54 protein-coding genes and 3 tRNA genes (1 of these 57 only partly in view) are annotated in these 56,064 nt (G+C 70.0%); 14 read left to right on the top strand and 43 right to left on the bottom strand.

Annotated elements, in window-relative coordinates; translation table 11 throughout:
- Together ACLKM7_RS03555 and ACLKM7_RS03560 are read left to right on the top strand one after the other, a co-directional pair.
- Positions 1-279 (top strand): hypothetical protein (locus tag ACLKM7_RS03555; protein ID WP_436445787.1); only part of this gene is annotated, 279 nt, incomplete at its 5' end.
- A complete protein-coding gene (locus ACLKM7_RS03560) occupies positions 273-1,190 on the top strand; it encodes an SDR family NAD(P)-dependent oxidoreductase (protein WP_436445788.1) in 918 nt (305 codons plus the stop codon). The genes ACLKM7_RS03555 and ACLKM7_RS03560, both read left to right, overlap by 7 nt.
- A 9-nt stretch (positions 1,191-1,199) precedes the next feature.
- Here ACLKM7_RS03560 and ACLKM7_RS03565 read toward each other — a convergent pair whose 3' ends face one another.
- A complete protein-coding gene (locus tag ACLKM7_RS03565; protein ID WP_436445789.1) occupies positions 1,200-1,442 on the bottom strand; it encodes a hypothetical protein in 243 nt (80 codons plus the stop codon).
- Positions 1,443-1,651: 209 nt separating this feature from the next.
- Between ACLKM7_RS03565 and ACLKM7_RS03570 the strand changes: the two genes are divergently transcribed.
- Positions 1,652-2,488: an IclR family transcriptional regulator gene (locus ACLKM7_RS03570; RefSeq protein ID WP_436445790.1), complete on the top strand. Its 837-nt coding sequence runs from the start codon at positions 1,652-1,654 to the stop codon at positions 2,486-2,488.
- Positions 2,489-2,515: 27 nt separating this feature from the next.
- Here the strand turns inward: ACLKM7_RS03570 and ACLKM7_RS03575 are convergent, their stop codons facing one another.
- The 3 genes from ACLKM7_RS03575 to mftR form a co-directional block, all read right to left on the bottom strand.
- Positions 2,516-3,370 carry a CmcJ/NvfI family oxidoreductase gene (locus ACLKM7_RS03575; RefSeq protein WP_436445791.1) on the bottom strand — a complete coding sequence of 285 codons (855 nt, stop codon included), beginning with the start codon at positions 3,368-3,370 and terminating at the stop codon, positions 2,516-2,518.
- A 131-nt stretch (positions 3,371-3,501) separates the two neighbouring features.
- Positions 3,502-5,013, bottom strand: a complete 1,512-nt coding sequence (locus ACLKM7_RS03580; RefSeq protein ID WP_436445792.1) for a GMC family oxidoreductase — start codon at positions 5,011-5,013, stop codon at positions 3,502-3,504.
- Positions 5,010-5,639, bottom strand: coding sequence for a mycofactocin system transcriptional regulator (gene mftR, locus ACLKM7_RS03585; protein ID WP_436445793.1), 630 nt, complete (start codon positions 5,637-5,639; stop codon positions 5,010-5,012). Before mftR ends, ACLKM7_RS03580 begins: the two co-directional genes overlap by 4 nt.
- Before the next feature lie 86 nt (positions 5,640-5,725).
- On the opposite strand from mftR, the gene mftE reads away from it, so the two are divergent.
- The 3 genes from mftE (at position 5,726) to ACLKM7_RS03600 (ending at position 8,366) form a co-directional block, all read left to right on the top strand.
- Complete coding sequence (gene mftE, locus ACLKM7_RS03590; protein WP_436445794.1) at positions 5,726-6,424, top strand: mycofactocin biosynthesis peptidyl-dipeptidase MftE; 699 nt, start codon at positions 5,726-5,728, stop codon at positions 6,422-6,424.
- On the top strand, positions 6,421-7,914 hold the full coding sequence (gene mftF, locus ACLKM7_RS03595; RefSeq protein WP_436445795.1) for a mycofactocin biosynthesis glycosyltransferase MftF: 1,494 nt from the start codon (positions 6,421-6,423) through the stop codon (positions 7,912-7,914). The genes mftE and mftF overlap by 4 nt, the downstream gene beginning before the upstream one ends.
- A 317-nt stretch (positions 7,915-8,231) precedes the next feature.
- Positions 8,232-8,366: a hypothetical protein gene (locus ACLKM7_RS03600; RefSeq protein WP_436445796.1), complete on the top strand. Its 135-nt coding sequence runs from the start codon at positions 8,232-8,234 to the stop codon at positions 8,364-8,366.
- Here the strand turns inward: ACLKM7_RS03600 and ACLKM7_RS03605 are convergent.
- The 5 genes from ACLKM7_RS03605 to ACLKM7_RS03625 form a co-directional block, all read right to left on the bottom strand.
- Positions 8,363-9,430, bottom strand: a complete 1,068-nt coding sequence (locus ACLKM7_RS03605) for a UDP-N-acetylmuramate dehydrogenase (protein WP_436445891.1) — start codon at positions 9,428-9,430, stop codon at positions 8,363-8,365. The genes ACLKM7_RS03600 and ACLKM7_RS03605 overlap by 4 nt on opposite strands.
- A 132-nt stretch (positions 9,431-9,562) precedes the next feature.
- Positions 9,563-9,982 carry a MaoC/PaaZ C-terminal domain-containing protein gene (locus ACLKM7_RS03610; RefSeq protein WP_436445892.1) on the bottom strand — a complete coding sequence of 140 codons (420 nt, stop codon included), beginning with the start codon at positions 9,980-9,982 and terminating at the stop codon, positions 9,563-9,565.
- 5 nt (positions 9,983-9,987) lie between these two features.
- Entirely contained in the window at positions 9,988-10,437 is a 450-nt protein-coding gene (locus ACLKM7_RS03615) for an FAS1-like dehydratase domain-containing protein (protein ID WP_436445797.1), read from the bottom strand.
- Between the two features lie 34 nt (positions 10,438-10,471).
- Positions 10,472-11,269, bottom strand: coding sequence for a sulfite exporter TauE/SafE family protein (locus ACLKM7_RS03620; RefSeq protein ID WP_436445798.1), 798 nt, complete (start codon positions 11,267-11,269; stop codon positions 10,472-10,474).
- A gap of 4 nt (positions 11,270-11,273) precedes the next feature.
- Positions 11,274-12,164 carry a DUF2510 domain-containing protein gene (locus ACLKM7_RS03625; RefSeq protein ID WP_436445799.1) on the bottom strand — a complete coding sequence of 297 codons (891 nt, stop codon included), beginning with the start codon at positions 12,162-12,164 and terminating at the stop codon, positions 11,274-11,276.
- A 78-nt stretch (positions 12,165-12,242) separates the two neighbouring features.
- Here ACLKM7_RS03625 and ACLKM7_RS03630 point away from each other — a divergent pair, with 78 nt between their 5' ends.
- On the top strand, positions 12,243-12,839 hold the full coding sequence (locus ACLKM7_RS03630) for a rhomboid family intramembrane serine protease (protein WP_436445800.1): 597 nt from the start codon (positions 12,243-12,245) through the stop codon (positions 12,837-12,839).
- 15 nt (positions 12,840-12,854) lie between these two features.
- On the opposite strand, the gene ACLKM7_RS03635 is transcribed toward ACLKM7_RS03630, so the two are convergent.
- Both ACLKM7_RS03635 and ACLKM7_RS03640 read right to left on the bottom strand, forming a co-directional pair.
- A complete protein-coding gene (locus tag ACLKM7_RS03635) occupies positions 12,855-13,907 on the bottom strand; it encodes a hypothetical protein (RefSeq protein ID WP_436445801.1) in 1,053 nt (350 codons plus the stop codon).
- Between the two features lie 94 nt (positions 13,908-14,001).
- Positions 14,002-16,236, bottom strand: coding sequence for a heavy metal translocating P-type ATPase (locus tag ACLKM7_RS03640; protein ID WP_436445893.1), 2,235 nt, complete (start codon positions 16,234-16,236; stop codon positions 14,002-14,004).
- A gap of 301 nt (positions 16,237-16,537) precedes the next feature.
- Here ACLKM7_RS03640 and ACLKM7_RS03645 point away from each other — a divergent pair, with 301 nt between their 5' ends.
- Positions 16,538-16,843 carry an NIPSNAP family protein gene (locus ACLKM7_RS03645; RefSeq protein WP_436445802.1) on the top strand — a complete coding sequence of 102 codons (306 nt, stop codon included), beginning with the start codon at positions 16,538-16,540 and terminating at the stop codon, positions 16,841-16,843.
- 39 nt (positions 16,844-16,882) lie between these two features.
- Here the strand turns inward: ACLKM7_RS03645 and ACLKM7_RS03650 are convergent, their stop codons facing one another.
- The 5 genes from ACLKM7_RS03650 to ACLKM7_RS03670 all read right to left on the bottom strand — a co-directional run bounded on the left by ACLKM7_RS03650 (position 16,883) and on the right by ACLKM7_RS03670 (position 20,916).
- Positions 16,883-17,935 carry an alpha/beta hydrolase gene (locus ACLKM7_RS03650; protein WP_436445803.1) on the bottom strand — a complete coding sequence of 351 codons (1,053 nt, stop codon included), beginning with the start codon at positions 17,933-17,935 and terminating at the stop codon, positions 16,883-16,885.
- Positions 17,936-18,055: 120 nt separating this feature from the next.
- Positions 18,056-18,129: transfer RNA gene (locus ACLKM7_RS03655), tRNA-Met, on the bottom strand.
- Positions 18,130-18,165: 36 nt separating this feature from the next.
- Positions 18,166-18,237, bottom strand: a tRNA-Thr gene (locus ACLKM7_RS03660).
- Positions 18,238-18,300: 63 nt separating this feature from the next.
- Positions 18,301-19,926 (bottom strand): peptidoglycan DD-metalloendopeptidase family protein, encoded by a 1,626-nt coding sequence (locus ACLKM7_RS03665; RefSeq protein ID WP_436445804.1) that lies wholly within the window; start codon positions 19,924-19,926, stop codon positions 18,301-18,303.
- 189 nt (positions 19,927-20,115) lie between these two features.
- Positions 20,116-20,916, bottom strand: coding sequence for an inositol monophosphatase family protein (locus tag ACLKM7_RS03670; protein WP_436445805.1), 801 nt, complete (start codon positions 20,914-20,916; stop codon positions 20,116-20,118).
- A gap of 116 nt (positions 20,917-21,032) precedes the next feature.
- Between ACLKM7_RS03670 and ACLKM7_RS03675 the strand changes: the two genes are divergently transcribed.
- Positions 21,033-22,622 carry a phytoene desaturase family protein gene (locus ACLKM7_RS03675; RefSeq protein WP_436445806.1) on the top strand — a complete coding sequence of 530 codons (1,590 nt, stop codon included), beginning with the start codon at positions 21,033-21,035 and terminating at the stop codon, positions 22,620-22,622.
- Positions 22,623-22,732: 110 nt separating this feature from the next.
- Here the strand turns inward: ACLKM7_RS03675 and ACLKM7_RS03680 are convergent, their stop codons facing one another.
- The 5 genes from ACLKM7_RS03680 to aztB all read right to left on the bottom strand — a co-directional run bounded on the left by ACLKM7_RS03680 (position 22,733) and on the right by aztB (position 28,134).
- The gene (locus ACLKM7_RS03680; protein WP_436445807.1) at positions 22,733-23,719 is read right to left on the bottom strand and encodes a hypothetical protein; all 987 of its coding nucleotides are present in this window, start codon (positions 23,717-23,719) and stop codon (positions 22,733-22,735) included.
- A gap of 150 nt (positions 23,720-23,869) precedes the next feature.
- The gene (gene aztD, locus ACLKM7_RS03685) at positions 23,870-25,087 is read right to left on the bottom strand and encodes a zinc metallochaperone AztD (protein ID WP_436445808.1); all 1,218 of its coding nucleotides are present in this window, start codon (positions 25,085-25,087) and stop codon (positions 23,870-23,872) included.
- A 31-nt stretch (positions 25,088-25,118) separates the two neighbouring features.
- On the bottom strand, positions 25,119-26,033 hold the full coding sequence (gene aztC, locus ACLKM7_RS03690; protein WP_436445809.1) for a zinc ABC transporter substrate-binding protein AztC: 915 nt from the start codon (positions 26,031-26,033) through the stop codon (positions 25,119-25,121).
- Positions 26,030-27,265: an ABC transporter gene (locus ACLKM7_RS03695; protein WP_436445810.1), complete on the bottom strand. Its 1,236-nt coding sequence runs from the start codon at positions 27,263-27,265 to the stop codon at positions 26,030-26,032. Before ACLKM7_RS03695 ends, aztC begins: the two co-directional genes overlap by 4 nt.
- Before the next feature lie 26 nt (positions 27,266-27,291).
- Positions 27,292-28,134 carry a zinc ABC transporter permease AztB gene (gene aztB, locus ACLKM7_RS03700; protein WP_436445811.1) on the bottom strand — a complete coding sequence of 281 codons (843 nt, stop codon included), beginning with the start codon at positions 28,132-28,134 and terminating at the stop codon, positions 27,292-27,294.
- Positions 28,135-28,190: 56 nt separating this feature from the next.
- Here aztB and aztA point away from each other — a divergent pair, with 56 nt between their 5' ends.
- Entirely contained in the window at positions 28,191-28,907 is a 717-nt protein-coding gene (gene aztA / locus ACLKM7_RS03705) for a zinc ABC transporter ATP-binding protein AztA (protein ID WP_436445812.1), read from the top strand.
- Here aztA and ACLKM7_RS03710 read toward each other — a convergent pair.
- From ACLKM7_RS03710 to ACLKM7_RS03725, 4 genes are all read right to left on the bottom strand, one after another.
- A tRNA-Tyr gene (locus ACLKM7_RS03710) sits at positions 28,895-28,979 on the bottom strand. The two genes, aztA and ACLKM7_RS03710, sit on opposite strands and share 13 nt — an antisense overlap.
- A gap of 100 nt (positions 28,980-29,079) precedes the next feature.
- Positions 29,080-29,997 (bottom strand): PfkB family carbohydrate kinase, encoded by a 918-nt coding sequence (locus ACLKM7_RS03715; protein ID WP_436445813.1) that lies wholly within the window; start codon positions 29,995-29,997, stop codon positions 29,080-29,082.
- Positions 29,994-30,494 (bottom strand): FBP domain-containing protein, encoded by a 501-nt coding sequence (locus tag ACLKM7_RS03720; protein ID WP_436445814.1) that lies wholly within the window; start codon positions 30,492-30,494, stop codon positions 29,994-29,996. Before ACLKM7_RS03720 ends, ACLKM7_RS03715 begins: the two co-directional genes overlap by 4 nt.
- Positions 30,495-30,516: 22 nt before the next feature.
- Positions 30,517-31,416, bottom strand: a complete 900-nt coding sequence (locus ACLKM7_RS03725; protein ID WP_436445815.1) for a bile acid:sodium symporter family protein — start codon at positions 31,414-31,416, stop codon at positions 30,517-30,519.
- A 75-nt stretch (positions 31,417-31,491) separates the two neighbouring features.
- On the opposite strand from ACLKM7_RS03725, the gene ACLKM7_RS03730 reads away from it, so the two are divergent.
- Positions 31,492-32,238, top strand: coding sequence for a class I SAM-dependent methyltransferase (locus ACLKM7_RS03730; protein ID WP_436445816.1), 747 nt, complete (start codon positions 31,492-31,494; stop codon positions 32,236-32,238).
- A 15-nt stretch (positions 32,239-32,253) separates the two neighbouring features.
- Here the strand turns inward: ACLKM7_RS03730 and ACLKM7_RS03735 are convergent, their stop codons facing one another.
- The 5 genes from ACLKM7_RS03735 to ACLKM7_RS03755 form a co-directional block, all read right to left on the bottom strand.
- The gene (locus ACLKM7_RS03735; protein ID WP_436445817.1) at positions 32,254-33,039 is read right to left on the bottom strand and encodes a hypothetical protein; all 786 of its coding nucleotides are present in this window, start codon (positions 33,037-33,039) and stop codon (positions 32,254-32,256) included.
- Positions 33,036-35,024, bottom strand: coding sequence for a glycoside hydrolase family 13 protein (locus ACLKM7_RS03740; protein ID WP_436445818.1), 1,989 nt, complete (start codon positions 35,022-35,024; stop codon positions 33,036-33,038). The genes ACLKM7_RS03735 and ACLKM7_RS03740 overlap by 4 nt, the downstream gene beginning before the upstream one ends.
- Positions 35,025-35,149: 125 nt before the next feature.
- Positions 35,150-36,064 carry a sugar ABC transporter permease gene (locus tag ACLKM7_RS03745; RefSeq protein ID WP_436445894.1) on the bottom strand — a complete coding sequence of 305 codons (915 nt, stop codon included), beginning with the start codon at positions 36,062-36,064 and terminating at the stop codon, positions 35,150-35,152.
- Positions 36,065-36,137: 73 nt separating this feature from the next.
- Positions 36,138-37,757: an ABC transporter permease subunit gene (locus tag ACLKM7_RS03750; protein ID WP_436445819.1), complete on the bottom strand. Its 1,620-nt coding sequence runs from the start codon at positions 37,755-37,757 to the stop codon at positions 36,138-36,140.
- A gap of 69 nt (positions 37,758-37,826) precedes the next feature.
- Entirely contained in the window at positions 37,827-39,071 is a 1,245-nt protein-coding gene (locus tag ACLKM7_RS03755) for a sugar ABC transporter substrate-binding protein (protein WP_436445820.1), read from the bottom strand.
- Between the two features lie 273 nt (positions 39,072-39,344).
- Between ACLKM7_RS03755 and ACLKM7_RS03760 the strand changes: the two genes are divergently transcribed.
- Positions 39,345-39,833, top strand: coding sequence for a YajQ family cyclic di-GMP-binding protein (locus ACLKM7_RS03760; RefSeq protein ID WP_168911470.1), 489 nt, complete (start codon positions 39,345-39,347; stop codon positions 39,831-39,833).
- Here ACLKM7_RS03760 and ACLKM7_RS03765 read toward each other — a convergent pair.
- The 8 genes from ACLKM7_RS03765 to ACLKM7_RS03800 all read right to left on the bottom strand — a co-directional run bounded on the left by ACLKM7_RS03765 (position 39,820) and on the right by ACLKM7_RS03800 (position 48,908).
- Positions 39,820-40,719: a hypothetical protein gene (locus tag ACLKM7_RS03765; RefSeq protein ID WP_436445821.1), complete on the bottom strand. Its 900-nt coding sequence runs from the start codon at positions 40,717-40,719 to the stop codon at positions 39,820-39,822. The two genes, ACLKM7_RS03760 and ACLKM7_RS03765, sit on opposite strands and share 14 nt — an antisense overlap.
- 1 nt (position 40,720) lies before the next feature.
- Entirely contained in the window at positions 40,721-42,133 is a 1,413-nt protein-coding gene (locus ACLKM7_RS03770) for a glutamate decarboxylase (protein ID WP_436445822.1), read from the bottom strand.
- Between the two features lie 92 nt (positions 42,134-42,225).
- Positions 42,226-43,587, bottom strand: a complete 1,362-nt coding sequence (locus ACLKM7_RS03775; RefSeq protein WP_436445823.1) for a protein kinase domain-containing protein — start codon at positions 43,585-43,587, stop codon at positions 42,226-42,228.
- 348 nt (positions 43,588-43,935) lie between these two features.
- On the bottom strand, positions 43,936-44,949 hold the full coding sequence (locus ACLKM7_RS03780) for an alpha/beta hydrolase (RefSeq protein WP_436445824.1): 1,014 nt from the start codon (positions 44,947-44,949) through the stop codon (positions 43,936-43,938).
- 23 nt (positions 44,950-44,972) lie between these two features.
- Positions 44,973-46,346, bottom strand: a complete 1,374-nt coding sequence (locus tag ACLKM7_RS03785; RefSeq protein ID WP_436445825.1) for an FAD-dependent oxidoreductase — start codon at positions 46,344-46,346, stop codon at positions 44,973-44,975.
- Between the two features lie 83 nt (positions 46,347-46,429).
- Positions 46,430-47,485, bottom strand: a complete 1,056-nt coding sequence (locus ACLKM7_RS03790) for a polyprenyl synthetase family protein (protein ID WP_436445826.1) — start codon at positions 47,483-47,485, stop codon at positions 46,430-46,432.
- Between the two features lie 9 nt (positions 47,486-47,494).
- Complete coding sequence (locus tag ACLKM7_RS03795) at positions 47,495-48,247, bottom strand: class I SAM-dependent methyltransferase (protein ID WP_436445827.1); 753 nt, start codon at positions 48,245-48,247, stop codon at positions 47,495-47,497.
- Between the two features lie 10 nt (positions 48,248-48,257).
- Positions 48,258-48,908 (bottom strand): DUF402 domain-containing protein, encoded by a 651-nt coding sequence (locus tag ACLKM7_RS03800; RefSeq protein WP_436445828.1) that lies wholly within the window; start codon positions 48,906-48,908, stop codon positions 48,258-48,260.
- Between the two features lie 22 nt (positions 48,909-48,930).
- Here ACLKM7_RS03800 and ACLKM7_RS03805 point away from each other — a divergent pair, with 22 nt between their 5' ends.
- Positions 48,931-50,229: an isochorismate synthase gene (locus ACLKM7_RS03805; RefSeq protein WP_436445829.1), complete on the top strand. Its 1,299-nt coding sequence runs from the start codon at positions 48,931-48,933 to the stop codon at positions 50,227-50,229.
- A gap of 352 nt (positions 50,230-50,581) precedes the next feature.
- On the opposite strand, the gene ACLKM7_RS03810 is transcribed toward ACLKM7_RS03805, so the two are convergent.
- The 5 genes from ACLKM7_RS03810 to ACLKM7_RS03830 are packed head-to-tail and all read right to left on the bottom strand — an operon-like array spanning position 50,582 to position 55,499.
- Positions 50,582-52,282 carry a DUF885 domain-containing protein gene (locus ACLKM7_RS03810; protein ID WP_436445830.1) on the bottom strand — a complete coding sequence of 567 codons (1,701 nt, stop codon included), beginning with the start codon at positions 52,280-52,282 and terminating at the stop codon, positions 50,582-50,584.
- Between the two features lie 30 nt (positions 52,283-52,312).
- The gene (locus ACLKM7_RS03815; protein WP_436445831.1) at positions 52,313-53,110 is read right to left on the bottom strand and encodes an ABC transporter permease; all 798 of its coding nucleotides are present in this window, start codon (positions 53,108-53,110) and stop codon (positions 52,313-52,315) included.
- On the bottom strand, positions 53,107-54,153 hold the full coding sequence (locus ACLKM7_RS03820) for an ATP-binding cassette domain-containing protein (RefSeq protein WP_436445832.1): 1,047 nt from the start codon (positions 54,151-54,153) through the stop codon (positions 53,107-53,109). The genes ACLKM7_RS03815 and ACLKM7_RS03820 overlap by 4 nt, the downstream gene beginning before the upstream one ends.
- Positions 54,154-54,210: 57 nt before the next feature.
- A complete protein-coding gene (locus ACLKM7_RS03825) occupies positions 54,211-55,110 on the bottom strand; it encodes a permease prefix domain 1-containing protein (protein WP_436445833.1) in 900 nt (299 codons plus the stop codon).
- Positions 55,107-55,499, bottom strand: a complete 393-nt coding sequence (locus tag ACLKM7_RS03830; protein ID WP_436445834.1) for a PadR family transcriptional regulator — start codon at positions 55,497-55,499, stop codon at positions 55,107-55,109. The genes ACLKM7_RS03825 and ACLKM7_RS03830 overlap by 4 nt, the downstream gene beginning before the upstream one ends.
- An 81-nt stretch (positions 55,500-55,580) precedes the next feature.
- On the opposite strand from ACLKM7_RS03830, the gene ACLKM7_RS03835 reads away from it, so the two are divergent.
- On the top strand, positions 55,581-56,064 hold the 5' portion of the coding sequence (locus ACLKM7_RS03835) for a class I SAM-dependent methyltransferase (protein WP_436445835.1). Its footprint extends 278 nt past the window's final position; 484 of the gene's 762 nt are visible here — the first part of the coding sequence; the start codon lies at positions 55,581-55,583; its stop codon lies off the right edge, out of view.

A 56,064-nucleotide genomic window follows, 5' to 3' on the forward strand; every position in this document is an offset into this window, starting at 1 on the left:
GTGCCGGGCGCCCGGCACACGACCGCCCTGGTCGTCGTCGCGGAGGAGCGAGCGGGGGCGGCGCTGTCGGCCACGCTGGTCGTCGTGCTCATGGACTGCCTTTCGCTGAGGACTGCGCTGTCAGCCGCCGGCGACGACGCCGGCTGCGGTCTTCCTCTACCGTGTCGCCCGCGCGCCGCGTGTGACCAGCAGGCTTTCGCCGCATGGAAGGAAAGCGGAAAGTGCCCGCGCCGTGTCGTTGACTGGGCCCACCAGAGCACGAAGGAGAGCGCATGTTGAAGGATGTCGCAGGCAAGGTCGCCGTCGTGACCGGCGGGTCGAGCGGAATCGGACGGGGCATCGCGTTGGCCCTCGCCCGGGCTGGGATGACGGTCGTCGTGACCGGGCGCACCGGCGCACATCTGGACGAGACCGCGTCGATCTTCGCCGAGCGCGGCCTCGCGGTCGAGACGATGCAGGTGGACGTCACCGACCTGTCGGCGATGCGGGCAGCGGCCGACGAGGTGGAGCGGCGCTTCGGTCGGATCGACGTGCTCGTCAACAATGCCGGGATCGGCCTGACCGGGCCGGTCATGAACGCCACGCCCAGCGATTGGGACTGGGTGATCGACGTCAACATCAAGGGCGTCGGCAACGGCATCCAGGCTTTCGTGCCGAAGATCCGCGCGCACGGCGAGGGCGGCGCCGTCGTGAACACCTCCTCGATGGCGGGTCTCATGCCGATCGTCGCCGGGCTGTACTCGATGACGAAGGCGGCCGTGATCGGGCTGTCGGAGGCGCTGCACATCGAACTGCTCCCCGAGGGCATCTCGGTGGCGGCGTACTGCCCTGGACCGACACACAGCAACATCGCGACCGCTGTCGCGAACCGTCCTGAGCAGTACGGGCAGTCGGGGTACACCCCGCCGCCCCGGGAGTTCACCGAGGCCGCGCGGCACCAGCCGTACATGAGCGCCGAAGAGGCGGGCGAGCGCGTGCTGGCCGGCATCCGTCGGGGCGACATGTTCATCCTCACGCACCCCGAGTTCCGTGAGGGCGTGGCCGACCGTCACGCGACGATCGAGGCCGCGTTCCCGCAAGAGCCGATCGACGAGCCGCGCCGTGCCGCGATCCCGTTCCTGCTGTCGTCTCCGGTGTACTCGGCCGAGAACCGGCTCCCCGCGCCGACGACGCCCGCCCCGGTGGTGTGACGCCGCAGATCAGACTCCCGAGGTGTGCACCTCGACCGGATACGTGATCTCGATGCGGTCCGCGCCCACGCCGAGCATCGGCGAGAGCATCTGACGCATGAAGTCCTTGGGGACCAGGCATTCCGCGCACGCCGCGGGACCCGCTTCGATGCGGGCGAGCGCCCGGTCGTCGACGAGCTCGACCGACAGGTGGTAGTCGTCGGCCTCGAGGGTCTTGCGGAACTCGTCGAGCTGTCCTCGGTCGATGGTCATGTCGAGATCGTAGACATCGTTTCCGCGAGCACCGAAATGTCATCCCACCTGGCGGAAGGTGACGACGGATGCCGGAGCCGGGTCACCACGAGCGGTCGCCGTCGTTCCGCCTGGCGGAATGGCATGACTATCGTCATAGGGAAATGCTCCATGATGAGGGGCACTTCCCCACCCTGAGCGACGACGACGTTTCCGGAGGTTGGTCGACGATGACCATTAATCCCATTCAGTCCGCACCCTCAGCCCGCTCGCGCCGCTCGGCGCACAGCGGCCAGATGACCGCCGCCCAACGCGTGCTGGCGATCCTCGAGGCGTTCGACGAGGACCACCTCGTCCTCACGCTGAGCGAGATCAGCAGACGCGCGGGGCTCAGTCTGAGCACCGCGCATCGACTCGTGGGCGAGCTCCGCGAGTGGGGCGCGCTCGAGCGCTCCGTCGAGGGCCGCTATGCGATCGGCATGCGCGTGCTCGAACTGGGCTGCCTCGAACCGCAGGGCATGCATCTGCGCGAGGTCGCACTCCCGCATCTGGGCGACCTGCAGGCGGCGATGAACGCCAACGTGCACCTGGCGGTGCGCGACGGCCACGACACCGTTTACGTGGAGTCGCTGCGGGCGCGCGGCGGCGCGCGGGTCCTCAGCCGCCTCGGCGGCCGGTGGCCGCTGCACGCCACCGGTACGGGCCAGGTGCTGCTGGCGCACGCCGCGCCGCAGTTCCAGGAGGAAGTGCTCGCGCTTCCGCTGCAGAAGTACACGAAGAAGACCGTCACCGACCCTTATGAACTGCGCCGCGTGCTCTCCGATGTGCGCCGCACCGGGGTTGCCGTGGCCGACGAGTCGATCACGCACAACGCCATCGCCGTGGCCGTCGCCATCCGTGGGCCGCGCGACCGCGTCATCGCCGCGGTAGGCGTGACGCTGCACCGCGAGAACTGGACGCCGGGCGCCGCGCTGCCCGCGCTCACGACGACGGCCCGCGCCATCTCTCGCGCGCTGGGTGCGCCGTCGGCGCGACGGACCCCGAGCGGGGCGAGCGCCGCAGGCTGAGGCGGGCCGTCCCGGCTGCGCCAAGGGCTAACGGAAGTACGCGACCGTGCGGTATTCGACGCTGTGCCGCGGCGTCACCGCCTGCGCTTCGGCGTCGAGGAAGGCCGAGTGCATGACGCGCCACGGCCGCGAGTGGTCGGAGTCGTGCAGCACGAACAGCAGCAGCTCGTCTCGCGTCATGTCGGGGTAGAAGTACCAGCGGTGCGACGCCCGGTAGTGGAACTCCGACCCGCTGAGCGTACGAGGCGACCCGGCGATCGGGCCGAACGGGTCGGGTGGGATCGTATCGACGAAGTACAGCGTGTTGGGCCGTCCTTCGTCATCGCCGAGACTGCGGAAGTCGCACACCGCGAGAGGCCAGTCCTGGGGCGGCGGGCTGAACACGCGCCAGCAGCTCGTGCTGACCGCACGCGAATACCCCGGCCCGTCCGGGAAGTGCCGCGCATAGGTCTCGGCGGCATGGGCGGCAGCTCCCTCCGGCGAGAAGTCGATGTGCACGAGGCCGGCCGCGGGCTGCGAGTCGTGGCCTGCAGGGTCGGCCGCCCGGCGAAGCGTGGCGCCCAGCAGCGCGACTCGATCGGCGCCGAGGCGCAGGCGCACGAACTCCTCGATCTCGGCGTCGTACACCCGGGCGAGCTCGTCGCGGTCGGTGAAGTCCCGCACGCGACTTGGCCGGTGGACCAGTTCGAAGCCGTTGCGCTCGAGGGTGAAGGGACGGTGCACGGCGCGGGCGTCGTACACCTGGACCGCGTACGAGTCGTAGAGTCCGGTGTTGATGCTCGCACCCGGCGCCGTGAACCGGCGCAGGACCGTCGACTCCTCCGACAGGTAGTTCATGACGCCCCACACGGCGGGCACGGTGCCGAGCTCGTCGATCGCCACGCTCGTCCTCCCCGGTCGCCGCGGCGCGCGGGCGGTCCGTGCGGCGGGCGATCCTCAATTCACGCGGCCAGCGTATTGACGCCGCGCACCGGTGCGAGCCTCGATTCCGCCCGGCGGAACCCCGGTTCCGCTCACTCCGAGGCGATCAGCTCGGCGATGCGTTCGCCGATGAGCACCGCGGCCAGCGCGGTGCCCCGCGACGGCACCGCCGGCAGCAGTGACGCGTCGGCGACGCGCAGGCCGGTCGCACCGTGCACGCGGCCATGCGCGTCGGTCACGGCATCCGGGGCGTCCTCGTCGCCCATGCGGGCGGTGCCGCACGAATGCAGCGCCGTGCCGAGCGCGCCGCGGATCCACTCCTCCGCGGCTTCTTCGGACGCGGGCGCGTCGACCCACGCGGGGACGGCGGCGGATGCCACCACCTGGCGCATCGGCTCCGACCGCAGCAGAATCGCCGCCAGCCGGGTCGCGGACCGCAGTGCGGCGAGGTCTTCGGGGCGTGCGAGATAGTCGTACCGGATCATCCCGGCAGTGACGGCCCCGCGCGAATGCGGCGTGGCCAGCGTGATCCGCAGGTCGAGCGGCCCGGCCGCGGCGGCCCGGCCGCTCAGTATCGCGGCGGTCGGCTTGGCTGCCAGCAGCAGTTCGACGGCGGCGTCGGCCACCTCTCCTGCCGGCGCATTCCATGCCGCGGTCCAGGCCGCATCCAGATCGCGCGACAGCACGCCAGGACGCGGCTCCCACGCGATGTCGAGGGCGGGGTGGTCCGACAGACCGCGGCCGACGCCGGGCCGCTCGGCGACGAGCTTCGTGTCCGCAGGCAGGGCGGAGGCATCCCCGATCCCCGATCTCTGCAGCAGCCGTGGCGTCTCGATCGCGCCGGCGCTGACGATCACCTCGTCGGCAGCGAGGAACGACGTCTCCCCCGCGCGTGTGACCTCGACACCGATCGCAGCGCTGCCCCGGAACACGATTCGCTCGACGGCCACGCCGGCGTGGACCTCGACGGATGCGGCGGCCAGCAGCCCCGCGTACGCCCGTGCGACGCCCCAGCGGGCCGCTCCGACCGCGTTGCGGGGCAGCAGCCCCGCGCCCGACGGTCCGCCGCCGTTCTTGTCGGCTTCTGGGTGGGCCCCCGCCTCCGCCGCGGCGGCCAGGAACGCCCGCGTCACCCGGTCGGAGGCTCCGGCGCGTGCCACCGGCACCGGGCCTCCGGCGCCGTGCACGGGGTCATCGCCGAAGTCGCGATCGTTCTCGAGCCTGCGCAGCGCCGGGAGGCAGGCGTCGTAGCTCCACTCCGCGCCGGCGACGGCCGCCCACCCCGCGAAGTCGTCGGGGTGCGGGCGCTGGAAGTACGCGCCGTTGACCGAAGTGCTGCCGCCGAGAAGGCGCCCGCGCGCGATGCGCCATGGCCTGCCGGCGAAGAGCTCGGCATCGTACGTCCACGTCAGCGCCCCGTCGGGAAGACCCTCGCTGACGGTCCAGGCGTGCTCCAGTCCGTGCGCAGCGGCGAGGTCGCCGGATGCCGCGCCGGGTGGACCCGCCTCGAGGAGGACCACCTCGTGCCCCTGCTCCGCCAGGCGCGCCGCGAGCGGGATGCCGGAGCCTCCGGCCCCGGCCACGACGATGCGACGCGGCGTCATGCGGCCGGCGAGCCGCCGGTGAGCGCGACGTCCGAGAACACGTCGCGCAGCCCGGCGAAAGAGACGTCGATGAGGTCGAGCAGGTCCTCGTCCGAGGAGAGCCACTGTTCGTATGCCGCGAGCGAGATGCCCAGGCATGCCCACGAGACCGCCTGCGGCAGCGCCGAATGCGGCGGCACATCGCGCCGCCGTGCGATGAAATCGGCGATGACCGCTCGCCACTCCGCGTAGCGCACGGTCGAGTGGGCGATCAGTTCCGGGGTGCCGAGCAGGATGCGCATGCGATGCCGGTGGCGCTCGACCTCGTCGCCGGGCACATCGTTGAATCGGCGCACGGCAGTGCGGATCGCCTCGATCGGCGGCACGTCTGCGGGGGTCTCTGCCAGCGCGCCGCGGAACCCCTCGAGCAGCCGTTCGAAGTCCCCCCAGGCGACGTCGTTCTTCGACGGGAAGTAGCGGAAGAACGTGCGGCGCCCGATACCCGCGGCCGCCGCGATGTCGTCGACGGTGACGGCGTCGAAGCCGTTCTGGATGAACAGATCGAGGCCGATGCGGCCGAGCTCGTCCTTCGACGTCGACCGCGCGCGACCACGCGAACGCGGTGCGGCGGGCGCCGGAACGACCACGGGCATCCTTTCTCTATGGCACTCGATGCCAGTAAACTCCTCGCACACCGGAAACGCGCGGCGACTCTCAAGGAGGACAGTAGCCCATGCATTCCTCCCCGGCGTCGACGCCGTTTCTCGCCGACGCGCCGTGGCCGGCCATCCCCGAGAGGCTGACGCTCCTCATCCCGGTCGGCTCGACCGAGCAGCACGGTCCGCACCTGCCGCTCGACACCGACACCGTCATCGCCGTCGCGGTCGCCGAGGGTGTTGCGCGTCGATCGGGCAGCGATGTGCGGGTCGCGCCGGCCATCGCGTACGGCTCCAGCGGCGAGCATCAGGCCTTCGCCGGCACCGTGTCGATCGGAACCGAGGCGCTCACCCAGGTGCTGATCGAGGTGGGACGCTCGGCGCGGCAATGGGCGGCGCGACTCGTCTTCCTCAACGGCCACGGCGGCAACGTCGACGCGCTGACCACAGCGGTTCACGTGTTGCGCGAGGAGGGGACGGATGCCTCGTGGCAGCCGTGCCGCCACGGCGACGCCCACGCGGGCCGAGGCGAGACGAGCCTTCTGCTGCACCTCGCCCCCCACCGCGTGGCGATGGAGAGGGCCGAGCCCGGCAACGTCGAACCGGTCGGCGACCTGCTGCCGCGACTGCGCGAGCACGGCCTGCGTCCGCTCGCGCCCAACGGGGTGCTGGGCGATCCGCGAGGGGCGTCGGCGGCAGAAGGCGCCACGCTGCTGGACCGCATGGCAGACGAGCTCGCCGCCGCTCTCCGTGCGCCGGCCCCGGGGCACCCGTGACCGCCGCCCAGCCGGAACTGCCGAGCCCCCCGGCCGAGGAGCTCCCCGTCGGGACGGTGGCGATCGTGGGCGCGGATGTCTGGCGCTATGACCGCGGCCGAGTCCTGGTGGGCGGGGCGCCGACGCGGGTCATGCGACTGAGCCGGCAGGCGGCCGAGTTGATCAGGGACGGCCGGGTCGAGGCATCCGATCCTGCGTCGATGCGGCTGGCGGCGCGACTGGTCGACGCGGGCATCGCGCACCCGGATCCGGCGTCGTTGCCGGCGATCGGCCGCGACCTCGTGACCGTCGTCGTCCCCGTGTACGGCCGGCCCGCCGAACTCGCTCGGCTGCTCGACGGGCTCGCAGGCCTGCGTGTCGTGGTCGTGGACGACGGCACTCCGGCGCGCGACGCGCGAGCGCTGCACGAGGTCGTCGCGCGAGGCGGAGCGCAGCTGCTGCGCCTGGACGAGAACGCCGGACCGGCGACCGCGCGCAATCGCGGCCTGGCCGTCGTCACCACACCGTTCGTCGCGTTCGTCGACTCGGACGTCACCCTCGCCCCCGACGACGTGGAGCGGATGCTGCGGCACTTCGGCGATCCCGCGCTGGCCGTCGTCGGCCCGCGCATCGCCGGGATCCCCCGCCGCGGCACCTGGATCGAGCAGTATGAGAACGCGCGGTCCTCGGTGGATCTCGGGCGACGGCCGGCGCTCGTGCGGCCCCGTTCGCCGGTGTCGTGGCTCTCGAGCACGTGCCTCGTGGCCCGTACGGACGCGCTGGCCGGAGGTTTCACCGACGGCATGCGCGTCGCCGAGGACGTCGACCTGGTGTGGCGACTCACCGAAGCGGGCTGGCGCGTGCGCTACGACCCGGCCGTCACGGTCGCGCACGAACATCGCGCTCATGTGCGGCCGTGGTTCGCCCGCAAGCTGTTCTACGGCACCGGCGCGGCTCGCCTCGCTGCGCGTCACCCCGAAGCCATCCCGCCTGCCATCCTGCGCCCGTGGTCGGCCGGCGTCGTGGCGCTGCTGCTGTGTGCACGATGGTGGTCGGTCCCCGCCGCACTCGCGGTCACCCTCGCCACCGCGTGGCGGCTTTCGCGTCGGCTGCGCACCGGTGAAGGCTCGCGCACCCTGCCGCTGCGCCTGGCGGGCGGCGGTGTGCTGGCCGCACTCACGCAGACCTCTGCGCTCGCACTCCGTCACTGGTGGCCGGTGGCCGCCGTAGCCGCTGTGGTCTCACGCCGTGCGCGGTGGATCATCGGCACCATGGCGGTGGTCGACGCCGTCGTCGAGCATCGCCGGCTGCGCGCTGACCTCGACCTCGTGCGCTTCGCTGTGGCCCGGCGCCTGGACGACCTGGCCTATGGGACCGGCGTCTGGTGGGGTTGCCTTCGCCGGGGCGACTTCCGCGCCCTGCGGATCGAACTGACCCCGGCTCCGCATCCCCGCACGGCTCGGCCTGGCGTGCGTGACGGCGCCGAGCCCCCACCGCCCGCCCCGCGCTGAGAAACCACCCGCAGGTTCAAAAACCACACGGAGGTTCACAAACCCCGGCTTTCACGGTGTCTCAACCTCTCCGTGGTTTCTCAACCTCGACAACGACGACGGCGAGGGCACGACGCGCGGCACCGCGATGGCCGGCACCCCGCCGCGGCCCGCGGGCTGAGAAACCACGCGCAGGTTGAGACACCACGCGCAGGTTGAGACACCACGCTGGGCGTGGTTTCTCAACCTCTGCGTGGTTTCTCAACATCTTTCGGCAGATCGTCGATCTGCTGCACGCCCGTTCGTCGCCCAGGTGAGGACGAACGAAGGGAGACCTCATGGGACGGCAATGGGATGTCATGGCCGAGCTGGCCGCGGCACTGGCGAACCTGGCGCCCGCACACCGCGAACGCTTGCTCGAGAGCGAAGACGAGGGCGGCGACCGCGACGCCGAGTGGCGGTTGCGGGACTAGAGCTCGACGTTCACCAGCACGGGCTCGGGCTGCAGGATCAGGCCGAACTCGGACTGCACGCGCCCCTGGATGAACCGGGCGAGCTCCGCCAGCTCGGCGGCGGTCGCGTCACCGCGGTTGGTGAGGGCCAGCGCGTGCTTGCTCGACAGCGCGGCGCGCGAGCGCGGGAGCTTGAAGCCCTTGCGCAGGCCGGAGTGCTCGATCAGCCACGCCGCACTGACCTTGACGTCGGACTCGACGGAGGACGGCGGCGGGACGTACCCGTCGAACGCCGCCAGCGGGATCACCAGCACCGGGTCGAGATCGGGGGCGACCGGCCACCGCGGGCATTCGTCCGGCAGGGTGCGGGCGAAGGATGCCGACACCACGGCGTTCTGGAAGAACGAGCCCGCGCTGTACGTGTCGGGATCGTCGGGATCGAGCACCATGCCCTTGCTGCGGCGCGTCTCGAGGATGCGCTCGCGCACCCACGCGAGCGTCACCTCGTCGTCGGGGGCGAGGCGCAGCGCCGTGCGCAGCTGGTCGCCCGCGATGCGGCGACCGCCGGGGCCGACCTCCGCGAGATCGAGCGTCACCGAGAGGATCACTGCGCGGCGCGCCGGCACCGACCCGTAATGGTGCTTGAGCACCGACGTGCGAAAGCCCAGGCCGAGCTCGGCCGCCGGCACGGTCGAAACGTCACCGGTGGACTCGTCGATGAGCTCGACCTCGGCGAGCGTCTGCACGATCTCCTGGCCGTATGCCCCGATGTTCTGAACCGGCGCAGCGCCGACGGTGCCCGGTATGCCCGACATCGCCTCGATGCCGCCGAGGCCCTCGCCGACCGCATACGCCACGAGGGAATCCCAGTCGTGCCCCGCCTGCACCCGCAGCCTGACGCGGCCCGGCACGGGCGACGGCATCCGTTCGATGCCCTGTGTGAGCACCCGGACGACGCTGCCGTCGAACGGCTCGTCGCCCACGAACAGGTTCGATCCCCCGCCCAGGGCGAACCACGGGTCGCCGGTGGACCAGACGTCGCGCAGCGCCTCGACGAGCTCTTCGGTCGTCGAGGCATCGATCATGCGCGAGGGAGCACCACCGGTGCGCAGCGTGGTCAGCTGCGCCAGCGGAAGGGTCCCCACGGCCCCTCCACTCGCCGCTGACGCGTCGTGTGGAGCCTCCGGCCGCGTGGGCCCAGTAACGTCAGGCATCCGTCAGATAGTCCGCACGCGCACCTGCGCCTTGACGAGCACCGTCGTGCCGTCGTGCGAGACGGTCAGGTCGATGCGCGCGGACTCCTCGTCGACGGCGCCGACCTTGGCGACGACGGTGACGTCGGCTCCCGTCTCCGGGTCGACGACGACCGGCTTGGTGAAGCGCACGCCGTACTCGAGGATGCGGCCGGTGTCCTGAAGCCCACTGTCGCCGAGCCAGGACTGGATCGTTCCGACGGCGAGGCCCATCGTGAGCATGCCGTGCGCGAGCACTCCGGGCAGGCCGACGGCCGCGGCGATGTCGTCGCGGTAGTGGATGGGATTGAAATCGCCGGATGCCCCGGCGTAGCGCACGAGGGACTCCCGGGTCAGATGCACCGTGCGTTCCGCGACGACGTCGCCGACGGCGAGCCCGGTCAGTGCGCTCACTTGTCGCCCTCCCCGACGAGCAGGATGGATGTCGCGGTCACGACGTGCGCGCCGGCGGCATCCGTGATCTCGGCGTCGCTCGTGACCATCGCGTTGCCGCCCATCGTGCGGATGCCCGTGACCGACAGCGTCGCGGTGAGCTCGTCGCCGGCGACGATCGGCCGCGTGTAGCGGAAGCGCTGCTCGGCGTGCAGCACCCGCGAGAGTTCGATGCCGGAGTCCGGTTCGGCCAGCAGCTGCTGCAGCGTCTGATCCTGCACCACCATGGCGAAGGTGGGCGGCGCGACGACGTCGGCATAGCCGAGAGCCTGCGCGGCCTGCGGGTCGAGGTGCTGCGGGTCGTCGGCGAAGACGGCGCGCGCGAACTCGCGCACCTTTTCGCGACCCACGAGGTAGGGGGCCGTCGGGGGGAACGCGCGTCCGACGAGCTCGGGGTTCACTGGCACCCGGCCATCCTACCGGCGCCCCTTCTGCCTCCTGTCAGGAAGAGCGGCGCCCGCGCGCGGCGCGCAGCCCCATCTGCACCGCGATCACGACGAGGTAGGCGGCGAACAGCATGTTGCCGACGAACGGGTCGACGAGGGTCGCGATCCATGCGCCCAGCGCCGTCGTCGTGCACGCCGCGACGCCCACCAGGGCCGCGGCTCCCAGGTCGACGTTGTGACGCCGCAGATTGCCGATCGTGCCCGACACGGCGGTCGGGATCATCATGAGGAGCGACGTGCCCTTGGCCACGAGGTCGCTGGTTCCGAACAGCAGCATGAGCACGGGCACGACGACGATTCCGCCGCCCACACCGATGAGACCCGACAGGATGCCGGTGGCCACGCCGACCACGACCAGCGCGATGCCCGACAACCAGGTGAGGGCGAGATCGGCCTCGCGCGACGGGATGACGACGAACAGGCTCACGATCACTGCGACGAGGAAGCCCACGAAGCCCCAGCGCAGCACGGTGAGCGACAGCCGCGGCAGCATCCACGTGCCGATCTGGGCGCCCACGACCGCACCCGCCGCGAGGAGCAGTGCGGGGATCCAGGCGACGGAGCCGTGCACGGCGTACGAGATCACGCCGATCGCGGCGGTCGGCACGATCGCGGCGAGAGACGTTCCGGCGGCCAGTCGCTGGTCGAAGCTGAGGATCAGCACGAGAAGCGGCACGATCACCGTCCCGCCGCCGACGCCGAACAGTCCCGACAGCAGGCCGGCGAGCAGCCCTACTCCGACGCAGGTGAGGATGAAGCGCGCGTCCCGCGGACGGCGCACGACGTCGGGCACGGGTCTACTCGTCGGACACGCCGTCGATCGCCCAGCCACCGCCGTCCGGGACCAGCGTGTAGAAGTAGACGATCTCGCCGGGCGTCGGATCGGTGGGGTTTCCCTCGGTGTCGACGACGACGACATACGACTCGGTCGTCGTCACCGTGATCTCGCCGTCGGAGGCCACGACCTCGTCGATCGAGATCTCGTACTCGTCGAAGTTGTCGTCGAACAGCTCCGCCTCGGCGACGAATGCGGCGCAGTCCGCGAAACCGCTGTCGGCCTGGAACTGCTCGGTCGTCGACGTCGCGAACGCGTCGCAGTCGGCTTCCTGCCAGGCCTCGTCGTACAGTTCGACAGCCGCGACGGCCGCCTGCTCGTCGGCGGAACCAGCTGTGCCGCCGTTGCCGCCCGAGGTCGCCATGTTGAGGAACAGCAGGGGGATCAGCACGGCGGCGGCGATCACCACGCCGAGAAGTACGACGCCGAGCACCAGCCACAGGATCCACAGCTTGGACTTGCGCGGCTCGGTGGCGGCGGTGAACGCCCCGCCCGGAGCATCCTGGCTGCCGTACGGTGCGCCTGGCGGATAGCCGGGAACGGTCGGGTAACCGCCGGCGGCCGGCGCTCCGGCGGCGGCGTTCTGCACCCCGAAGAGCGTCGCAGCGGGGTCGCCCGCAGACGGCTGTTCCGGCATCGCCGCCGGGGCCGGTACCGCCGCGACCGCAGCGGCGTCGGAATCGGCGGCGCCCGGTGCCGCCTCGGCCTGAGACGCGGCCACGATCTCGGCTTCGGTCGGAGCGTCGGTGACTTCGGCGTCGGGCTGAGCGACGTGCTCCGTCCACTGCGCGCCGTCCCACCAACGCAGTGCGCCGTGGCCGTCGTCGTACCACCCGGGCGGAGTCGTCTTCATCCTCAAACCCTACCCGCGAGGGGCCGCGCCACAACTCCAGGCGCTCACGCCGGTGCGGCCGAATGCGACGATGGGCACATGACGACACCTCCACCGGTCCGCCGCAGCAGCGGATACCTCGCCCGCGTCGTCCAGCCACTGATACTCCTTGCCGTGATGTGGCTGGTCCGGCTGCTCGACGCGGTGCTCCCCGGCAGCTGGAATCACGTCTACGGCATCCAGTCCTGGGCGCTCGACGGGCTCGACGGCGTGGTGCTGTCACCAGGCCTGCACACCGGGTGGCCGCACCTGCTGGCGAACACGGTGCCCTTCGTCCTCCTCGGCGTGCTCGTCGCGCTGGACGGCATCGGCCGGTTCTGGGCGGTGACGGCGATCGTCGCGGTGATCGGCGGCCTGGGCACGTGGGTCTTCAACCCTCCGGGCACCGTCACGGTGGGCGCCTCGGGACTGGTCTTCGGGTACTTCGGCTACCTGCTCGTGAGGGCTTTCGTCGCGAGGTCGCTGGGTCACGGCATCTTGTACGCCCTCATCGCGATCGGCGTCGCGGTGCTCTACGGCGGCAGCATGCTCGCGGGGATCTTCGGCGCGGGCGACGGCATCTCGTGGCAGGCGCACCTGTTCGGCGCTCTCGGCGGGGCCGTCGCCGCGATCATCACGCGCCCCCGGCGGGAGTGAGCCCGTGCAACCGCTTCAGAGCTCTGACGGGTTGTGCGCGGCGTCCCACTGGGGTCGGTAGATCTCGCGGAACTCCGCCGCGCTGAGGGTCCGCAGTCTCGCCGCCGCAGCCGCGAGGTCGTCCGGGCCGGCGGCGCGCGTGGAGCCCACCTCGGCGAGCGCCACCGGGTCTGCGGAGCGCAGCACCACGAGGACGTCGCCGAGCCACAGCGCCCGCGCTGTGCCGTCGGACGTGACCCAGTGCGCACCGTCGCGCACGCACTCACCGCCGAAGTCTTCGATCGTGATCGGCGCCTCGAATCCCCCGGTCGGCTCGAGCATCAGCCCGCACGGCAGCGCCGGGTCGTCCGTCGCGGTGTTGCCACCAGAAGCCTTGACGGTGAGGGCTGCGCCGTCGTGCGTACTCACCCATGCCACAGTGCTCCACTGCGCCGGCTCGAGTGCTCCCACCACGTCGTTAGGACCATCCGGCACCACCGGAGGCTGCGAGATCTCGATGACGTCGTCGAACGCCGCCTCTGAGGCGACCGAAGGATCCGGCTCCGCATCAGCTTGCGTGTAGCTCCAGGGGGCCGCGGCGAACGCGACGACGAGGAGAAGCGCGCCGCCGCCGAGTATCCGGAGCCACCGTGGTCCGAAGAAGACGCCGAGCGTCAGCGCGCAGACGACGCCCAGCGCTATGAGGACGACACCGTTCTGCAACCCGAGCAGGACGCCCCATCCGCCCGTTCGCATCACGCCGGCGATCAGCACCGCCAGCGCCGACAGCACCGCGACGAGGGCGGCGCCGAATCGCAACCGGTGCGTGAGGAGGCGCAGCACGATCACGATCAGGGCGAGAGCGACAAACCCCACGATCAGGACCGGCAGAACGGGCCACCCTCCGCTGAACAGGGCCGTGAACACCTGCCACGCGCAGATCCAGAAGCCGATCGACAGCACGACGGCTGCCAGCGCGATGGCGGCGAGCGCCCGCCCCGCACCGATGGGGCCGTGGCCGCGACCGCGGGAGTCGGGTGATGCGGCCGCGTGCGAGGTCAGCTCGTCGGTTGGCGGAGGCACGGTCACGTGCTGATCCAAGCAGACCAGCCGCGCGTCGTACAGGTCGGCCGCAGTCGGACATCGCGGGGATCGGATGCCGCGGCATCCGATCCCCGAAGATTCACCGCTGCAGCACCGAGCGGGTGCTGGCCTCGGGGCTCAGGTCGAGCCGGCGCAGCAGCTGGGCGTTCAGCGCGACGACGATGGTCGACAGCGACATCAGGATGGCACCGACCGACATCGGCAGCACGAAGCCGATCGGGGCGAGCACGCCTGCGGCGAGCGGCACCGAGATGAGGTTGTAGCCGGCGGCCCACCACAGGTTCTGCTTCATCTTGCGGTAGCTCGCCCGCGACAGCTCGATGACCGACAGCACCGACCGCGGATCGCTCGAGGCGAGGATCACGCCGGCGGATCCGATCGCGACGTCGGTGCCGGCGCCGATCGCGATCCCGACGTCGGCCCGCGCAAGCGCGGGTGCGTCGTTCACGCCGTCGCCGACCATCGCGACCTTCTTGCCCTCGCCCTGCAGCTCGGCCACCTTCGCAGCCTTGTCTTCGGGACGGACGCCGGCGAAGACGCGACGGATGCCGAGGGCATCGGCCACCGTGTGAGCAACGGGCTCGGCATCCCCGGTGATCATCACCACCTCCACGCCCAGCCGGTGCAGTGCGTCGACGGCCTCACGCGACTCGGACCGGATCTCGTCCGCCAGGGCGAGTGCGCCGATGACGGCACCGTCGCGAGCGACGTGCAGCACGATCGACCCCTGCTCCCGCCACTGAGTCGACGCCGCGATTGGGCCCACGCGGCCGGAGGCTCCGCTCGACGCGCCAGCGGCGAGTGGAGGGGCCGTGGGGACCGTACCGCCGACCTCTTCGAGCATCCGCGGTCCCCCGACCCGCACCTCGCGGCCCTCGACCGTCGCGGAGACCCCGACGGCGGGCGATGACGTGAATCCGGTCGCGGCGGCCACGGCGAGACCGCGCTCGTGCGCGGCCCGGACGATCGCGCGGGCGAGGGGGTGCTCACTGTCGGCCTCGGCGGACGCGGCGAGCGCGAGCACGGCATCGGCATCCACGTCGCCGACCGCGGCGATGTCGACGACCGTCGGCTCGCCCTTGGTGAGCGTGCCGGTCTTGTCGAACAGCACCGCGTCGACGGTGCGCATCGTCTCGAGGGCGAGGCGATCCTTGACGAGCACGCCGCCACGGGCGGCTCGCTCGGTCGCGATCGACACGACCAGCGGAATGGCGAGTCCGAGCGCGTGGGGGCACGCGATCACGAGCACGGTGATCGTGCGCACGACGGCCTCATCGGGCAGGCCGAACGCGGTCCAGACGATCGCCGTGATCAGCGCCGCGCCCAGCGCGAACCAGAACAGCCAGCCCGCCGCGCGATCGGCGAGGCGCTGCGCGCGCGACGACGAGTTCTGCGCCTCCGCCACCAGGCGACGGATGCCGGCGAGCGTCGTGTCGTCGCCGGTCGCGGTCACCTCCACCCGAAGCCCGGAGTCGGTCGCGACGGTGCCCGCCGTGACCGCGTCGCCCACCGTCCGCGCGACGGTGCGCGACTCGCCGGTCACCATCGACTCGTCCATGTCGGCGCGACCGTCGACGATCCGGCCGTCCGCGGGGACGCTCGCGCCCGGGCGCACGAGGACCACGTCGCCCACGCGGAGGTCGGCGGGTGCGACCTTCACGATGGCATCGCCGTCGACGCGCTCCGCCTCGTCGGGAAGGAGCGCCGCGAGCGAGTCCAGCGCCGACGTCGTCTGTGCGAGCGAGCGCATCTCGATCCAGTGCCCGAGCAGCATGATCACGATCAGCAGCGCGAGTTCCCACCAGAAGTCCAGCTGGTGGTGCAGCATCCCCAGGCTCGCTCCCCACGACGCGACGAAGGCGACGGTGATCGCGAGACCGATCAGCAGCATCATGCCGGGGCGACGGGCGCGCACCTCGTCGACGGCGCCCGAGAGGAAGGGCCAACCTCCCCAGAAGTACATGACCGTGCCCAGCACGGGCGAGATCCAGGTGACGAGGGGCACGTCGGGCAGGGAGTAGCCCAGCACCATCGCGAACATGCTCGAGAACGCGATGACCGGCACCGCGAGCACGAGGTTGAACCAGAAGAGCCGGCGGAAACGTTCGACATGTCCGGTGTGGCCGGCATGACCCCCGTGTCCCGCATGACCCCCGTGTCCCGCATGGGCATCGTGTCCCGCGTGGGCGTCATGATCGGCATGGGCATCGTGACCCGCGTGGGCGTCGTGACCGGCGTGGGCGCCGTGGGACGCGTGGACATCGTGTCCCGCGTGGGCGCCGTGACCGGCGTGGGCGTCGTGAGACGTGAGCATGTCGTGGACGGCGTGGCCGTTGTGGTCCTGCGGCTCCTCGGTCGCGCGTGCGCCGTAGTGGTGATGGTGGTCGTGCGGATCGGTCACAGGACTCTCCTCGAACGCGGTTAACTCCGTTATACCCCTATGGGGTATCGGTCGCAACGCGTGAGGCCGTGGCGTATTCCCCGACGGCGCACACTGCCATTGATGCGCGCGCACCCGCCATGATGTGGCCGGCGTGGAGGATCGGGCGTCCCGCAGCCGATGGCTCGAGCAGAATCGGCAGTGCGCGTCCGCGCCACCGCCCGAAGGAGCATCCGTGATCACCGTCCACCTGCGCTACGAGATCGACCCCGACAAGCTCGCGGAGTTCACCCACTACGGGCAGCAGTGGATCCGCCTCGTGACGAAGTTCGGCGGCACCCACCACGGGTACTTCATGCCGAGCGAGGGAGACAGCGACGAGGCTTTCGCCCTGTTCACGTTCCCCTCGCTTGCTGAGTACGAGACGTACCGGACGGCATCGTTCGCCGACCCGGAGTGCCTCGAGATGTTCCAGTTCGCGCGCGACACGCAGTGCATCCGCCGCTACGAGCGCCGGTTCCTCACGCCCGTCTTCGAGTGAGGGGATGCGGGACGCTGCAGCCGAGGAGCGCCCCGTCTCTCAGTTCGTGACCGACTCGAGGAAGTCGAGCGTGCGACCCAGCGCCTCCTGCGCCTCGTCGAGGTCCAGGTGGAACTGGTACTCGTGCTGAAGGGCGGGCTCATGGTCCGCCGGCCAGAAGAGATCGGTCACCGGCACGTCGAGGCTGCGCAGGCGCTGGGCCATGGGGATTCCCTGCAGCCAGGTCAGGCCGTCGCCGTTCCCACCGCTGATGTATGTGGGAGGGAAGTCCGACGTGACGAACTCGATGGTCGACATCGTGGCGCCCGGAGACTCCGCCGCCCAGTCCTTCGTGCCGGTGTACGACCACAGGGCGGTCTTGAACCCCCATCCGATGATGCCGGGCAGATTGGTCATCGCCCGCATGTCGTACACGCCGCAGTTGAGGATGACGCCGACGATCTGGTCCGCCGCGAGTGCGGGTCGCACATCCATGAGCTCGGCATAGTCCGGATTCGTCGAGAGGGTCGCCATCTGGCTGGCGAGCTGCCCCCCCGCCGAGTCCCCCGCGATGACGATCGTGTCGGGATCGACGGCGAGTTCGTCGGCATGATCGAGGATGTACGCGAAGGCGTCGTTCAGCTCCCCCACGGCGGTCGGATAGGTCGCCTCGGGTCCCAGGGTGTAGTTCACGGCGATCGCGGTGTAACCGGCATCCGCCAGGATCCGCATGTAGGGGTCGACGTCCGCGCTCGACCCCGAGATCCAGGCGCCGCCGTGGATCCAGATGACCGTCGGCAGTGCGTCGCCGTCCTCGGCCGTGGTGTACATGTCGAGCGTGAGTCCCGGCTCGTCTTCGGCGTAGGTGATCCCGGTCTTCTCCCGCAGGGCGTCGTTCTCGGGAACGTGCTTCTCCATCTCGGCTGCCGTCGCCCTCCCACCCTGCTCGAAGACCGACCGGATCAGCATGGCCGACGGCCACGGTGTGATCGATGCGACGACCACGGCCGCCAGCACGACGAACAGCACGACACCGAGGGCGATGAGCCAACCGCGGTGCCGGTGCGTGCGCGGGCGAACCGCGTGATCCTCGACCGTTGACTCAGACGCCATGTCTCCCCCGTGATCTGTTGCCTTGCGGGTCGAGGCTATCGGGAGAGTGCGCGCCGAACGGGGGAACACGACGGGCAAGCAGAAAGCCCCGGAGAATCGGCGAGATTCCGGGGCTATCCGTAGCAGGAGCGGGGCTTGAACCCGCGACCTCACGATTATGAGTCGTGCGCTCTCACCAACTGAGCTACCCTGCCGCGTGGCATCCGGACGGTCGAGATTCGAATGCTGCGAGCCCCGAGTCAGGATTGAACTGACGACCCCTTCCTTACCATGGAAGTGCTCTGCCACTGAGCTATCGGGGCGTGCTGCCTGCGAGCAGGCAACTAGAAGAGAATACCAGAGCCGCGGCATCCTCCAGAATCGGATCAGCCGACGATGTGCGTGCCGTCGGTGTGCTCTCGCAGCCACGGCATCGGGTCGATCGCCGTGGTGCCGTTGAGCAGGATCTCGAAGTGGGTGTGCGCCCCGTACGAGCGACCGGTGTTGCCGGTGCGACCGAGGACGGTGCCCACCGTCACGTGCTGACCGGCGCTGACCTGCATCGAGCCGTACTGCATGTGCGCGTAGTGGCTCGAGACGAGCTGACCGTCGACCATGTGGTCGATGATGACGTGCACGCCGTACGCGCCGCCGGCCTCGGACGCCACGCGGACGGTGCCGTCGGCGATCGCCTGGATGGGCGAGCCGGCACCCGGCGTGAAGTCGATTCCCTCGTGCATGCGGCCGGAGCGCATGCCGAACCCGTACGACATGGTCACACCGACGGCGAACGGCCACTGGATGTTGGAGTTCGGGTCGTTGTGGAACAGATTCGAGAAATTGCGGATTCCCGCTTCCGACGCGAGCTCGGCAGTCGTCGTGGTGCCGTAGTGCTCGGTGCGGTCGAGCGCGTCGGCCTGCACCGTGGCGGGGGCGACGTACGCCTGGATCTCGTCCTCGTCGATCTCGCGCACCGAGCTGTCGGCAGGGGCGACGACCGACATCGTTGCATCGGCTCCGCTCGCGGCGGCGACGGCTTCGACCGGGGTGGTCAACCCGACCGTGAGCAGGCCGACGACTCCGAGGACGCCGATCGAGAACGACGTCGTCGCCACTCGCGAGAACGAGGCGCCGCGTGGCGCCTTCGCCCGACGAGGAGCCACGTGCGGCCGCGTGCGCTTCGGCGCCTGCTCGTCATCGCGCGCCTCTTCGGCGGCGGGAGCCTGCACCGGCGTCTCGCCCGTGAAGGAGAAGAGGCGGGCGGCGGCCTCGAATTCGTCGAATCCGGATGCCGTGAGCCCCGCGGTCTGCTCAGCCGACGGCTCGTCTGCCCCGGGCCGGCCGGTACTGGCGTCGACGGGCGCGGCATCCTCGGCAGGCGCGGCATCGGCGACCGGCTCGAGGAGCTCGAACGGCTCGGCGGGGGCGAGGACGGCATCGATCAGGGGCGCGGGAGCATCCCGGGTCGACAGCTCCTCCTGGAAGGCGGCGATCGATCGCTCGGGTTCGGCCGGAGACTCGTGCGCGATCGTCGGCACAGGAATCGGCTGCGACGCGGCCCGCGTGGCGCGACGCGCGCGTCGGCTGAGCGGCGCCTGGGCGGCTGAGACCGGCGAGTGCAGTGCCGCTGCGACGGCCGCGGCGACTTCGAGTGTGGGAGCCGCGATCGCCGGGACCTCGGCGACCGGATCTACCGTCAGCGCCTCGACGACCGGGGTCTCGGCGACGGGGGTCTCGACGGGGCCCGTTGCGACGGGTGCGTCATGTGTTGCCGCTTCGTCGGGCGTCTGCGTCGTCGGAGTGGCGACGGAGGCTGCTGCGGCAGCGACGGCCTGTGTCGCGGTGCGGCCCCACACGATCGCCGGCCGTTCCGGGTTCGCTCCGGCCGCCTGACGCCGAGCCGCGGCACGCGATGCCGCGGAGACCTCCGGCGTCGCCTGGACGGGCGTAGCGGAGGTGCGGCTCGATCTGCGCGTGGGTGCAGACTCAGCCTGGGGGGCGTCGAAAGGCAATGCGGCAGGGGGCTTTCGGTCGTGCTGCGAGGGGCGCAGGAAGACGGTCGTTCGGGCTATGACCACTCCGCCGTTCGGGCGGCGAAGGTAACGATCGGGTAAACACTACCCCGCTCGCCCTGGGAATGCCATGTGCGGCCCAGGATGTGTTTCGGCGTTTCGCGACCTCGCATGGGAGCCCTCCCACGCTCAGCCGAGTTCGGTGACTTCCGCGAGCGCGTCGAAGATGGCCGGGCACGCCGCGACCACGAGCGGCGAACGCCCGGATCCGTCCGGTGTGCCGCGGCCGAATCGGCCACCTGCCTCCGTCACGAGCAGAGCACCGGCGGCGAAGTCCCAGGCCTTCAGGCCGCGCTCGAAGTAGCCGTCGAGACGGCCCGCGGCGACATAGGCGAGGTCCAGCGATGCCGCGCCGGCGCGGCGGATGTCCCTGGCGAGCGGCAGGACCCGGCCCGTGAGCGCCAGGTCATCGGGCCGCGTGACGGGGTCGTAGCCGAACCCGGTCGCCAGCAGCGCGCCGGCGGGTCCGACGTCTGCACTCACGCCGAGCCGGGTCACGCCGAGCCATGCGCCCTCGCCCCGCGCGGCGTGGAAGAGTTCCCGGCCAGGCGGGTTGAACACCACTCCTGCCAGCGCTTCCCACGCCTCGGGCGCCGGATCCCCCTGCACCGCGGCGATGCTCACCGCGTACGTCGGGATGCCGTAGGCGTAGTTGACCGTGCCGTCGATCGGGTCGACCACCCAGGTGACGCCGCTGTCGCCCGGCTCCGCGCCCGTCTCCTCGCCGAGGAAGCCGTCGTCGGGACGCGCCGTGCGCAGGCGCGCACGAATCAGCGCCTCGACCTCGCGATCGGCCTCGGTGACGATGTCGGCGAGCGCGGATTTCGTCGCGGCGATCGCCACGCCGGCTTCGCGCCGGACCCGCGCGAGCTCCCCCGCTTCCTGGGCGATGTCGATGGCGAGGGCTTCGAGGTCGCGGGGCAGGCTCATGCCCCCACGCTATCCCGCCCCTCCCCTCGTTCGTTCGCCGCATACGCACGCGAAACGACGCGATTCCCGCACGGGTGTGGCGAACGGACTCTGAAGCGCGGGGATAGCGTGGCGGTATGAGTGACGCGGTGCGGAGGCGCGTGTACGACGTCGTGATCGTCGGGGGCGGGCACAACGCCCTCGTCGCCGCCGCCTACCTCGCGAAGGCGGGCCGATCGGTCGTCGTACTCGAGCGACTCGACCACGTGGGTGGGGCCGCTGTGTCGGAGCGACCGTGGGCCGGAGTGGACGCCCGGCTCTCGCGGTACTCCTACCTGGTCAGCCTGCTCCCGCCCCGGATCATCGCCGAGCTCGGACTCGACATCCGTCTCGTGCGCCGGCGGTACTCCTCCTACACACCTGATCCCGCCGATCCCTCGCGAGGGGTCCTCGTCGACAACGGGGATGACGCCGCCACCGCGGCCTCGTTCGCGCGCGTCGGCAGCAGAACCGAGGCGGCCCGCTTCGCCGCGTTCGGCGAACGACTCGCGCCCGTGGCGCGCACCGTCTTCCCGTCGATGACCGAACCGCTCCCGACCGGCGCGGCGATGCGCGCCCGCTTCGGCGACGACGCACTGTGGCACGACCTCGTGGAAGCGCCGCTGGGCGCGATGCTCCGCGCTGCGCTCGACACCGACATCGCGCGTGGCATCGCGCTGACCGACGGGCTCATCGGCACGTTCGCGAGTTCGGACGAGTCCGACCTGCGCCAGAACCGGTGCTTCCTCTATCACGTCATCGGCGGCGGCACCGGTGACTGGGACGTGCCTGTCGGCGGCATGGGACGCGTCACCGACGAACTCACCCGCGCCGCACGCGAGGCCGGCGCCGAGCTGCGCACGGGCGCCGATGTCGTGTCGATCTCGCCCGACGGCGTCGTCGAGACCGGAGGCGCGCAGCCGGGCACCGTGCACGGCCGGCTCGTGCTGAGCGGAGTCGGGCCGGCGGTGCTCGAGCGCCTGCTCGCGCGCGACGCCGCAGCGCGCGCCACGGCCGATGCGCCCGAAGGCGCTCAGCTCAAAGTCAACATGCTTCTGCGGCGGCTGCCCCGCTTGAACGACCCGCACGTCTCGCCGGGGGCCGCCTTCGCCGGTACCTTCCACATCAACGAGACCATGACGCAGCTCGACCGCGCCCACGCCACCGCGATGGCCGGCGGCATCCCCGATCCCCTCCCCGCCGAGATCTACTGCCACTCGCTCACCGACCCGTCGATCCTCGGCTCCGACCTGCGAGCGTCGGGTGCGCAGACCCTCACGCTGTTCGGCCTGCAGGTGCCGCACCGCATCATGGCGGGACAGGATCCGGATGCCGTCAGGGCGGCGTTGCTGACGGCGGCTCAGCGTTCGCTCGACTCGGTGCTGGCCGAGCCGATCGCGGACTGCGTGTTCGAGGCCCCCGACGGCACGGCGTGCGTCGAGGCGCGGACCACCGCAGACCTCGAGGCGTCGCTCGGCATGATCGGCGGCGACATCTTCCACAACGGCTTGGCGTGGCCATGGGCCGATGACGGCGACGAGCTCGCGACGCCGGCCCGGCGATGGGGCGTCGCCACCCCTCACCCGAAGGTTCTGGTGTGCGGCTCGGGAGCGCGGCGCGGCGGCGGCGTCAGCGGCGTAGGCGGTCACAACGCCGCGATGGCGGCCCTCGAGCTGCTCAACGGCTGAGCCGACGCCCGTCAAGCGCACGAACTCGCGGGTCACATCCCGCGGGTTCGGGGCGCGAAATCCCGCCGCAACTGCCGCACGAGCGAGCCGAGGCGCGAAGGCTCCGCGGCTTACTGCCGCGGCGGAAGCGGAGGCGGCGGCGGGTAGCCCTCGTAGCCGGATCCCGTCGGCGCGGCCGGGGCGGCCGGCGGCGGTGGCGCTCCCGCGTCCGCGGGAGCGGCGGGGTGCTGCGCGGCGGGCTCCGGGGCTCCGAAGACGTGGGCCCCGGGCGACGGATAGCCGGTGTAGTAGGCGTTCCAGTCCGGCGAGCCGTCGGGCAGCATCGGCAGCGGCGTGACGCCGTCCACGTACATCGGCCACGGCAGCAGTTCGTGCTGCTCCTGGGTCGTGGGGGCAGCGACCGCGGCCGGAGCGGGAGGCACGGGAGCCTGGCCGTAGGGCGTGACCGCCGCGCGCGGCTTCTTCGGCGCGAACAGCACGTTCACGAGCGGGATCAGTGCCGTACCGACTGCGGCCAGGATCGCGACGGCGACCACGATGCGCCAGTACAGGTCGGCAAGGTTGAGGTACTCGCCGAATGCCAGCGGGATCACCAGAAGGGCGGCGAGCGCGACGACCAGGGTGATGGTGGCGATCGCCACGACGCGCGTGAAAGGCGTGTCGTAGCGCTGGAAGGCCTTCAGATACAGGCGCAGGTGCAGAAGGCCGAGCTGGAGGATGAGCACGATGAGCAGGAACTGGACGAAGCGTGAGAATCCGCCCCAGTAGTAGCGCTCCGGCATCCAGATCATCACGGCGCCGATCAGCAGGATGGCAACCCACGTGCCCATGCTCGCCAGCGCGAACCAGGCGGGTCGACGCGGTGCGAGGTGCGCGTCGAGGATCGCGACTCCGGCGAAGGCCACGAGAAGCAGGATCGTGAGGAACGCGCGGCCGACGATTCCGTTCTGCCCGCCCACGAGCACCCACACGACGCACACGATCGCCGCGGCGATCAGGGCGCCGATCGCCACCCAGATGGCGGCGCGCAGGAGGAACGAGGTGGGGGCATCGTCGCGGCGCGTCTCAGCCGTCGCGTACGGATCGGGCACGGTCATGGCGGTCCTCTCGTGTCGCGGGCGATCCCGCAGTGCCCATCCTGGCATGTGCGACGTCGCGCACGGGAGACCCGGGGACGGTGCGCGACCCTCGCCGTGCCGAACGTGGGGAGGAGGGGCGGCGGCGCACCGCCCCTCCTCCGCCTCTTGTCAGCCGGCGGCGACGGCGATCTCGACGGGCGCCACGTCGAGCTCGGCCGACGAGATGATCTCGCCGGAGGTGAGATCGACGGCGTGCACCGCGTTCGCGGCGGGCTCGGTGACGTAGGCGATGTCGCCGTCGATGACGATCGCGGGGTGCGGGTCCTGCCACTCGGCGGGCCCCTCCCACGGCGCGACCACCGGGAACGACTCGGTGATCTCGCGGGTCTCCGGGTCGAAGACGTGGATCGATCCGTCGCTGGCGAGGATGTACGCGAGATCCTCCGGCCCGCGTGCGACATCGCGGAACGTGTATTCGACGCCGTCCGGCAGGTCGACGACGTCGAGCGTGTGCGCCTCGGTGTCGATCACCGTGACGGCTCCGAGAAGGTAGCCCTCGGCATCCGGATCGCTCTTGTAGTCGCCGACCACGAGCGGGCTGGTCTCGCTCACGTACGCGTTGCCCATGCGGCCGTACGGCTGGTCGGGAGCGTCCAGCTTGACGATCTCGCCGTGGTGGTAAAGCAGCGCGCCGTTCTCGCAGCCGAAGACGACGGCCTCGTCAGCCGCTGTGCCCTCACCGTGGACACCGGGGCACTGGTCGCTCTGGGCGATGGTCTGGCCCGCGGCATCCGTCACGATGATCCCGTTCCGACCGTCCGCATCGCCGACCGTCGTGAGGAACGTGCCGTCCTCCAGCACCACCGACACGCCGTGGTGCGCTTCGACGCCCTCGATCGTCTCGGTCTCGGGCAGCTCGCCGTCGGCAGCGGCCAGCGCGTCGGTCTCGAAGACGGTGGTGTCGCTCGTGCCGTCGGCGTAGAGGATCGTCTTGCCGGCGTGGCGCACGACGTGCCCGGGAGTGTCGGCCTCGAAGACCAGGTCGGTGAGCACCGGCTCGTCGGCGGCGCCTGCCGCCGTGTCGAGCACCTGGAAGCCCTCGCTCATGGTGACCATCACGTGCCGGTCGTCGCCGGCGGGGTTCAGGCGCGTGAACTCCTCGCTCTCGAGATCCGCGACGGTCTCGAGGGTGTCGGCGTCGAGCACGAGGATGCCGCCCTCGTACGAGATGGCGACGCGACCACCCGCGACGTCCGTGGAAGCCTGGGCTCCGGCATCGGCGGTTTCGGGAGCGTTCCCCGTTGCCGTCGAGCAGGCGGCAAGGGATGCGACGGCGCCGGCGGCGACGACGAGCAGTCCGGCGCGGCGCAAGATGCGTGTGCGCATGGAGGTGTCCTCTTTCTTCTCGGTGAAGGGCTCAGGAGGAGAGCCCGGTGGCGATGCGCTCCGTGTTCACGCGCATCATGGTCAGGTAGTCCTCGGCGCCGCCGCCCGGCTCGGTGAGCGATTCGGTGTACAGCTCGATGACGTCGACATGGACGTTCGCCTCGTCAGCGAGCGCCCGCATGAGCCGGTCGGGCGAAGAGGACTCGGCGAAGATGGTCGGCACGCCGGTCTGCTCGACGGCGGAAACGAGGTCGGCGAGGTCGGATGCGCTCGGCGCGGCCAGGGTCGTGCCGCCCGGGATCACCGCACCGATCACGCGGAAGCCGAAGCGGTCGGCGAGGTAGCCGAAGACGTGGTGGTTGGTCACGAGGGCACGGGTCGACTCGGGGATGGCTTCGAACGCCTCGGTCATCTCGGCGTCGAGCTCCGACAGCTCGGCCGCGTACTCGTCTGCGTGGGCCGCGACCGCGTCGCCGTCCACACCCGGCAACCCCGACAGCGCGAGCACGAGCGCCTCGACGACATCGGCCATGCGAGCGGGGTCCGTCCAGAAGTGCGGATCCGGGATGCCGGCGGCGTCGCCGTCGTGATACTCGAGCACATCGATGACCTCGCCGGCCACGAACGTGGCGACGCCGTCCGCCGCGGCCGCGTCGAGGTGCTGCTGCAGGCCCTCTTCGAGTCCGAGCCCGTTCGAGACGACGAGATCGGCCGCGCGCAGGCGCGCCGCCTCCTGCCCTGAGATCTCGAACGAATGCGGATCGGCGTTGGGACGCATCAGCGTCACGACCTGCGCTTCGTCGCCGACCAGCTCACCCACGACGTCGCCCAGGATGTTGGTCGAGACCACCACGAGTGGCCGGTCGTCTGCGGCAGGAGCGCAGGCGGCAAGCGAGACGACGAGCATCCCCGCGACCACCCCCGCGGTGGCGAAGCGCCGGATCATCGGCCGGTCTCCACCACGAAGGCGGGTGTGGTGTCGGTCGCGAACTCGCGAGCGATGCGCGCCGCGTCGGCGAAGTCGATCTCGTACAGGCGTTGTTCGGTGGGCGCATTGAGGTAGGCACGCTGATCGTCGGCGATCAGCAGGGGCTCGCCGTCGCCCCGCGAGAGCGACTCGGCGACCAGCGGTGGCGTCTCGGCGAGCAGCGCGCCGGTGATGCCGTCGAGCACGAGCACGCGTCCGTCCTCGGCGAGCGCGAGGACGTGCTGCGCCTCGTCGTCGACCGCGGTCACCTGCACGAGCGGTGCCGGCGCCGGGAGGAGGGCCCACGATCGCTCGCGCGTGTCGAGCAGCCAGATCCCCTCGCCGCCCGCGAGCGCGGCGACCGTGGGCCGCCCCTCGCGGTTCGCGAACGCCGTGGCCGGTGCAGCGGTCGTGCCTGGCGGGTACGGGATGTGCTCGAGCGAGAGATCGCCGTCGGCGACCGTCGCGAGCAGCGCGCCGTCGGCGCAGCCGATGACGGCACCGACCCGGGTCGTGATGGTGCCCCGCGCGTCGGGGCATTCACCCGTCACACCGGGCACCGGCATCCCTGATCCGTCGTAGGCGATGACGCTCCCGACGGCCCCGCCCTGGAGCTCCGTCACCAGCGCGAACGATCCGACGGGCACGACCAGCCCGTCGTGCGGCGTCGTCTCGATTCGGAACCGCTCGACGATCTCGCCCTTCGAGAGCGCCTCGGTGTCGAGGAGCACGGCGTCACCGGATCCGGCGAAGTAGATGCCGGTTCCTCCGGTGGTCGACGAATTCGTCGTCGCGAGGCTCGCGACGCCGCCCCCCGGCACGTCGCCGAGGATGCGGGACTCGGCGCGGTAGTAGTGGAAATGGTCCACGTGGTCCCACGTCCACCGGCCGCTGTCGACGACGGTGACGCCGTTGTCGCCGGCTGCGAACAGGTAGCGACCGTCCCCGGTGACCCGTGACGGGACCCGCACCTCGCCCAGCTCCGAAATGCTCTCGTCCAGCAGGTCCAGGTGGCGCACGCTGCCATGCCGGTCGATCGTGGTGAGCCCGAGCGGAGGCTCGGCGACTTCGGCTGCGCCGTCGATGCGGCCGTGGCCGCCGCCCTCCTCTGCGGTCGAGGTGGCGGAGGCGACCCCGGGCGCACCCGCGCACCCGACGAGCGAGACGAGCAGCAGCCCGACGACGGGAAGAGTGAGAGCAGAGCGGTGCACGGGATCCGTTTCGTTCGAGAGGAGGGTCAGGTGGCGGGCAGGGGCGAGGCCCGGACGCTGTCGCGAGCGGCCCTGGCGAGCCACGACCCCGCAGCGAGGCTGATCGCGACGACGGCGACGGATGCCCCGGCTGCGGTGCCGGCATGCCACGACAGCAGCAGCCCGGCCGCGACGGCGACGACACCCAGCGCGGCGGCGAGCAGCATGCGTGTCGGGATGCGGGAAGTCCATTGCCCTGCGGCGACCGCCGGGGCGAGCAGCAGTCCGACCACCAGCAGCGATCCGACGGCCTGGTACGAGGCGATGATCGCGAGGGTGACGAGCGCGACCAGGGCCGTCTGCGCCGCACGTGGGGCAAGGCCCAGCACCGCGGCGGTGCGGGAGTCGATCGCCAGTGCCACCAGGGGGCGGTGGGCGACGACGGCGAGGGCCACTCCTGCCGTCGTCGCCACAGCGAGCACCACGAGGTCCGAGCCCGAGATCGCCAGGATGTCGCCGAAGAGGATGGCCGTGGCATCCGTCGCGAAACTGCCCGAGTGCGAGATCACGATCACGCCGATCGCGAGCATGGCGACGAAGAGCATCCCGATGCTCGTGTCGTACGAGAGGCGGCCCCGACGCTGCAGAGCGCCGATCCCGGCGCTCATCGCAACGGCGCTCAGCGTCGCGCCGATGAGGACGGGAAAGCCCAGCACCGTCGCGAGGGCGACGCCCGGCAGCATCCCGTGCGCGAGAGCCTCGCCGAGGAATGCCATGCCGCGGATCACGACCCACGTGCCGACGACGCCGCACAGGATCGCCACGAGCGAGCCGCCCACGAGGGCGCGCTGCACGAAGTCGAGGGCGAAGGGTTCGGCCAGCCAGGTCATGAAGGACGACCGTAGCGTTATTGAGAACGATTCTCAACTTCGATAAGCTCGCTGCAATGACCTCCCCCACATCGGCCGAGCCGATCGCTCAGCTCACGGGCGTCCACGTCGAACTCGGCGGTCGAGACGTGCTCTGCCACGTCGATGCCCGCATCGAGCGGGCGTCGCTGACGGCGATCGCCGGGCCGAACGGCGCGGGCAAGTCCACCCTCCTCGAGGTGGTCGCCGGCACGCGTGCCGCCTCCTCGGGAACCGTCCTGCGGGCTGCGGACGCGGTCGGCTTCGTGCCCCAGCGCGCTGCGGTGTCGGAGCTGCTGCCGGTCACGGTTCGCGACGTCGTCACCGTCGGCGCGTGGGGCCGACTCGGTGCGTGGCGCCGGCTGGATGCCGTCGCGCGGGACGCCGTCGACGACGCGCTCGACAGACTCGCGCTCACCGACCTTCAACGACGCCCGTTCGGCGAGCTCTCGGGGGGTCAGCGTCAGCGCGCGCTGCTCGCGCAGGGACTCGCACGGCGCGCCGACCTCCTGCTGCTCGACGAGCCGACCACCGCGCTCGACGCCGACAGCGGCCGCCGCATCCGCGACGCGATCGCGTCCGAGATCCGGCGCGGCGCGGCCGTGGTGTGCGTCACGCACGACGAGGGCATCATCGCCGGAGCGGACCATGTCATCCGTCTGGAGGCTGGCAGAATCATCGACCCCGCAACAACGCCCCCGCAAACGACGACGCGCCCCGCAGTGCGGGGCGCGTGGTCACATGGTGGCGAGTGAGGGATTCGAACCCCCGAAGTCTAAGACGGCTGATTTACAGTCAGATCCCTTTGGCCGCTTGGGTAACTCGCCAGGTGCGCACCCGCCCGGCTTGTACAGTCGACCGGAGGCGCGATCCACTATCTTACGCTGTCCGCGGCGGTGCTCGAAATCGGCGCCGCCGACCGCCTGATCAGGTGCCGAGGCGGTCCAGATCCATGTTCGTGAGCGCGCTCGGAGTGCGCAGCAGCGCACCCTCGAACCGGCACGTCGCAGCCGCCACGTCCATGGCGGTCTGCAGCACCTCAGCCCACTCATCGGCGCTCGCGGGCTGCGTCTCGAGGATCGATGCGACGGTCGCCGCGAACGCCGCATCGCCCGCGCCCATGGTGTCGACGATGCGTCCGGGCAGGTTCGAGATCGGTCGAGTCACCACGACGTCGCCCGCTTCGATGGTCGCGCCGGCCGCACCCTCGGTGGCGAGGACCGACCGCGCACCGAGATCGATCAACCGCGCGCGAAGAGCGTCCAGCCGGTCTCGGTACAACAGCGCGGCGTCGTCTTCGCCGACCTTCACGAGCTGGGCCCGTGCCGCGACCCGTTCGAATCCGCGGACGAACCGGTCCTTGTCGCGCAGCATCCCCGTCCGTGGGTTGGGGTCGACGGCGACGGTCTCCGCGCCCCCGGCATCGGCGATCGCGGCGACGAGCTCGTCCGTCTGCTCGGTGTCGTCGAACGCGAAGCAGCTCACGACCACGAGCTCGGCATCCGCCATCGCCTCCCGCTCGAGATCGCCGAACCGGATGCGCCGCTGCTGGGACGCCTCGTTGAACTCGTACGTCGGCTCACCGCCGCCGGAGCGCGTGCTCACCGCTCGCGCCGTGCCCAAGAGCGACGGGGTTGCGAGAAGCTCCACACCGAAGTCCGCGAGGTAGCGCCGGATGCGCGAAGCGGGCTCGTCGTCGCCCAACATCGCCACGAGCGTCGCAGGCACGCCCAGGCGTGACAATCCGACCGCCACGTTGAGCGCAGCGCCCCCGACGAACTCACGCACGCCGTGGTCGTCGCGCAGCTCGTCGATGAGCGCGTCTCCGACCACCACGACGCTCATCGCCGGACCGCTGCCGTCTCGGTTACGCGGCCGACGAACGCCTCGGTGCGGCGCTTCGTGCCGTCGATCCTGCGGTCGACACTGGCGCGCACCTCGTTCGGGGCGAGCGGTGCCGCCAGCCGCACATTCTCATGGCACGACAGGTCGGCGCAGATGTAGGTGCCGACGCTGTCGCCGTGGGCACCGGCATCCCCCGCCTTGCGGGCGGTGTACATCACCACCTGGTCGGCGGGCTGCATGGTGTGGCACAGATCGCACATCGCCGCACGCGCCCGGGAGCTGCCCTCGGCGGCACGCAGCACGATGCCCGCCGGCTCGCCGTCGAGTTCGGCGATCAGGTAGCCCCGGCCGCGGCTGCGCGGATCCCGCCACGCCAGGAAGTCCAGATGGTCCCAGTCGGTGAGGACGAAATCGGCGGGCAGGGCGACGATGCGGAGGTCGTCGGGTGAGGCATTCAGGAATGACGAACGCACGTCGTCTTCGGTCAGCGGGCGCATGGCACCTCCTCGCCGCCCCAGTCTACGAAGGTCGCGCCGATCCGGGGGCGGTCACCTCGCTCGCCGGCGCGACGCGTGCACGGTCGCGGATCAGGAAGCCGAACCCGAACGCGATGAAGAACATCAGCACGCCGTAGACGGCGGCGGGCAGGCTCAGCTCCACCGAGCCGAGCACGGTCTGGGCGATCACGATCGCAAGGGTGGCGTTGTGGATGCCGATCTCGAACGACGACGCGATCGCCTGGCGCTTTCCCACCTTGATCACGCGCGGCACCAGATAGCCGATCGTCAGGCTGATGAGGCAGAACATGATCGTGATGAGCGACAGGCGCCCGAAGTTCTCGACGAGGAGCGCCCAATTCTGCACGACGGCGCCGCCGATCACGATGACCAGGATGATGACGGATGCGATGCGCACAGGCTTGTCCATGGCCTTCGCGAACCCGGGCCAGAAGCGGCGCACGATCATGCCCAGCGCGACCGGAAGCAGCACGATCGCGAACACTTCGAGGGTCTTGGACCACTGCAGCCCGAGCTGGTCGTCGAACGGATTGAAATACAGGATCGCCAGATTCGTGATCACGGGGAGCGTCACCACGGCGATCACCGAGTTCACAGCGGTGAGCGAGATGTTGAGGGCCACATCGCCCCGGAACAGGTGACTGTAGAGATTCGCGGTGGTGCCACCGGGTGAGGCGGCGAGCATCATCATGCCGACAGCCAGCACCGGCGGGAGCTGGAACGCGAGCACCAGCCCGAAGCAGATGACGGGGAGCAGGATGAGCTGACACAGCAGCGCGACGATCACCGCCTTCGGCTGCTTCAGGACGCGGCCGAAGTCCCCGACGGTGAGACTCAGGCCGAGTCCGAACATGATGATGCCGAGGGCCACGGGCAGGCCGATGCTGGTCAACGCTGACATGGCACTCAGTGTGACGCATGGCGCGACCCCGTGTCACCCATTCGGCGGACAACGCCGCTGGGTAGGGTGACGTGCATGGTCGATGGAGCGGACGCGGCAGGCTGGTCTGAGGTCGCGGCGGGATGGTCCGCGCTGTGGGGGTCGTTCGCGGAGCCGGCTCAGGACGAGCTCATCGCCGGGTGCGGCATCGGTCCCGGAACGCGCGTGCTCGACGTGGGCTGCGGCAGCGGCGAGTTCCTGGTGCGGCTGCGGCAGGCCGGCGCGGACCCTGTCGGCGCGGATCCCGCGTCCGCGATGGTGGTCGCGGCATCCGTCCACGCTCCCGTCGTCCAAGCCGACGCCGAGAACCTCCCGTTCGAGGCCGGGCGCTTCGACGTCGTCACAGCCCTCAACGCCCTCCAGTTCGCGGACGACACCTCCGCCGCCCTGCGGGAGTTCGCTCGCGTTCTCGCTCCCGACGGTCGCATCGGCATCGCGAACTGGGCCGAGGCGGCACGCAACGACATCGACGTGATCGAGCGGGCGGTCGCCGAAGCGCTCGATGAGGAGCCGCTGCCCGACGGACCCCTGCGCCCCGCGGGCGGCATCGAGGAGGCGATGACGGATGCCGGCCTCGAGGTGGTCTCGTCGGGCATCGTCGCGACGCCGTGGCACGCTCGCGACGACACGACGCTCGTGCGCGGCATCCTGCTCGGGGAGGATGCCGCGGTCCTTGCCGAACTGCACCACGTCGTCGTGGCGGCCGCGGCACCGTTCCGTACGGCCGGCGGCGCCTACGTGCTGCGCAACCACTTCCGCTGGGCGGTCGCCGTCACGCGGTGATTCGGGCGACGGGCATCACCAGCCCAGCCGTGCGGCGACGACATCGGCCGCGCTGCTGGGGAACTCCGTCCACCCCGGCTCGAGAATCTCTCGGGTCAGCCTGAAGAGGCGCTGCGCCGCAGCCTCGGGCGGAAGATCCAGCGCGGCGGCGATCTGCGCACCCCACTCCGGGAAGTCGCGCTCGAAGCGGCGGACCGGGTCGATCGAATCGCGAAGGGACGTCGATGCCTCCGCGAAACGACCGCGGATCGCCCGTACGAGAAGCTGCACCGCCCATTGGCGGATGAAGGCGCCCCCGTTGAGGACTTCGCCGCGCCTCACCCGCCCGACGCCGATGAGGAGTTTCACGAGCACGAGACGCACATCGTTGCGCGGATCGAAGCGATCGGCGACGGCGGCACGCGCCCGGGATTCGGCGAGCAGCGCCGCTGTCGTGCCGGCTGCATCGTCGACCGCGACCGTTGCTTCTGCGGCGACGGCACTCGAAAGCTCGGCGGCATCCGAGAACGCGAACTCGAAGACATGTCCGTCGTCATAGACCGCGACGAAGCCGATCTCGCCTTCGCGCGCGGTGAGCACGAGGCGCCCCTGGTCGGGCAGCCACGATAGGTCGGGGCGGATCTCGCTACCGCGCCCGGCCTCGGTCAGCGCGAAGAAGTCGTGATCCGACCACTCGTCGCGGCGAGCCGCACCCTCGTCGGACGCGGACCCCAGCATCAGAAGTCCGATCAGCCCCTCGCGCTCCCGGACCCCCGCGATGAGTGCACGGCTGAGCTCTTCGAAGCGGGCCGAGGTGGTCACCTCGACTCGACCTCAGCGGCGGGCTTGGGGTCGTCGGCATCGACGACGCCGCGCGAGACTTCGACGGCGTCGCGGGGGGAGGTCGGCGCAGGGACGACGACACCGGGCAGCGACCACACCGCGAACGCGGGGCCGTCGGCCGACAGCAGCACCGAACCGTCGTCAGCGACGGCGAGCGTGGCGTCGCCGAACCGCGCGACGGCCTCGGCCGCGCGGGGCAGCTCGTCGGCCGAGATCTCGGCATCGACTCCACCCGTCGTCGCGAGCACCAGGATCGTCTCCTCCCGCGACTCGCGCACGAACAGCACCGTCTCGTCGTCGACGTGCACCCAGCGCAGACCGCCGGTCGCGAGGGCCGGGTGCGCGTGCCGTAGGGCGATGAGCTCGCGGTACAGCGCCAGACGCTCTGCCGTGGTCGGCTCGGTCTCGGTGCCCCACGGAATCGGCGTCCGGCTGGCCTCGCCGTCGGCGCCTGTGAGGCCGAACTCGTCGCCCGCGAACACGACCGGAAGCCCGGGCATCGTCAGCATCAGCCCGACCGCCAGCGGAATCGTCCCCGGCGCGGCGTTCGTCGCGAAACGGCCGGTGTCGTGCGTGTCAAGCGGCTGCATGTTGCCCACTCGCACCCGCCACGGGATGCCGCCCGTGAAGCGCACGACGGCATCGGCGAACTGCCGGGCGGTGTAACGGGGAATACCGCCGATGGGCTGGCCGAAGAACCATGGCTCGGTCTTCTCCACGCCCTCCGCCGTCAGGTGTGGCGTTCCTGTCGGCTCAGAGAGCCAGCCCCACAGCGGCCGTGTGAAGGAGGGGTACGTCATGGCGCCGTGCCAACCGTCGCCCTGCAGATCGCTGGCCGCGTCGTTGGTCGACTCGCCGAGCAGGATCGTGTCGGGGTTGATGTCGAGCATGCTCCGGCGAAGCAACTGCCGGACCTCGGCGTTCAGGTCGACCTCGCCGAGTCGACCGGTCATGTTCGCGACGTCGATGCGCCAGCCGTCGGCGTTGTACGGCGGCTTCAGCCACTTCGCGACGACGGAATCGGGGCCGTCGATGAAGCGTCTGCGCAGCTCGTCGGACGCCCAGTTGAACTTGGGCAGCGTCGGCGTGCCGAGCCACGACACGTACTCGGTGTTCGCGTCGTCGGTGAAGTAATAGAACTCCTCCTCGGGCGCACCAGGATTGCCGAGGGCCGCCTGAAACCACTCATGACGGTCGCCGGAGTGGTTGCTCGTGAGATCGCCGATCACGCGGATGCCGCGGTCATGCGCTGCCTCGACCAGACGCACGTACGCCTCATCGCCGCCCAGCAGCGGATCGACGCGGTCGAAGCTCGATGCGTCGTATCGGTGGTTCGAGGCCGCCGGGAAGATCGGCGTGAGGTACAGCAGGTTGACCCCGAGCGAGACGAGATGATCCAGCTTCTCGGTGATGCCGTCGAGGTCGCCGCCGTAGAACTGCTGCGAGCGCCCCGGCATGACGGGATCGACCGGGGTGTCCCACGTCGCCGCGATCGCCCACTCGGGGGTCGGGTGCGTGTCGGCCTGCGCCGAGCGCGCGAAGCGATCCGGGAACACCTGGTACATCACGGCGTCGGACAGCCACGATGGCGGCGCCGGGTACGCCACGAGCGCGAAGTCCTCAGCGTCCAGGGTCTCGAGTCGGTGGATGCCGGTCTGGTTGAGCCATTCGACGGTTCCCTGCAGGCCATCGGGCCCGTCCTCGTGGACGAGGAGCCACCGGTACCCGTGACGCGGATTGCGTACCGTGACCGGGGCTTCCCACCAGTCCCAGCCGTCCGCTGAGCCCAGGCGCACGGCATCCGTCCACTCCGGCTCGTGGTCGGGATTCGAGCGCGTGCGCACGGCCGCGAGCGGACCGTAGCCCTGTGGGACGCGAAGGCGAACGGTGACCACGTCGCCGAGCGACGGGGCGAGGTCCGACACGTACAGCGCGGAGCCGTCGTGGTGAGGGGCCAGTGTCATGGCAGTGCCTTTCGAAGGGGCGGCAGCGCGCGCCGCCGGATGCGACGTGGTTGCACGGCCGCGGCCATGACAGAGCCCTCGAATTGTGGTGGAACCAGGATGCCGCGGCGCGCGGCATCCGTCTACTACTTCACGCTGCCTGCGGTGAGTCCGCCGACGATGTACCGCTGCAGCGCGAGGAACAACGCCACGGGGAGCAGCGCCGCCAGGACGGCGCCGGCCGCGAACAGACTCCAGTTCTTGGAGAACTCGTCGGAGATGAACTTGTACAGGCCGACCGCAAGGGTCTGCTTGTCGGGATCGATGAGGATGATGCTCGCGAGGACGAACTCGCTCGACGTGCCGATGAACGACAGCAGGCCCACGACGGCGAGGATGGGCGCGACGAGCCGCAGGATGATCGTGAAGAAGATGCGGGCGTGCCCCGCACCGTCGATCTTCGCAGCCTCGTCGATCGAGGCGGGGATCGTATTGAAGAACCCGTACATGAGGTAGGTGTTCACACCGAGCGCGCCACCCAAATACACCATGATGAGGCCGATCTGAGTGTTGAGGCCGATCGCGGGGAAGATGTCGCCGATCTGGACCATCAGCAGGAAGATCGCGACCATCGCCAGCATCTGCGGAAACATCTGCACGACGAGCAACGTCGTCAGGCCGAACCGCCGTCCCGTGAAGCGCATGCGCGAGAACGCGTAGGCTGCGAGCGCGCCCAGAATCACGGTACCCGCCGCCGTGACGAGACCGATGACGAGGGTGTTGACGAACCAAGCCCCATACGGGTGCGTGGACGATCCGAACAAGTCCGCGTAGCTCTCGAAACTGACGTTGGAGAACAGAGAGTTCGCCGTCAGCAGGGTTCCACCCGGGTTCAGCGACGCCGAGAACACGTACAGCAACGGGAACATCGCGAAGATCGTGACCACGATGCCGACGAGGTGACGCCAGCCTGTCTCGCGGAAGTAGCGCTTGAACGGCCGTCGTGGCAGTGGGCCCTCGCCACGCGTGCCCGCTCCGCGCCGAGCGGACGACGACGACAGGTCGGCATCGTCCGCGGCGACACGATCGAGGAGGTCGCGCGCGGCCGGCGCGCCGGGCTGCAGATTGCTCATGTCAGTTCAGCTCCTCGAGTGCTTTGGTGCGTCGGAATGCGATGACCGAGATCGTCCCCACGAGCAGGAAGATGATGATCGAGAACGCGCTCGCGAGGCCGTAATCCGCTTTGGATCCGACGAACGCGACCTTGTAGACCATCGTGATCAGGATGTCGGTCGCGCCGACGTTCACGTCGGCGGTGGCGTCGCGAGGGCCGCCGCCGGTCAGCATGTAGATCAGGCTGAAGTTGTTGAAGTTGTACGCGAACGAAGCGATGAGCAACGGCGCGACCGCGACGAACAGCAGTGGCAGCTTGATGTTGCGGAACACCTGCCAGGCGGTGGCACCGTCCACGCGCGCCGCTTCCTGCAGGTCGTCGGGGATCGACTGGAGCGCGCCCGTGCAGATGAGGAACATGTACGGGAAGCCGAGCCACAGATTGACGAGCAGGATGCTGATCTTCGCCAGCCACTCGTTGGTGAGCCACGGGATGTCGGCGCCCCCGAAGAGCACGACATTGAGGAATCCGAACTCCTGGTTCATCATGCCCGCCCACACGAGCGCCGAGAGGAAGCCCGGGAACGCGTACGGAAGGATCATGATCACGCGGTAGTACTTTTTGGACTTCATGCGCGGGTCGTTGAAGACGATCGCGAGGAACAGACCGAGCGCGAAGCACGTGAAGACCGAAAGGAAGGCGAACACGAAGGTCCACACCAGCACGGACAAGAACGGTGCGCGGATCGACTCCTCGGTGAAGGCGCGCACGAAGTTGTCGAATCCGACGTTGATCTGCCAACCGGGCATCAGCTCGGTGCCGTCGGGCGCCGTGAACGCCCCGGTTCCGATATCGGTATAGACGGTGCCGGTCGTGGTGTCGGTCATCGTGCCGGCTGCCTCGTCGTACTCCAGTGACGAGAGGTAGACATAGGCGACCGAACCGTCTGGAGTCCGCAGCGCTCCGTCGTTGGGGTCGTCGCTGATCGGCACAGCCATGTCGGCGATGGCGTCCTGGTTCGCGACGATCTGCGCGAAGCCCAGCGTGTTGTATCCGGGGAGGCCGATCGCCTTGTCGCCGTCCATCTGGGCGTCGTCCACCTCTTCGAGCGGGCGGTCCACGCCGCCAAGCTCGATGGTGCCATCCGGATCGGTCACCAGGAACGAGAATTCGCCGAGCTGCTCGACCACGGTGAGCTCGTATGTCGGGGAGTCGGGAACACGCTCCTGCGCCGACAGCATGAGCGCGTTGACCGCGCTCTCCTTCGTGCTGTTGTGCCCGGTTCCGTAGTTCGTGAACGCGATGTACGCGGTGTAGCCCGCGGCGAAGATCTGGAACACGAAGAGGAACACCAGACCGGGGATCAGGTACTTCGCCGGCAGGTTGCCGCGGCTGAAGTACACCCAGTTCGCGAGGCCCGTGACGACCAGGACGACGATGGCGGCGACCCACTGGTCGGACTGGATCAGCACGAGGATCGAGTAGACCGCGAGCGCGTCGATGAGCCCGAGGACGACGATCTTGAAGAGCAGGATCTTCCAGCCGGCTCCGGCTGCCTCGGCGATCTTCGCCGCGCGCGCTGAGCGCTTGGTGCGTGTGGTCTCGATCGCCGGGTCGCGGTCGATGGTCGGGGTCGTCATCGGCTCCTCATTCCCAAACTGCGGAAGACGGGATGCCGGGGCGGCGCGGCCGCCCCGGCACCGGTCGCGTTACTCGATCGCGCCCTGGATGTCAGACGCCATCTTGTTCCACAGCTCGACCGGGTCACCGGCGCCGTTGATGATGGCGGTCTCGGTGACGCCCCAGAACTCCCACACCGCACCCATCTCGGGGATGCTCGGCATCGGGACCGCTTCGGCACCGACGGCACCGAAGCCCGCCGTGATCGGGTCGCCGGCAACTGCCGCCTCGTACGCGGCGGTGAGGGCCGGGGTGCGACCGCCGACCTCGTACAGCGCGGTCTGAACCTCTTCGCTGCCGATGTAGTTCACGAGGAACTCCGTCGCCGCCAGCTTGTTCTCGCTCTCGGAGCTCAGGAAGAAGCCCTGCACGCCCGCGAAGGGCTGAGCCGCCTGCCCGCCCGCCGACGGGATCGGGTCGACGGCGAGGTTGATCCCCGCTTCCTCTGCGGCCGGCACGTTCCAGGGGCCGGTCAGGAAGAACGGCGATTTGCCGGCGACGAAGTTCTCGCGCGCGAGGTCGCCGTTGATGTTCGTGTTGAGGACGCCGGTGCCGGTCGCCCCCTGCGCGGCCAGCCACGACGCGAAGGCCTGGCCGCCCGCGTTGCCGATCTGCAGGTCGTCGGGGTTGTAGCTGCCGTCGGCATTGGTGCCGAACACGGGCGCGCCGAACGACGTCTGGAACGGGTAGAGGTGGTACGGGTCGGCGGCTTCGGGATCGAGCCCCACGAGGAACGCGTACTCGGTGCCAGCGGCCTGGCCCTTGGCGATCATGTCGTCGTACGACGTGGGCGCCTCGGGGGCGAGGTCGGTGTTGCGCAGCAGGCCGATGTTCTCGATGGCGTACGGCACGCCGTAGATCTGACCCTCGTAGCTCCAGGCGTCGATGGCGACCTTCTCGTAGTCCGCCGCGCCGTCACCGAGTTCCACTGGCGCCACGACGCCGTTGGTCACGAGGACGCCCAGCCAGTCATGAGCACCCACCGCGATGTCGGGTCCTTCGCCGGTCGGAACCTGCTGCACGAACTGGTCGCGGATCTCGCCGAACTCCTTCTGGACGAGCTTGACGTCCACTCCGGTGTCCTCGGTGAAGTCGGCGGCGGCGTCCTCGAGCACCGACGCGCGGTCGGCATCGACCCAGACCGTGATCTCGCCGGCGGACTCGGTGTCGTCGCCGGTGTTGGCGTCGCCTCCGCTGGCGCAGCCGGCAAGGGCGAGCGCCGAAACGGCGGCGATGGCGCCGAAAGCGCCGATGCTCCTCTTGTTCACCTTCATTGGTGGGTGCCTCTCTCAAGTGCTGTTGGGATCCGACTGGCCTTGGCCGGCGCAGGGCACCGTTGAAGACCGTTCTGCGACTTGCAGAAACTGCAAGCGCTTACATTATGCGCATCCCAGACCTCACATGGCAACACGAGCCGAGAATTCGATATCGGCTTGTGATGGTCGCGACGGTCTGGAATCGCTTGCACGCGTGCGAGCCGAGAACACCGGATGCCGCGGCATCCGTCTCCGCCACGTTGACGGACCCACGCGGATAGACTGCCGCGCATGGCAGATTCCTCCTTCGACATCGTCAGCAAGGTCGACCACCAGGAGGCCGACAACGCGCTCAACCAGGCCCGCAAGGAGGTCGAGCAGCGCTACGACTTCAAGGGCACCGACTCTTCGATCGAGTGGAGCGGCGAGGCGATCCTGATCAAGGCCAATTCGGAAGAGCGCGCGAAGGCCGTCCTCGACGTCTTCCAGAGCAAGCTCATCAAACGCGGCATCTCGCTCAAGAGCCTCGAGTCGGGCGACCCCGTCGCCAGCGGCAAGGAGTACCGCATCACCTCGACTCTCAAGGACGGCATCTCGTCGGAGAACGCCAAGAAGATCAGCAAACTCATCCGCGATGAGGGACCCAAGTCGGTGAAGTCGCAGATCCAGGGCGACGAGCTGCGCGTGCAGTCCAAGTCGCGCGATGACCTGCAAGAGGTTCAGCGGCTGCTGAAGGCCGCCGACCTCGACGTCGACCTTCAGTTCATCAACTACCGCTAGTGCGAGCGCGCGCTCCCGCCGACTCGACAGGCAGAAGCGCGGCACCGACGAAGAAGCACACCGCTCCGAGGAACGTGCCCAGATTCACGAGCGCGATGTTGGCGGGTTCGCCCGTGGTCGGAAGGTAGCGGGCCGCGACCGCAGCAAGACCGAACGCGACGGAGCCGACGAGATTGAGCAGTGCGATGTTCCAGCCCACGTCGCCGCGCGGCCGGCGCCACACGTGCGGCGAGACTTCCGCGTACGCCAGTGCGCTGGCGACGAGGAAACACACCGATCCCCAGAGGTCGGGCGCCCAGATCAGATGCTTCTCCTGGTCGAGGGCGAGGCTCTCCCGAGTGGCCGCGAAGGTGCTGACGTTGAAGAGGATCGTCCCGGCCAGCTGAACGGCGGCTGCCCACCACCCCACGCTGCGCGGCCGCCAGCCGACGAAGCTCCGGATCCCATGCCGGCGGGGAGCGAGCGGATCCAGCGAGTCCGGTGCGGCCGCGCATTCGCGAAACTGCAGATACGCGGCGCTCGTGAAGAAGACCGAACCGATGAAGAACACCCACCCGACCAGTGCGACGTCGACGCGGTCGAAGAAGAGGGGCATGGAGCCGAGCGCGAAGCAGAACCCCCCGACCATGAAGAGGCCGCCCATCCACCAGCTCGACGCACTCGCCCCGCGAACCGGTTCGCGCTGGCCACGGGAGTGTCGCGCGTCCGCGGGCAATGGCGCGAGGCCCTTCCGGTGGCGTCGCGAGCTCCAGTCGATCAGCGACCCGTCCGGGCGGACGACCTGGGCGCGCGTGACGAACATGATCGGTCCTCGCACCTCGCGAACCTGCCACCCCGCGGGCACCGTCAGGCCGAGTCGCGCCCGCACCTCGCCGCGAGGCGGCATGTCACGTCCGTCGCTGACCGGTGCGCGCCTTCTGATGTGCCGCCATCAGCGCCGGCGCCGTCCAGAGATCGGGCACCGACCCCTTGCGCTGTCCGGGCCTCTCCTCGGCGAGATGCGCGCACGCATCTTCGATATCCCGCATCAGCACGTCGATCATCTGCCTGCTCAGATCCAGGCGCACCACGATCCGCAGGAGATGCACGTCCTCGGCATCCGGGGGCAGGCTGTACGCCGGGACGATCCACCCGTGCTCGCGCAGTCGCGCCGAGAGGTGGTAGACGTCGAATCCGGGCTCGCCCTTGAGGCGGAAAGTCACCACAGGCTCGGACAGCCCGGGATTGAGGATCTCGAACCGGCCGCTCTTGTCGAGCTCGTCGTTGATGTGACGTGCGTTGTCGAGCATGTTGTGGACGATCGCCGCGTACCCCTGCTTGCCCAGGCGCAGGAAGTTGTAGAGCTGCGCCTGCACCATCGCCGAGCCGCGCGAGAAATTGAAGGTGAACGTCGGCTGCGCGCCACCGAGGTAGTTGACGCTGAAGACGAGGTCCTCCGGGAGCTTCGTACGGTCGCGGAACACGAGCCAGCCGACGCCGGGGTAGACGAGGCCGTACTTGTGTCCCGATGCGTTGATCGTGGCGACCTGCTCCAGCCGGAAATCGAAGAGGAAGTCAGGATGGGCGAACGGAGCGATGAAACCACCGCTGGCTCCGTCGACATGGATCGGGATGTCCCATCCTCGCTCCGCCTTGATCTTGACGAGGCGGTCGTTGATCTCGGCGATCGGGTCCGCTTCCCCGATGTGCGTGGTCCCGAGGACGACGCCCACCGCGATGGTGTTCTCGTCGATCTGCTCTTCGACCTCGTCGGCGTTGATCACGTAGCGGTCGGGCTTCATAGGGATCTTGCGCATCTCGACGTCGAAGTAGTTCGCGAACTTGTCCCACACGACATGCGTCTCGGCACCGAACACCACGTTCGGGCGGTCGGCGCTGAGTCCCGCCGCCTGGCGGCGATCCCGCCACGCACGCTTGTGGGCGAGCAGCCCCAGCATGATCGCCTCTGACGACCCGATCGTCGCGACACCGACGACCTCTGCAGCATCCGGGGCGTTGAAGAGGTCGCCCAGCATGTGCACGCAGGCCTCCTCCATGAGGGACGCCGCCGGATACTCTTCGTGATCGATGTGGTTCTTGCGGATCGAGTCGTGGATCAGCTGCTCGGCTTGCGGCTCCATCCAGGTGGTGACGAAGGATGCCAGATTGAGCGTCTCACGGCCGTCGAGCATCAGTCCGGTGTGGAGCAGTTCGTACACCTCATCGGGTGGCAGCGATCCCTCGGGAAAGGTGAAGGGATCGATATGGGTGCGAAATGCCGCACGTCCGTGAATCGGCATGTTGGCATCGGTCTCGGACATGTCATCCTCCGCTTCATCCGACAGGAACGCGGCGCCAGCGTATCGACGTGGCCGGACTGCCACGTCATCCATATCGTGTGACATCCCCGAGATCAGTCGTGGTCGTTTGAATTCCCCTCGGAGTCGTCCTGGCGCTTCTTCTGCTCCTGCTCGAGCCTCTTCTGTTCTTGCTCAGCCTTCTTGCGATCCTCTTCGGCCTGCTTGCGCGCCTCTTCCTCGGCCTTCTTGCGGGCTTCTTCGAGCTCCTTGCGCTGCTCTTCCGTCAGGCCCGGGTCGACCACGATGTCGTTGCCGTCGTCCGTGGGGGTCGGCGTGTCGGCCGGACCCTCGTCCGCCGGGGCGGTGGGTACCGGCTCGGGATTCTGGGCCGCGAGGTTCGAGATCCCGATGAACGCGGCGATGGCCACCACGACGGCCGCGAGGGCGGCGCCGACACCCGCGAGGAGTCGCTTGCGACGCCGGCCGCCTCCGGGTGGCTCCGCAGTTCCGCCGCCCGCCGGGACCCCCGCCACGGCAACCCTTCCGTCCACCGGGGCGATGAGCGTCGCCGCGGTGACGGGCACGGTCGTCGCGGTCGGGGTCTCGCTTGCGCCGATGACGGCGGCCGCCCCCGGCGCCGCACGCACTGCCAGCCTGCCGGCCGCGGCGGCGACCTGCGCAGCCGTCGGGCGTTGCGACGGCTCGCTGCGCAGCATGCTCGTCAGCAACTCCACCCACCCGGACGGGAGTGAGCCGCGAACGACGGGCGGATTCTCCAGTCGCGCCAACGCCGCCGGCATGCCGCCACCGTGCGGGTGGTCCCGTTCGCCCGTGAGCGCTTCGAGCAGGACCAGTCCGAGCGAGTAGATGTCACCCGGCGGCGCAGGCTCACGACCGCGGAGCTGTTCCGGCGAGAGGTAGGCGACCGTGCCGATCACGAGGCCCGGCGAGGTCAGACGCGATCCGTCGAGCAGCAGAGCGATACCGAAGTCGGCGAGCTTCGCGCGGGGGCGGGAACCCGGCAGCTGCGGTGGACTCAGCAGCACATTCGAGGGCTTGATGTCGCGGTGCACGATGCCCGCGCTGTGGACGACATGCAGAGCCTCCGCGAGCTCGGCCGCAAGATGCGCGACGATCTCGGGCGGCAGTGGGCCGCTCGCCACCCGCGCACCGAGAGTGGGCCCCTCGACGAACTCCATCACCAGGTATTCGGGTTGCCCCGGCTCGAGCCGGGCGTCGTACAGCGTCACGAGCGAAGGGTGGTTGAGCGAGGCGAGCAGCGTCATCTCGCTCCGGGCGCGCTCGGAGGACGCGCTGTCGACGCCGGGACGGATGAGTTTGACGGCGACCGTCCGGCCGAGCAGGACGTCCTCGCTGCGGTACACACGAGCCATGCCGCCTTCGCCCACGCACTCGCCGAGCCGATACCGGCCGTCGAGCAGCGGTGCGCTGTGTTCGGACTCGTCGTCTGCCATCGCTTCTCCCCCGGCGGCACTCCGGGCGTGCGCGCCGATCCTTCGAAACTAGTCGCCTCCGCACGCACCGCCTGCCCTGTCGACGAACGTCTGCCGTCGTGGATCGCGCCGCATCGGGATGGCTCTGATCGTGGCATCCGCTCCGAAGCAAAGCGAAGGCCCCGGGTGCTGGGGACACCCGGGGCCTGTCGTCACCGGTTCTCGCTCGTCCGCCCCCCGGCGAACGGCTCTCGGCGACGATGGGAAGAGCCTGGGGTAGCTCGTTCCCGTGAGACGCTGGGGACGCCTCGCGTACAGCCTAACCTGATTGGTAGAACCATATCTGTCCCCTCTTCGGGGGACATGCGGTCATCGGGCGTGATCGACGTATGCGGCGATCCAGCGATCCAGGGCCCGATATGCGGCGGCGCGGGGCTCGGGCCGCGAGAGGAAGACGTCGTGGATCGCGCCGTCGATGCGTGCCACTGTGACGAGCGAGCCGATCCGGGTCGCCGCTCGGGCGATGTCGTCGACCACGAGCACGGAATCGCTCGAGGTCATCGACTCTTTCCATGTCAGCGGCGGAGTCGATCGGGCCGACAGCATCACCAGTGCCGGGCAGCCGACCTCGACCCCGGCGGCGATCCGGCGATGACCGTCGAGCACCGCGGCAAGCCAGCCCGGCGCCGTCGGGAATCCGCGGTCGGGGCGCCACGTGGCGCGTTCGGGGGCAGTGGGAAGGGTGCCGACCTCGTCCTGCGCCCTCGTGTAGAAGCCGAAGTCGACCGCCGGCTGAACGCCGCGCGGGTCGAGCCGCGCGCGGATGTCGACGAGGGGCGCCAGCGCCTGACGCCCGATCGCCCCGAGCTGCAGCTCGAGCCACGGGCTGTTGAGCACGAGCGCGGCGGCACGCCCGGCGTGCCGAGCGGCCCACAGCGTGAGCGTCAGACCGCCGGTGGAGTGACCCAGAAGCACGAGGCGACGCCGTGCCGGGGCATCCGTCATCGCTTCACCATGACCCATGGCCGTCAGCGCCGCCTCGATGTCGGCGTCGTAGTCGTCGAGCGCATCGATGTATCCGGGTTGCTGGCCGGGGCGCAGGCTGCGCCCGTAGCGACGCAGATCCAAGGCGAAGAAACGTGCGCCTCTCCTCGTCCAGAAGCGTGCGACCTCGGTCTGGAAGAAGTAGTCCGACCAGCCGTGCACGTACAGAACATCGACTTCCCGCAGCGGCGCGAAGAGGGCGGCGACCGGATTCGGGATGCTGCGCACCACGGTCGCGACGAGCGGACCGCCTTCACCCTCGATGTCGAGAGGCAGCGTCGACTGGGCGAACGGCTTCCCGAGCACATCGGGGACCCATTCCTGCGACGGCCCGGCCATGGGCACAGCCTAGAGGCGCGTGCTCACTCGCCGCGGGAGATCGACACCATCTGGTCGCGCGGGACGACCTTGATGCGGGCGCGCTCGTGCGGTGCGCCGAGGGCGACCTCGTGTTCGTCGAGCCGGTGCCAGCCTTCGAGGTCGGTCCATGCGACGCCGCGCGAGGCGAGGAGTTCGGGGATGGCGTTCTCGGACGGATCGCTCGGCTGCCACCACGACCCCTGGTCGTTGATGAGGTGGCGGATGGTCTCCATCGCGTCGGACTTGGTGTGGCCGATGAGACCGACAGGTCCCCGCTTGATCCAACCCGTCGCGTACACGCCCGGCACCCGCTCGTTGGAGTCCTTGTGCAGCACCTGTCCCTCGTGGTTCGGGATCACGCCGTGGCGCTTGTCGAACGGAACGCCGGGCAGCGGCGACCCGAAGTACCCCACGGCGCGGTAGATCGCCTGGATCGGCACCTCGCGGATCTCGCCGGTGCCCACGACACCGCCTTCTCCGTCGGGGCGCGTGCGCTCGTACCGGAACGCGGCGACCCGGCCCTCGGCATCCTTCACCACTTCCAGCGGCTTGGCGTAGAAGTGCAGGTGCAGGCGGCGGGACGCCTCGCCCCCGGCGTTGTTCGCCGAGGGGCGCTTGCGCCACGCCTGCAGCACCCGGTCGATGACCATGACCTGCTTGTTGCTGGCGATCGCAGCCTTGGACGCCTCGTCGTAGTCGAAGTCCTCGTCGTAGACGACCATGTCGACGTCGCGCAGCTCGCCGAGTTCGCGCAGCTCGAGCGGCGTGAACTTCACCTGGGCGGGCCCGCGGCGGCCGAAGACGTGCACGTCGGTGACCGGCGAGGTCTTCAGAATCTCGTACACGTTGTCGGGGATCTCGGTGGGCAGCAGGTCCTCGGCGTGCTTGGCCAGCATGCGCGAGATATCGAGGGCGACGTTGCCGTTGCCGATCACCGCGACGGATGCCGCCTCCATCGGCCACTCGCGAGGCACATCGGGGTGCCCGTCGAACCAGCTGACGAAGTCGGCGGCGCCGTACGAGCCGATCGCGTCGATGCCCGGGATGTCGAGGTCCGTGTCGCGGACCGCACCGGTCGCGAAGATCACGGCGTGGTAGTGGTGCTTGAGGTCTTCGAGGGTGACGTCCTCGCCGAAGCGCACGTTGCCGAAGAGGCGGATGTCGCCGCGGTCGAGCACTTCACGCAGCGCCGTGATGATCCCCTTGATGCGCGGGTGATCCGGCGCCACGCCGTACCGCACCAGCCCGTATGGCGCCGGAAGCTGCTCGAACAGGTCGATCGACACGTCGAACTTCCGCTCGGCCTTCAGCAGGATGTCGGCGGCGTAGATGCCCGCCGGTCCTGCACCGACGATCGCCAGCCGGAGCTTGGTCATATGGGTCCTTTCGGGGTCTGCGCCCTACCCGGTCGTTGCGCGAGCGAAGCGAGATGAAGCGCAGCGACGGGAACGCAAGTAGGTCAACTGGAACGGTCTGCCACGGCCCGGGCGAACCGAGTCAACGCCTCTCGGACGGGTCCGTCCGGCACTGGGGCGAGTGCTTCGATCGCCTGTTGCGACCACGCGTGGGCGAGGTCGAGGGTCGCATCGGTCGCCTCGTGCTCGCGCAACTGCGCGAGCGGTTCGTCGAGGATCTCAGGGTCGGCGCCGTCGGCGATTCGCGCGACGCCGTCGTCGATGCGGGCGCGCAGGTCGGCCGAGGCGGCGTCCTTGCGCTGCCCCAGCACGAGGTAGGGCATCGTGGGCACACCCGCACGCAGGTCGGTGCCGGGCACCTTGCCGGTCTCATCGGGATCGGCCGACAGGTCGATGACGTCGTCGAGGAGCTGGAAGGCCACGCCCGCCTTCTCACCGAACGTCATCATGGCCTGCTCGTACTCGGTCGGGCCGTTGGAGAAGATGACGCCCGCCTGCGCGGCCGCGGCGATCAGTGATCCGGTCTTGTCGGAGAGCACCCGCAGGTAGAACTCGACCGGGTCGTCGCCCTCCTTCGGCCCGACGGTCTCGTGCATCTGCCCCAGGACGAGACGCTCGAAGGTGTCGGCCTGCAGGTGGATGGCGCGGTCGCCGTGGCGCGCCATGATCTGGCTCGCACGAGAGAACAGCAGGTCGCCGGTGAGGATCGCGACGCTGTTGCCCCACACCGCGTGAGCACTGGGCACCCCGCGACGCTTGTCTGCGGCATCCATCACGTCGTCGTGATAGAGCGAGCCGAGATGGGTCATCTCGAGCGCCGTGGCCCCGTCGATCACGTCCTCGGTGGTGCCGTCGCCCAGCTGCGCGGTCAGCAGCGCGAGCATCGGGCGCACCCGCTTGCCACCTGCCTCGTAGAGATAGCGGCTTGTGGCGTCGGCGAGCGCGTCGGTCACGCGCAACTCGCGTTCGAGGGCGCTGTCGACGCGCTGCAGGCCCGCTTCCACCGTGGCGTAGAGCTTGCGGGACCGCGGGCCCGCGAAGATTCGATCGGTGAGGCCCAGCTTGCCCGCGATGTGCGAGCCCGGCGCTGTGGGAGTCACGCACCCAGCCTACCGGGCGCGTTTGGTGGCCCGGTGGAGGGCGACGATCCCCATCGAGAGGTTGCGGTGTGCGACATCCGTCCAGCCCGCCTCGCGGATCCAGGCCGACAGTCCCGCCTGGTCGGGCCAGTCGCGGATCGACTCGTTCAGATAGTCGTAGGCGTCGGCGTTCGAGCTCACGACCTTGGCCACAACCGGGAGGACGACCCCGTTATAGATGCGGTAGAGGCCGCCGAAGACCGCCGACGGCGGATGCGAGAACTCGGCGATGACCAGACGCCCGCCGGGCTTGGTCACCCGCAGCATCTCGCGCAGGGCCTTCTTCGGATCGTTGACGTTGCGCAGACCGAACGAGATCGCGACGGCGTCGAACTCGTCGTCGCTGAACGGCAGCGCGGTCGCATCGGCCTGCACGAACGACAGATTCGGGACGCCGCCGCCCGGCGCTCCGGCGCCGTAACGGCGCTGCCCCTCGGCGATCATGCCCGGCGAGAAGTCGGCGGCGACCACCTCGGCGCCGCTGCGGGCCAGCGACGCGCTCGACACCCCGGTGCCGGCGGCGAGGTCCAGGATCCGCTGACCGCGACGCGGTGCCACCGTACGGGTCATGGCGGCACGCCAGAACCGGTCGTTGCCGAGGCTCAGCACGGTGTTGGTGCGGTCGTAGCCGGCCGCGACCTGATCGAACATGCCGCTCACGCGGGACGGATCCTTGCGCAGGTCGGCGCGGTTGGGCTCGTGCTCGGAGGGGTGGGATGCCACGGCTTCGAGTCTAGGCCGCGGTCCCGGGTCCGCCGGCGCCGTCATCGACCGCGGTGTCGCGGGCGGAGAACCTGACGGACGCCGGTGGCGCGACCGGGTCGAGTCCGGCCAGACGGGCGAGCCAGGCATCCGCTGTCGCGTCGTCGAACGGCGCCTCGGCAGCACCGACCCGCCGCTCGAGGTCGACGGCGAGCTGCTCGAGGCGGGTCACGAGGTCGAGAGGGTAGCCGTAGGCCACGCGATGCTCGTCCCATTCGTCGCGGTCGTCGATGAACAGGCCGCGGCCGTCGGTGGCCCTGACCACGTCGAGGTCCATGTCGATGCCGCGGGGTTCGCGATCCTCCCACCGGACGTCCCACGCGATGTCGATGTAGATGCGCACACGGTGCGGCGCCGCGTTCACAGTGAGCACGTAGTCGCCGCTGGGAGGCACCAGCATCACCGCGGGCGTCTCGGCAGGGAACACGCGCCCGGGCCGGGCGTTACGCCAGCCGATGGGCTGCCCGAGCCAGTCGCCCCACCGATCGCTGCCGAGATAGACGCAGTCGTTCACCCAGTGCGCGCCGCCGTCCCATTTGCGCCAACGGAACTGCAGAGCCGTGCCGGGCGTGGGCCGTTCCGGCGCTGGGGCGGCGAGGTGCTGTGGCGCGTCGTCGGTCACCCGGCGAGTCTAGGCTTGAGGGGTGACATCCGCGTACGGCCTGCCTCGGCTCGTGGTCGAGACCCGCGAGATCGAGCCGGTCGACGATCTGCTCGCCTTCACATCCCCGGCTTCGCCGCTCGCGTGGCTGCGGCGCGGCGACGGCATCGTCGGCATCGGCGAAGTGGGCGGATACGAGCGCGGACCACGCCTGCCTCCCGGAGCAGACGCGGAACGGATGCCGTCGCCCGCCGAATCCTGGCGGCTGCAGGCGTCTGCGGCAGAGGTCGACGATCCGGTCGGGCTGCCGGGCACCGGCTTGGTCGCGTTCGGCACCTTCGTCTTCGACACGCGGTCCACCGCGACGAGCCGGCTCGTGATCCCGCAGGCCGTGGTCGGACGCCATCGCGGGCGCTCCTGGGTCACCCGCATCCGCAACGCCACCGCCGATCTCGGCGAGCCGGCGGTCGAGCCGATCCCCTACGGCCCGTATTGGTCGGGCACGCTCGGCCCGGGATCTCTGGCCCCCGCGGGGTACCAGGCGGCGGTGCGTGCCGCCGTCGATGCCATCGCAGCCGGCGAGCTCGACAAGGTCGTGCTCGCTCGCGACCTCGTCGGCACGATCCCCGCCGGCGCCGACCTACGGCGCCTCGTGCGGGCGCTCGCCCACGACTATCCCGACACCTGGACCTATGCCGTCGACGGCCTGATCGGCGCCAGCCCCGAGACCCTCGTCACCGTCTCACGCGGCGCGGTGACGGCCCGGGTGCTCGCGGGGACGATCCCCCGCGGTGCCGACGCGACCGATGACGCCGAGGCATCCGTCTCCCTCGCGCACAGCGCAAAAGACATCGAGGAGCACCGCTACGCCGTGCGCAGCGTGCTCGACACCCTCGGGCCGCACGTGCGTGACCTGCGCGCCGACGCCGAGCCGTTCACCCTCGAGCTTCCGAACCTGTGGCACCTCGCGACCGATGTCGCCGGCGACATCGCCGACCACGCGTCCTCGCTCGACCTGGTCGCCGCTCTGCATCCGACGGCGGCGGTCGCCGGCACACCGACGGATGCCGCGATCGAGGTGATCCGCCGGATCGAGCCCTTCGACCGCCGCCGGTACGCCGGCCCCGTCGGCTGGGTCGACGGCACCGGCGACGGTGAGTGGGCGATCGCGTTGCGCTGCGCCCAGATCGGCAGCGGCCCGGTGCGCGGTTACGCCGAGTTCAGCGACACGGTGCCCGTCGTCGCCCACGCCGGAGCCGGCATCGTCGCCGCCAGCGACCCCGAGACCGAGCTGCTCGAGACGCGCGTGAAGTTCCGCCCGATCGTCGACGCCCTCGCCTGACCCCGCGTCCTGTCTCGCCCGCAACCGCGCCCCCTTCGCGGCTCCCCGGTCGGGCCCGAGAACCACGCGAACGTTGAGACACCACATACAGGTTGAGACACCACATACAGGTTGAGACACCACGTACAGGTTGAGACACCACATAGAGGTTGAGACACCACGTACAGGTTGAGACACCACGTACAGGTTGAGAAACCACCCGCGGCGCGGTGTCTCAACCTACGCACGGTTTCTCAACCTCAAGCAACGTTGAGACACCACGCAGAGGTTGAGACACCACGTACAGGTTGAGACACCACGCAGAGGTTGAGACACCACGTACAGGTTGAGAAACCACCCGCGGCGCGGTGTCTCAACCTACGTACGGTTTCTCAACCTCAACGCCCTCGGCGAGCAGCTCACGCAGTGGGTCGAGGCCCATCGGACCCAGGGCGAGCGCGTCGCGGTGGAAGTCGCGGAGCGAGAACTGCGCGCCCAGTCGCGCCTGCCGCGCCACGCGTGCCTCGCGCCAAAGCCGCGCGCCGACCTTGAAAGCCAGCGCCTGGCCCGGCCAGCCGAGGTAGCGATCCACCTCGAACCCCGCCAGTGCGGGCTCGACGAGCGCCAACTCCACCAGCATGCGCCGCGCGAGGTCGGGCGTCCATTCCCGCTCCGGCACGAGCGGGTTCGCCGGGATGGGCCGGCCGGTATGCAGCCCGATGTCGGCGACGATGCGCACCGAGCGCCAGATCTGGCCGAGGACGAGTCCCAGCCGCTCGGCGTCGTCGCGGATGAGTCCGAGTTCGTCGGCGAGCTGTTCGGCGTAGTGCGCCCAGCCCTCGGCGTACCCGTGGATATGACAGAGGTGCCGCTGCCATGGGTGCAGCTGCGGGTACGACGCGGTGAGCACGAACTGCAGGTGATGCCCGGGCACGCCCTCGTGGTGGACGCTCGTGACCTCCTGCCATGACGCCGCGACCGGCACGCCGCTGGGGATCGTCCACACCACGCGGCCCGGCGTCGAACCGTCGGGAGCGCCCGGCGTGTAGTACACGACACCCGAGGAGGCCTCCGAGACGAGGCATTCCACATTTGCCACCGACGCGGGCAGATCGAACGCCTCGCCCACGGCATCGATCGTCTCGTCGACGCGCTCGGTGAGCCACGACCGGATCGCGTCGACGCCTTCGAGCCGGTATCGCGGATCGTCGTCGAGAACGGATGCCGCGGCCCGCACCGGATCCTCGCCCGCGACGGGAGGCGGCCCGGCGATCCGCCCGGCGAGCTCGCGGGCCTGTGTGACGAGACGCTCGAGCTCCGCCCACCCGTAGGCATACGTGTCGTCGATGTCGATGCGGGCGCCGAGCATGCCGGCCGCGAGGTCGGGATAGACCGCCTCCCCCACACCGTCCGCCGACGGCGCGATCGGACGCAGCTCATCGCGCAGCAGCGTGAGCAGCTCACCGAGAGCTGAGGCGATCTCGTCAGCCGCGGCCCGGACGTGTTGCCGTGCCACCTCATCCACGCCGTCTTCGATCCGAACCTGTCCGAACCAGTCGCCGTCGATCCAGGCCTCGACCTGCTCGGCGAGGGTGTCGAGCTGCCGCACCGGCGCGACGCCGGTCCCGCTGAACCGATCGGCGTTGTCGCGCGCCCACCGCAGCGCCGCGATGTACTGGCGCACGGCGGTCGGCGCGGCCTCGAGCCGGCGTATCAGCGCTTCGCCCGCGGCATCCGGAGTCACCGTCAAGCCCTCGATCGCGTAGCGCACCAGATGAACCGGTGCGGCGAGTCCTGCGACCAGGCGGGGGGTGAAGCCGGTCTCGAAGAGCAGGCGTTCACGCTGCAGCCGCTCGCGCAGCGCGGCCCGCAGCACCTCGTCGCCCTGGCCGGCCGCATCGAGGGCCTCGAGCGTCTCGCCCTGCAGGTCGTACTTGCGCACGAGCCACATGGGACTCAGATCGGGCAGCGGCGATGCCTCGGCGCCGATCGCGAGCGCGGCGTCAGGCTCGTGGCGGGCGAGCTCGCGTACGTACGCGTCAGCGGCGGCGCGCACGGGATCCGGGTGACTCACCGATCCAGCGTACGCGCGCGCCGCCGGGGCTCAGATCGAGCGCTGGTAGGCGCCGATCGAGCGCATCGCCCACGCGAACGCCAGGCCTGCCAGCACCACCAGACCGCCGAGCTGCCACCAGCCGTCGGCGGGAAGCGTGCCGGCGAGCCCGCCTCGGCCCCACTCGACCGCCCAGGTCATGGGGTTCCAGCGCGAGACGTCCTGCACCCACTGCGGCATGAGGTCGGCGGGCATCATCGTCGTCGACAGGAAGGTCGCCGGCAGCACGATGAGCTGCGACAGGCTGATCAGCGCGATCTGGCTGCGCGAGGTGAGGGCGACCGCCGTCGACGCGCAGCAGAAGACCGTGGCGAGGATGGTCGCGACGCCGAGCGCGATCAGCACGCCCGCGACACCACCCGGGTAGCGGGCACCGGCGAGCCAGCCGATGCCCAGCACCACGAGCGACTGGGCGAGGTTGATCACCAGCTGCTGAGCGAGCTGCCCGGTGATGATCGCCGACCGCGCGACCGGCGAGGTGAGGTACTGGTCCATCACCCCCGAGTCGATGTCGTCGATGAAGCCGGTGCCCGCCCACGCCCCGGAGTACAGGACCGTCATCATCAGGATGCCGGGAACGAGGTAGTCGATATAGCCTGCGCCGCCGAACTGCGGCAGGGCACCGAGGGACTGGAACACCTGCCCGAAGAGCACGATCCAGATCACCGGCTGGATCAGCGACATGGCAGGTCCCCACACCTGCCGGATCGCGGCGATGAGCCAGCGGCGCAGCACCTGCGAGGTCTGCGAGAACCATCCCGCGCGGATGGGAACGACGATCGTGGTCATGCCGCGAGTCCTTTCGTGGGGGCGGCCGGATCACCGGCGCCCTGGGCGGCCGAAGGGCCGAACGTGTGGCCGACGAAGTGCAGGTACACGTCGTCGAGGGTGGGATGGGATGCCGAGACCTGGCCGAAGCGCACGCCGGCGGCATCCAGTGCGGCGATCATCGCGCCGACCGCCGCGGAGGCATCGTCGGTGCGAGCCGCGAGAACGCCGTCGACGCCGGATGCCTCGACCACGACATCACGCAGTCCAGGGATGCCGGCGATGGCGGCGCGGACCGTCGCGGAGTCGGGTTCGATGAGGCTCACGCGAACCGAGTCGCCGTGCAACCCCGCCTTGAGCTCAGCCGGGGTGCCTTGAACGACCGCGCGGCCGCGGTTGACCAGCAGCAGCTCGTCCGCGAGGCGATCGGCTTCCTCCATGTAGTGAGTCGTGAGCACCACGGTGAGCGCTTCTTCGCCCGAGAGGCGGCGGATCTCGGCCCACATCGCGGCGCGTGCTTCCGGGTCGAGACCGGTGGTCGGCTCATCGAGGAACAGCACACGCGGGCGATGCACGAGCGCGGCCGCCACGTCCAGCCGCCGCCGCATCCCCCCGGAGAAGGTGCTGACCGGACGGGCGGATGCCACGGCCAGGCCGAACTCCTGCAGGAGCCGGCGCGCCCGTTCCCGCGCGTCGACACGGGCGACGCCGCGCAGGCGAGCCGCGATCTCGAGGTTCTCGGTCGCGGTCAGAAGCGGATCGGTGCTCGAGCCCTGCGACACGTACCCGATGGCCGAACGCACGGCGTCGGGCTGTCGGGCGACGTCGAAACCGGCGACGCGGGCGGTGCCGCTCGTCGGCCGCGAGAGCGTCGTCAGGATCTTCGTGGTCGTGGACTTGCCGGCCCCATTGGGTCCGAGCAGACCGAACACGCGACCGGCCGGCACCTCGAAGCCGAGTCCGTCCAGCGCGTGCACGGCGGAGCGCCGCCCGCGGCCCCGATAGACCTTGACCAGGTCTCTGGCCACGATGGCCGGTGTGCTGAGGGTGGAGATTTCAGGCATGGCGAAGCATCCCTTCCTACGAATGGGTCGATCAGGCCGCGGCCGCAGCCGCGATGGTCAGTGTGAGGCGGACTTGTCGGCGCCGAAGAGCATGCGCGCCAGCACGAACATCCACAGGGCGAAGCCGACGGCGAACGCGACGGGCGCCCACCACCAGCCGACGGTGAAGACGAGCACGGCGATCGCGGCGAACGTCAGCGTCCAGATGCCGACGGTGTAGATGCCGAATCGGGCAGCCGCCTCGGGCTCGCGTTCGAACCTGTTCTGCGGCTCGTTCTGGTGGGCCTGCCGGGTCCACGCCTTGTGGCGATTGGTCTGGCTGGCCCCGAGGAAGGCGAACAGGATGATCGACGCGATGATGCCGAGCGCCGCGAACACGATGCCCCACATGGGCAGCGCTCCCAACGCCACGAGGCCGCCGAAGCCGAGACCGAACGCGCCCAGGAACGTCGCCCCGGCGTAGCCGCCGGCACGGTTCTGCGGCATCGGGTGGTTCGTCGTGGTCTCTTGCGCGAGCGAGTCGCCCACGAGCATGCCGAGGGCGGTCGACGCGAAGCCGAACAGCGCGATCTCGCCGCCCACCACGAGCGGCAGGACGCCGACGGCGCTCAGGATGCCGAGCGTGATGCCGACGACGGCCACGGCCGACCACACGACCACCCGCACGACGTAGCCGGGTTTGGGTCGCACGCGGTACCGCTGCTGGAGGGCCGCGTAGCCGTCCGCGGGACCGTGGGGCGAGGGGGCCGTCTCGTCGAGCAGGACCCGCACGTCACCGAGCTCGGCGACGGCCTCGCGCGCGGCATCCGCCGGTGTCCGCCCGGCTGCTTCGAGCTCGGCGGCGCGCGCCATGAGGTTGGCGCGCACCTCTTCCTTCAGATCCTGTGCGTCGGGCGTCATATCGACACCGTGGAAGGTCTCGTCGAGGAGGCGATGGATGTGGATGTTCTCGGTCATTTCGCGGTGCCCTTCGCGGGGTTGTCCTTCGGGTTCTTGGGAGGAGCGCCGCTCACGTCGAGCAGCGCGTCGATGACGTGCCGTGTCGCGACCCATGCCGCCACGTTGCCGCTGAAGACCGCGCGGCCGGCATCGGTGATGCGGTAGTACTTGCGACGGCCGCCCTGCGTCTCGTCCCCCCAGTACGACTCGACGAGCCCGTCCTTCTCGAGGCGGCGGTAGGTCGCGTAGAGAGTGGCTTCCTTGATCTCGTGCTCCCCGCCGGTGGCGTCGCGGATCGCCTTGTAGATCTCGAAGCCGTAGGCGTCGCCCCGGCGGAGCACGCCGAGCACGATGGTGTCGGTGTGGCCGCGCAGCAGGTCGGCTGCGAACGCGTCGTCCTGTGTCATGACAAGTACTGTATCACATCAAGTACTCTGCGCGACATGCATCTATACCGCATAGATCTGGGCGCGCGTAGACTCCCCGCCATGTCGTTCGATGTGGCCGCGGAGGCGTACGACGCCTTCATGGGCAGGTTCTCGGCGCCGCTTGCCGAACGGTTCGCTGATTGGGCGCGACTCCCGCGGGACGGCCGCGCTCTGGACGTCGGGTGCGGCACAGGTGCGCTCACGAGCGTGCTCACCGCCCGCTTCGGCGAGACCGAGGTGGCAGGCGTGGATCCCTCTGCGAGTTTCGTCGAGGCCGCGGCATCCCGCTTCCCGTGGGCGGACCTGCGCCACGGCACCGCCGAGGCGCTGCCCTTCGACGACGATCTGTTCGCCGCGACCCTTGCCGAGCTCGTGGTGCATTTCATGACGGATGCCGCCGCGGGCGTCCGTGAGATGGCCCGGGTCACTCGCCCCGGCGGCGTGGTCGCGGTGTGCGTGTGGGACTTCGCGGGCGGACGCGCGCCGCAGAGCCGGTTCTTCGAGTCGCTGCGCACCGTCAAGGCCGATGCGGATGACGAGACCG

Origin of the sequence: Microbacterium sp. I2, assembly GCF_051364985.1 — a bacterium.
Classification (GTDB): Bacteria; Actinomycetota; Actinomycetes; order Actinomycetales; family Microbacteriaceae; genus Microbacterium.

What these genes read in the sequence shown, in the direction of transcription:
- ACLKM7_RS03720 (WP_436445814.1), bottom strand. Translation starts at nt 30,494, where the DNA reads ATGCGCCCGCTGACCGAAGACGACGTGCGTTCGTCATTCCTGAATGCC.
- ACLKM7_RS03830 (WP_436445834.1), bottom strand. Translation starts at nt 55,499, where the DNA reads ATGACACAGGACGACGCGTTCGCAGCCGACCTGCTGCGCGGCCACACC.
- mftE (WP_436445794.1), top strand. Translation starts at nt 5,726, where the DNA reads ATGCATTCCTCCCCGGCGTCGACGCCGTTTCTCGCCGACGCGCCGTGG.
- ACLKM7_RS03600 (WP_436445796.1), top strand. Translation starts at nt 8,232, where the DNA reads ATGGGACGGCAATGGGATGTCATGGCCGAGCTGGCCGCGGCACTGGCG.
- ACLKM7_RS03730 (WP_436445816.1), top strand. Translation starts at nt 31,492, where the DNA reads ATGGTCGATGGAGCGGACGCGGCAGGCTGGTCTGAGGTCGCGGCGGGA.
- ACLKM7_RS03625 (WP_436445799.1), bottom strand. Translation starts at nt 12,164, where the DNA reads ATGAAGACGACTCCGCCCGGGTGGTACGACGACGGCCACGGCGCACTG.
- ACLKM7_RS03565 (WP_436445789.1), bottom strand. Translation starts at nt 1,442, where the DNA reads ATGACCATCGACCGAGGACAGCTCGACGAGTTCCGCAAGACCCTCGAG.
- ACLKM7_RS03775 (WP_436445823.1), bottom strand. Translation starts at nt 43,587, where the DNA reads ATGGCAGACGACGAGTCCGAACACAGCGCACCGCTGCTCGACGGCCGG.
- ACLKM7_RS03580 (WP_436445792.1), bottom strand. Translation starts at nt 5,013, where the DNA reads ATGACGCCGCGTCGCATCGTCGTGGCCGGGGCCGGAGGCTCCGGCATC.
- ACLKM7_RS03560 (WP_436445788.1), top strand. Translation starts at nt 273, where the DNA reads ATGTTGAAGGATGTCGCAGGCAAGGTCGCCGTCGTGACCGGCGGGTCG.
- ACLKM7_RS03630 (WP_436445800.1), top strand. Translation starts at nt 12,243, where the DNA reads ATGACGACACCTCCACCGGTCCGCCGCAGCAGCGGATACCTCGCCCGC.
- ACLKM7_RS03570 (WP_436445790.1), top strand. Translation starts at nt 1,652, where the DNA reads ATGACCATTAATCCCATTCAGTCCGCACCCTCAGCCCGCTCGCGCCGC.
- ACLKM7_RS03770 (WP_436445822.1), bottom strand. Translation starts at nt 42,133, where the DNA reads ATGTCCGAGACCGATGCCAACATGCCGATTCACGGACGTGCGGCATTT.
- ACLKM7_RS03650 (WP_436445803.1), bottom strand. Translation starts at nt 17,935, where the DNA reads ATGGCGTCTGAGTCAACGGTCGAGGATCACGCGGTTCGCCCGCGCACG.
- ACLKM7_RS03785 (WP_436445825.1), bottom strand. Translation starts at nt 46,346, where the DNA reads ATGACCAAGCTCCGGCTGGCGATCGTCGGTGCAGGACCGGCGGGCATC.
- ACLKM7_RS03605 (WP_436445891.1), bottom strand. Translation starts at nt 9,430, where the DNA reads ATGATCGATGCCTCGACGACCGAAGAGCTCGTCGAGGCGCTGCGCGAC.
- ACLKM7_RS03750 (WP_436445819.1), bottom strand. Translation starts at nt 37,757, where the DNA reads ATGACGACCCCGACCATCGACCGCGACCCGGCGATCGAGACCACACGC.
- ACLKM7_RS03740 (WP_436445818.1), bottom strand. Translation starts at nt 35,024, where the DNA reads ATGACACTGGCCCCTCACCACGACGGCTCCGCGCTGTACGTGTCGGAC.
- aztA (WP_436445812.1), top strand. Translation starts at nt 28,191, where the DNA reads ATGACCTCCCCCACATCGGCCGAGCCGATCGCTCAGCTCACGGGCGTC.
- ACLKM7_RS03640 (WP_436445893.1), bottom strand. Translation starts at nt 16,236, where the DNA reads ATGCTCACGTCTCACGACGCCCACGCCGGTCACGGCGCCCACGCGGGA.
- ACLKM7_RS03760 (WP_168911470.1), top strand. Translation starts at nt 39,345, where the DNA reads ATGGCAGATTCCTCCTTCGACATCGTCAGCAAGGTCGACCACCAGGAG.
- ACLKM7_RS03765 (WP_436445821.1), bottom strand. Translation starts at nt 40,719, where the DNA reads ATGCCGCCTCGCGGCGAGGTGCGGGCGCGACTCGGCCTGACGGTGCCC.
- ACLKM7_RS03755 (WP_436445820.1), bottom strand. Translation starts at nt 39,071, where the DNA reads ATGAAGGTGAACAAGAGGAGCATCGGCGCTTTCGGCGCCATCGCCGCC.
- ACLKM7_RS03725 (WP_436445815.1), bottom strand. Translation starts at nt 31,416, where the DNA reads ATGTCAGCGTTGACCAGCATCGGCCTGCCCGTGGCCCTCGGCATCATC.
- ACLKM7_RS03715 (WP_436445813.1), bottom strand. Translation starts at nt 29,997, where the DNA reads ATGAGCGTCGTGGTGGTCGGAGACGCGCTCATCGACGAGCTGCGCGAC.
- ACLKM7_RS03820 (WP_436445832.1), bottom strand. Translation starts at nt 54,153, where the DNA reads ATGCCTGAAATCTCCACCCTCAGCACACCGGCCATCGTGGCCAGAGAC.
- ACLKM7_RS03780 (WP_436445824.1), bottom strand. Translation starts at nt 44,949, where the DNA reads ATGGCCGGGCCGTCGCAGGAATGGGTCCCCGATGTGCTCGGGAAGCCG.
- aztC (WP_436445809.1), bottom strand. Translation starts at nt 26,033, where the DNA reads ATGATCCGGCGCTTCGCCACCGCGGGGGTGGTCGCGGGGATGCTCGTC.
- aztD (WP_436445808.1), bottom strand. Translation starts at nt 25,087, where the DNA reads ATGCGCACACGCATCTTGCGCCGCGCCGGACTGCTCGTCGTCGCCGCC.
- ACLKM7_RS03680 (WP_436445807.1), bottom strand. Translation starts at nt 23,719, where the DNA reads ATGACCGTGCCCGATCCGTACGCGACGGCTGAGACGCGCCGCGACGAT.
- ACLKM7_RS03670 (WP_436445805.1), bottom strand. Translation starts at nt 20,916, where the DNA reads ATGAGCCTGCCCCGCGACCTCGAAGCCCTCGCCATCGACATCGCCCAG.
- ACLKM7_RS03825 (WP_436445833.1), bottom strand. Translation starts at nt 55,110, where the DNA reads ATGACCGAGAACATCCACATCCATCGCCTCCTCGACGAGACCTTCCAC.
- ACLKM7_RS03675 (WP_436445806.1), top strand. Translation starts at nt 21,033, where the DNA reads ATGAGTGACGCGGTGCGGAGGCGCGTGTACGACGTCGTGATCGTCGGG.
- aztB (WP_436445811.1), bottom strand. Translation starts at nt 28,134, where the DNA reads ATGACCTGGCTGGCCGAACCCTTCGCCCTCGACTTCGTGCAGCGCGCC.
- ACLKM7_RS03815 (WP_436445831.1), bottom strand. Translation starts at nt 53,110, where the DNA reads ATGACCACGATCGTCGTTCCCATCCGCGCGGGATGGTTCTCGCAGACC.